General features: G+C 58.0%; 43 protein-coding genes, 5 tRNA genes and 1 pseudogene (1 of these 49 cut by a window edge). 28 read left to right on the top strand and 21 right to left on the bottom strand.

Annotated features, from left to right (window positions below):
• Positions 1 to 55 precede the first annotated feature (55 nt).
• The 7 genes from CWM61_RS18815 (at position 56) to pnuC (ending at position 2,902) form a co-directional block, all read left to right on the top strand.
• Positions 56 to 131: transfer RNA gene (locus CWM61_RS18815), tRNA-Lys, on the top strand.
• A gap of 79 nt (positions 132 to 210) precedes the next feature.
• Positions 211 to 286 (top strand) — tRNA-Val (locus tag CWM61_RS18810).
• A gap of 3 nt (positions 287 to 289) precedes the next feature.
• Positions 290 to 365 (top strand) — tRNA-Lys (locus tag CWM61_RS18805).
• Between the two features lie 146 nt (positions 366 to 511).
• Positions 512 to 587: transfer RNA gene (locus CWM61_RS18800), tRNA-Lys, on the top strand.
• Positions 588 to 733: 146 nt separating this feature from the next.
• A tRNA-Lys gene (locus tag CWM61_RS18795) sits at positions 734 to 809 on the top strand.
• A 294-nt stretch (positions 810 to 1,103) separates the two neighbouring features.
• Positions 1,104 to 2,147, top strand: coding sequence for a quinolinate synthase NadA (nadA, locus tag CWM61_RS18790; protein WP_012968682.1), 1,044 nt, complete (start codon positions 1,104 to 1,106; stop codon positions 2,145 to 2,147).
• Between the two features lie 35 nt (positions 2,148 to 2,182).
• A complete protein-coding gene (pnuC, locus tag CWM61_RS18785) occupies positions 2,183 to 2,902 on the top strand; it encodes a nicotinamide riboside transporter PnuC (RefSeq protein ID WP_100631702.1) in 720 nt (239 codons plus the stop codon).
• On the opposite strand, the gene zitB is transcribed toward pnuC, so the two are convergent.
• Both zitB and CWM61_RS18775 read right to left on the bottom strand, forming a co-directional pair.
• Entirely contained in the window at positions 2,899 to 3,843 is a 945-nt protein-coding gene (gene zitB, locus CWM61_RS18780; protein WP_061155303.1) for a CDF family zinc transporter ZitB, read from the bottom strand. The genes pnuC and zitB overlap by 4 nt on opposite strands.
• 117 nt (positions 3,844 to 3,960) lie before the next feature.
• Entirely contained in the window at positions 3,961 to 4,338 is a 378-nt protein-coding gene (locus CWM61_RS18775) for a YbgS-like family protein (protein WP_012542423.1), read from the bottom strand.
• Positions 4,339 to 4,654: 316 nt separating this feature from the next.
• Between CWM61_RS18775 and aroG the strand changes: the two genes are divergently transcribed.
• The gene (aroG, locus tag CWM61_RS18770; protein WP_100631701.1) at positions 4,655 to 5,707 is read left to right on the top strand and encodes a 3-deoxy-7-phosphoheptulonate synthase AroG; all 1,053 of its coding nucleotides are present in this window, start codon (positions 4,655 to 4,657) and stop codon (positions 5,705 to 5,707) included.
• A gap of 73 nt (positions 5,708 to 5,780) precedes the next feature.
• Here aroG and gpmA read toward each other — a convergent pair whose 3' ends face one another.
• The 7 genes from gpmA to modE form a co-directional block, all read right to left on the bottom strand.
• Positions 5,781 to 6,533, bottom strand: coding sequence for a 2,3-diphosphoglycerate-dependent phosphoglycerate mutase (gene gpmA, locus CWM61_RS18765; protein ID WP_002895089.1), 753 nt, complete (start codon positions 6,531 to 6,533; stop codon positions 5,781 to 5,783).
• Between the two features lie 290 nt (positions 6,534 to 6,823).
• Positions 6,824 to 7,867 carry a galactose-1-epimerase gene (gene galM / locus CWM61_RS18760; RefSeq protein ID WP_100631700.1) on the bottom strand — a complete coding sequence of 348 codons (1,044 nt, stop codon included), beginning with the start codon at positions 7,865 to 7,867 and terminating at the stop codon, positions 6,824 to 6,826.
• Positions 7,861 to 9,009 (bottom strand): galactokinase, encoded by a 1,149-nt coding sequence (gene galK, locus CWM61_RS18755; protein WP_100631699.1) that lies wholly within the window; start codon positions 9,007 to 9,009, stop codon positions 7,861 to 7,863. The genes galM and galK overlap by 7 nt, the downstream gene beginning before the upstream one ends.
• A 2-nt stretch (positions 9,010 to 9,011) precedes the next feature.
• Positions 9,012 to 10,058, bottom strand: a complete 1,047-nt coding sequence (galT, locus tag CWM61_RS18750) for a galactose-1-phosphate uridylyltransferase (RefSeq protein WP_100631698.1) — start codon at positions 10,056 to 10,058, stop codon at positions 9,012 to 9,014.
• Positions 10,059 to 10,067: 9 nt separating this feature from the next.
• On the bottom strand, positions 10,068 to 11,084 hold the full coding sequence (gene galE / locus CWM61_RS18745) for a UDP-glucose 4-epimerase GalE (RefSeq protein ID WP_022065235.1): 1,017 nt from the start codon (positions 11,082 to 11,084) through the stop codon (positions 10,068 to 10,070).
• 209 nt (positions 11,085 to 11,293) lie between these two features.
• Positions 11,294 to 12,766, bottom strand: coding sequence for a molybdate ABC transporter ATP-binding protein ModF (gene modF, locus CWM61_RS29695; protein WP_100631697.1), 1,473 nt, complete (start codon positions 12,764 to 12,766; stop codon positions 11,294 to 11,296).
• A 67-nt stretch (positions 12,767 to 12,833) separates the two neighbouring features.
• Positions 12,834 to 13,622: a molybdenum-dependent transcriptional regulator gene (gene modE, locus CWM61_RS18735; protein ID WP_100631696.1), complete on the bottom strand. Its 789-nt coding sequence runs from the start codon at positions 13,620 to 13,622 to the stop codon at positions 12,834 to 12,836.
• 153 nt (positions 13,623 to 13,775) lie between these two features.
• Here modE and CWM61_RS18730 point away from each other — a divergent pair, with 153 nt between their 5' ends.
• The 4 genes from CWM61_RS18730 (at position 13,776) to modC (ending at position 16,591) form a co-directional block, all read left to right on the top strand.
• Positions 13,776 to 13,925: an AcrZ family multidrug efflux pump-associated protein gene (locus CWM61_RS18730; RefSeq protein ID WP_002895156.1), complete on the top strand. Its 150-nt coding sequence runs from the start codon at positions 13,776 to 13,778 to the stop codon at positions 13,923 to 13,925.
• Positions 13,926 to 14,067: 142 nt separating this feature from the next.
• On the top strand, positions 14,068 to 14,841 hold the full coding sequence (modA, locus tag CWM61_RS18725) for a molybdate ABC transporter substrate-binding protein (RefSeq protein ID WP_012542417.1): 774 nt from the start codon (positions 14,068 to 14,070) through the stop codon (positions 14,839 to 14,841).
• Entirely contained in the window at positions 14,841 to 15,530 is a 690-nt protein-coding gene (gene modB / locus CWM61_RS18720) for a molybdate ABC transporter permease subunit (RefSeq protein ID WP_002895159.1), read from the top strand. The genes modA and modB overlap by 1 nt, the downstream gene beginning before the upstream one ends.
• Before the next feature lie 2 nt (positions 15,531 to 15,532).
• On the top strand, positions 15,533 to 16,591 hold the full coding sequence (gene modC, locus CWM61_RS18715) for a molybdenum ABC transporter ATP-binding protein ModC (protein ID WP_061156397.1): 1,059 nt from the start codon (positions 15,533 to 15,535) through the stop codon (positions 16,589 to 16,591).
• On the opposite strand, the gene CWM61_RS18710 is transcribed toward modC, so the two are convergent.
• The gene (locus CWM61_RS18710; protein ID WP_074386503.1) at positions 16,592 to 17,410 is read right to left on the bottom strand and encodes a pyridoxal phosphatase; all 819 of its coding nucleotides are present in this window, start codon (positions 17,408 to 17,410) and stop codon (positions 16,592 to 16,594) included.
• A gap of 228 nt (positions 17,411 to 17,638) precedes the next feature.
• Here CWM61_RS18710 and pgl point away from each other — a divergent pair, with 228 nt between their 5' ends.
• A complete protein-coding gene (pgl, locus tag CWM61_RS18705) occupies positions 17,639 to 18,634 on the top strand; it encodes a 6-phosphogluconolactonase (protein ID WP_074386502.1) in 996 nt (331 codons plus the stop codon).
• Positions 18,635 to 18,745: 111 nt separating this feature from the next.
• Here the strand turns inward: pgl and CWM61_RS18700 are convergent, their stop codons facing one another.
• The 3 genes from CWM61_RS18700 to ycgZ form a co-directional block, all read right to left on the bottom strand.
• Positions 18,746 to 19,012, bottom strand: coding sequence for a biofilm development regulator YmgB/AriR family protein (locus tag CWM61_RS18700; RefSeq protein WP_004886050.1), 267 nt, complete (start codon positions 19,010 to 19,012; stop codon positions 18,746 to 18,748).
• 51 nt (positions 19,013 to 19,063) lie between these two features.
• Positions 19,064 to 19,369: a hypothetical protein gene (locus CWM61_RS29690; RefSeq protein WP_008805712.1), complete on the bottom strand. Its 306-nt coding sequence runs from the start codon at positions 19,367 to 19,369 to the stop codon at positions 19,064 to 19,066.
• Between the two features lie 125 nt (positions 19,370 to 19,494).
• Positions 19,495 to 19,740 (bottom strand): regulatory protein YcgZ, encoded by a 246-nt coding sequence (gene ycgZ, locus CWM61_RS18690; protein WP_012542413.1) that lies wholly within the window; start codon positions 19,738 to 19,740, stop codon positions 19,495 to 19,497.
• A 328-nt stretch (positions 19,741 to 20,068) separates the two neighbouring features.
• Here ycgZ and CWM61_RS18685 point away from each other — a divergent pair, with 328 nt between their 5' ends.
• Both CWM61_RS18685 and CWM61_RS18680 read left to right on the top strand, forming a co-directional pair.
• Complete coding sequence (locus CWM61_RS18685) at positions 20,069 to 21,280, top strand: diguanylate phosphodiesterase (protein ID WP_100631695.1); 1,212 nt, start codon at positions 20,069 to 20,071, stop codon at positions 21,278 to 21,280.
• A 154-nt stretch (positions 21,281 to 21,434) separates the two neighbouring features.
• Entirely contained in the window at positions 21,435 to 22,169 is a 735-nt protein-coding gene (locus CWM61_RS18680; RefSeq protein WP_061155291.1) for a MerR family transcriptional regulator, read from the top strand.
• A gap of 37 nt (positions 22,170 to 22,206) precedes the next feature.
• Here the strand turns inward: CWM61_RS18680 and CWM61_RS18675 are convergent, their stop codons facing one another.
• Together CWM61_RS18675 and CWM61_RS18670 are read right to left on the bottom strand one after the other, a co-directional pair.
• Entirely contained in the window at positions 22,207 to 22,761 is a 555-nt protein-coding gene (locus tag CWM61_RS18675) for a helix-turn-helix transcriptional regulator (protein ID WP_074386501.1), read from the bottom strand.
• 82 nt (positions 22,762 to 22,843) lie between these two features.
• Positions 22,844 to 23,056 carry a biofilm development regulator YmgB/AriR family protein gene (locus CWM61_RS18670; RefSeq protein ID WP_061155289.1) on the bottom strand — a complete coding sequence of 71 codons (213 nt, stop codon included), beginning with the start codon at positions 23,054 to 23,056 and terminating at the stop codon, positions 22,844 to 22,846.
• 377 nt (positions 23,057 to 23,433) lie between these two features.
• Between CWM61_RS18670 and CWM61_RS29365 the strand changes: the two are divergent.
• Positions 23,434 to 23,585, top strand: a pseudogene (locus tag CWM61_RS29365) (hypothetical protein).
• A gap of 206 nt (positions 23,586 to 23,791) precedes the next feature.
• Positions 23,792 to 24,298, top strand: a complete 507-nt coding sequence (locus tag CWM61_RS18665) for a hypothetical protein (protein WP_061155288.1) — start codon at positions 23,792 to 23,794, stop codon at positions 24,296 to 24,298.
• A 16-nt stretch (positions 24,299 to 24,314) separates the two neighbouring features.
• On the opposite strand, the gene CWM61_RS18660 is transcribed toward CWM61_RS18665, so the two are convergent.
• Genes CWM61_RS18660 through CWM61_RS18650 form a run of 3 tightly spaced genes read right to left on the bottom strand, consistent with a single transcriptional unit; the run spans position 24,315 to position 29,428 of the window.
• Positions 24,315 to 25,238 carry an acyltransferase gene (locus CWM61_RS18660; RefSeq protein ID WP_162678323.1) on the bottom strand — a complete coding sequence of 308 codons (924 nt, stop codon included), beginning with the start codon at positions 25,236 to 25,238 and terminating at the stop codon, positions 24,315 to 24,317.
• Positions 25,239 to 25,276: 38 nt separating this feature from the next.
• Positions 25,277 to 28,342 carry an efflux RND transporter permease subunit gene (locus CWM61_RS18655; RefSeq protein ID WP_061155286.1) on the bottom strand — a complete coding sequence of 1,022 codons (3,066 nt, stop codon included), beginning with the start codon at positions 28,340 to 28,342 and terminating at the stop codon, positions 25,277 to 25,279.
• A complete protein-coding gene (locus tag CWM61_RS18650; RefSeq protein WP_074386499.1) occupies positions 28,343 to 29,428 on the bottom strand; it encodes an efflux RND transporter periplasmic adaptor subunit in 1,086 nt (361 codons plus the stop codon).
• A 533-nt stretch (positions 29,429 to 29,961) separates the two neighbouring features.
• Here CWM61_RS18650 and CWM61_RS18645 point away from each other — a divergent pair.
• Both CWM61_RS18645 and CWM61_RS18640 read left to right on the top strand, forming a co-directional pair.
• Complete coding sequence (locus CWM61_RS18645; RefSeq protein WP_061155284.1) at positions 29,962 to 30,393, top strand: universal stress protein; 432 nt, start codon at positions 29,962 to 29,964, stop codon at positions 30,391 to 30,393.
• Between the two features lie 51 nt (positions 30,394 to 30,444).
• Entirely contained in the window at positions 30,445 to 33,132 is a 2,688-nt protein-coding gene (locus CWM61_RS18640) for a cation-transporting P-type ATPase (protein ID WP_100631694.1), read from the top strand.
• A gap of 90 nt (positions 33,133 to 33,222) precedes the next feature.
• On the opposite strand, the gene CWM61_RS18635 is transcribed toward CWM61_RS18640, so the two are convergent.
• Positions 33,223 to 34,506: a putative acyl-CoA thioester hydrolase gene (locus CWM61_RS18635; protein WP_008805725.1), complete on the bottom strand. Its 1,284-nt coding sequence runs from the start codon at positions 34,504 to 34,506 to the stop codon at positions 33,223 to 33,225.
• A gap of 154 nt (positions 34,507 to 34,660) precedes the next feature.
• Between CWM61_RS18635 and hutI the strand changes: the two genes are divergently transcribed.
• The 6 genes from hutI to CWM61_RS18605 all read left to right on the top strand — a co-directional run bounded on the left by hutI (position 34,661) and on the right by CWM61_RS18605 (position 42,555).
• Positions 34,661 to 35,980: an imidazolonepropionase gene (gene hutI, locus CWM61_RS18630; protein WP_165784229.1), complete on the top strand. Its 1,320-nt coding sequence runs from the start codon at positions 34,661 to 34,663 to the stop codon at positions 35,978 to 35,980.
• The gene (gene hutG / locus CWM61_RS18625; protein ID WP_100631693.1) at positions 35,977 to 36,933 is read left to right on the top strand and encodes a formimidoylglutamase; all 957 of its coding nucleotides are present in this window, start codon (positions 35,977 to 35,979) and stop codon (positions 36,931 to 36,933) included. The genes hutI and hutG overlap by 4 nt, the downstream gene beginning before the upstream one ends.
• 61 nt (positions 36,934 to 36,994) lie before the next feature.
• Positions 36,995 to 37,720: a histidine utilization repressor gene (locus CWM61_RS18620; RefSeq protein WP_008805728.1), complete on the top strand. Its 726-nt coding sequence runs from the start codon at positions 36,995 to 36,997 to the stop codon at positions 37,718 to 37,720.
• Positions 37,721 to 37,862: 142 nt separating this feature from the next.
• Positions 37,863 to 39,551, top strand: a complete 1,689-nt coding sequence (hutU, locus tag CWM61_RS29935; protein WP_061155279.1) for a urocanate hydratase — start codon at positions 37,863 to 37,865, stop codon at positions 39,549 to 39,551.
• Complete coding sequence (hutH, locus tag CWM61_RS18610) at positions 39,548 to 41,074, top strand: histidine ammonia-lyase (RefSeq protein ID WP_100631692.1); 1,527 nt, start codon at positions 39,548 to 39,550, stop codon at positions 41,072 to 41,074. The genes hutU and hutH overlap by 4 nt, the downstream gene beginning before the upstream one ends.
• Positions 41,075 to 41,172: 98 nt before the next feature.
• The gene (locus tag CWM61_RS18605; RefSeq protein ID WP_074386495.1) at positions 41,173 to 42,555 is read left to right on the top strand and encodes an amino acid permease; all 1,383 of its coding nucleotides are present in this window, start codon (positions 41,173 to 41,175) and stop codon (positions 42,553 to 42,555) included.
• Between the two features lie 257 nt (positions 42,556 to 42,812).
• Here the strand turns inward: CWM61_RS18605 and CWM61_RS18600 are convergent, their stop codons facing one another.
• Both CWM61_RS18600 and bioA read right to left on the bottom strand, forming a co-directional pair.
• On the bottom strand, positions 42,813 to 43,289 hold the full coding sequence (locus tag CWM61_RS18600) for a kinase inhibitor (RefSeq protein WP_074386494.1): 477 nt from the start codon (positions 43,287 to 43,289) through the stop codon (positions 42,813 to 42,815).
• 70 nt (positions 43,290 to 43,359) lie between these two features.
• Positions 43,360 to 44,649 (bottom strand): adenosylmethionine--8-amino-7-oxononanoate transaminase, encoded by a 1,290-nt coding sequence (gene bioA / locus CWM61_RS18595; RefSeq protein ID WP_074386617.1) that lies wholly within the window; start codon positions 44,647 to 44,649, stop codon positions 43,360 to 43,362.
• 212 nt (positions 44,650 to 44,861) lie between these two features.
• Between bioA and bioB the strand changes: the two genes are divergently transcribed.
• The 3 genes in view from bioB to bioC are tightly spaced (each overlapping or abutting the next) and all read left to right on the top strand, a layout consistent with a single transcriptional unit that may run on beyond the window.
• Complete coding sequence (gene bioB / locus CWM61_RS18590; protein WP_100631691.1) at positions 44,862 to 45,902, top strand: biotin synthase BioB; 1,041 nt, start codon at positions 44,862 to 44,864, stop codon at positions 45,900 to 45,902.
• Complete coding sequence (bioF, locus tag CWM61_RS18585) at positions 45,899 to 47,056, top strand: 8-amino-7-oxononanoate synthase (RefSeq protein WP_074386493.1); 1,158 nt, start codon at positions 45,899 to 45,901, stop codon at positions 47,054 to 47,056. The genes bioB and bioF overlap by 4 nt, the downstream gene beginning before the upstream one ends.
• On the top strand, positions 47,040 to 47,627 hold the 5' portion of the coding sequence (gene bioC, locus CWM61_RS18580) for a malonyl-ACP O-methyltransferase BioC (protein ID WP_074386492.1). Its footprint extends 168 nt past the window's final position; 588 of the gene's 756 nt are visible here — the first part of the coding sequence; it begins with the start codon at positions 47,040 to 47,042; its stop codon lies beyond the right edge, outside the window. The genes bioF and bioC overlap by 17 nt, the downstream gene beginning before the upstream one ends.

Below are 47,627 nucleotides of genomic sequence, written 5' to 3'. Positions count from 1 at the left end.
GCACCTCCCTTACAAGGAGGGGGTCGGCGGTTCGATCCCGTCATCACCCACCACCGGGTCGTTAGCTCAGTTGGTAGAGCAGTTGACTTTTAATCAATTGGTCGCAGGTTCGAATCCTGCACGACCCACCATCTTTAACATCGAACATCGGTGTTAAACGTGAATGATGGGGTCGGTGGACGCAGTATCGGTAGTATCCAGCGCAGTTTCGGGTGATTAGCTCAGCTGGGAGAGCACCTCCCTTACAAGGAGGGGGTCGGCGGTTCGATCCCGTCATCACCCACCACTCGGGTCGTTAGCTCAGTTGGTAGAGCAGTTGACTTTTAATCAATTGGTCGCAGGTTCGAATCCTGCACGACCCACCAATTTCAGCATTTAACTCAGATGTTGAACGTGAAGGATAACGTTGCGTCAGCAACGGCCCGTAGGGCGAGGCGAAGCCGAGTCATCCTGCACGACCCACCAATTTCAATATTGGTGTCGAGTGAAATTATTCAGGTAATACCAGAGCGGGTCGTTAGCTCAGTTGGTAGAGCAGTTGACTTTTAATCAATTGGTCGCAGGTTCGAATCCTGCACGACCCACCAGTTTCAGCATTTAACTTAGATGTTGAACGTGAAGGATAACGTTGCGACAGCAACGGCCCGTAGGGCGAGGCGAAGCCGAGTCATCCTGCACGACCCACCAATTTCAATATTGGTGTCGAGTGAAATTATTCAGGTAATACCAGAGCGGGTCGTTAGCTCAGTTGGTAGAGCAGTTGACTTTTAATCAATTGGTCGCAGGTTCGAATCCTGCACGACCCACCAATGTAAAAAGGCGCCCTAAAGGCGCCTTTTTGCTATCCGCAATACGTCAAAATTCGACTTCAGCATAACTCCACGGTCACGTTGCGCTTACCGTGGCTACCCAGGGTACGAACCGGTCGCTCGGGCAGATGCGCACCATCGTCCCCGGAATACGGACGGATGTACAAAATTCATCACGACTTTTTGCGCGTAATCCGCTATCTTGTTTAGCATATAAAACACCATGACCGTATTAAGGCGCAGACAGGCCATACTGACGGTCTTAGAGTTAAGCCAGTAAAACGAGATTGCATGATGAGCGTAATGTTTGATCCTGAAACGGCGATTTATCCTTTCCCAGCGAAACCACAGCCGCTGACCGTCGACGAAAAGCAGTTTTATCGCGAAAAAATCAAGCGCCTGCTGCGCGAGCGCGACGCCGTGATGGTGGCGCATTACTACACCGATCCTGAAATTCAACAGCTGGCGGAAGAAACCGGCGGCTGTATCGCCGACTCGCTGGAGATGGCGCGTTTTGGCGCCCGTCATTCGGCCTCCACGCTGCTGGTCGCCGGGGTGCGATTTATGGGGGAAACCGCCAAAATCCTCAGCCCGGAAAAGACCATTCTGATGCCGACCCTGAACGCGGAGTGTTCGCTGGATCTGGGCTGTCCGATTGAGGAATTCAACGCCTTCTGCGATGCCCATCCCGATCGCACCGTGGTGGTTTATGCCAATACGTCCGCCGCGGTGAAGGCCCGCGCCGACTGGGTGGTTACCTCCAGTATCGCCGTGGAACTGATTGATCATCTGGACAGCCTGGGTCAAAAGATCCTCTGGGCGCCGGACCGCCATCTTGGCCGCTATGTCCAGCGTCAGACCGGCGCAGACGTGCTGTGCTGGCAGGGGGCATGCATCGTGCACGATGAGTTTAAAACCCAGGCACTGACGCGTATGAAGGCCCTCTATCCTGAAGCTGCTGTACTGGTCCATCCTGAGTCGCCGCAGGCGATTGTCGAGATGGCGGATGCCGTGGGCTCCACCAGCCAGCTGATTGCGGCGGCGAAAAGCTTGCCCCAGCGCCAGCTGATCGTGGCCACCGATCGCGGTATCTTCTATAAAATGCAGCAAGCGGTACCGGAGAAAACGCTGCTGGAAGCGCCCACTGCCGGCGAAGGGGCGACCTGCCGCAGCTGCGCGCACTGCCCGTGGATGGCGATGAACGGCCTGAAAGCCATTGCCGAGGGACTCGAACAGGGCGGTGCTGAACACGAAATCCACGTCGACGAAGCGCTGCGCACCGGGGCATTGATTCCGCTTAACCGGATGCTGGATTTTGCGGCTACACTACGGGGATAACGTATTGTCGCGTCGCAAGACGCTGAGGGGATGAAATGGATTTTTTTAGCACGCAGAATATTTTAGTACATATACCCATCGGCGCCGGGGGGTACGATCTCTCCTGGATAGAGGCGGTGGGGACCATCGCCGGGCTGCTGTGCATCTGGCTGGCGAGCCTGGAGAAGATCAGTAACTATGCTTTCGGGCTGGTCAACGTCACGCTGTTCGCCATCATCTTCTTTCAGATCCAGCTGTATGCCAGCCTGCTGCTGCAGCTGTTCTTCTTTGCCGCTAACGTTTACGGCTGGTATGCCTGGTCGCGACAAAGCAGCAACCATGAGGCTGAGCTGCAGATCCGCTGGCTGCCGCGCAGCAAAGCGCTGGGCTGGCTGGCGGCCTGCTTGGTGGCGATCGGCTTGCTGACCCTGTTTATCAACCCGTTCTTTGCTTTCCTGACGCGGATTGCGGTCAGCCTGATGCAAGCGCTGGGTCTGCAGGTCTCCATGCCGGTGCTGCAGCCGGATGCCTTCCCGTTCTGGGACTCCTGCATGACGGTGCTGTCGGTGGTGGCGATGATCTTAATGACCCGCAAGTATGTCGAGAACTGGCTGCTGTGGGTGATTGTCAACGTGATAAGCGTGGTGATTTTTGCCCGCCAGGGCGTCTATGCCATGTCGCTGGAATACCTTTTGCTGACGTTCATTGCGCTGAACGGCAGCCGGATGTGGATAAACAGCGCGCGCGAGCGAGGTTCTCACGCGTTTTCTGGCTAATGGTGGTGGTGATGATCGTGCCCGGCGTGCATCGTGTTGAGATGGCACTCCGGGCCGCTGCAGGGCTGGTACTCCATCTGCACCGTGGCATGCTCAATTTCATATTTATGTTCCAGGAAATGCAGGATGCGGTTGAGTAACGCATCATGATCGTGCGGCGGGACCACCTGAACATGCAACGTCATCACCGGTTTTTCCCCCACCAGCCAGACGTGGACGTGGTGAACATCGCGTACCTCCGGGATAGAGCGGCGAATATCCCGCTGCAGGGCCGCGACGTCCAGCGAACGCGGCGCGCCTTCCAGCAGTTCATTCAGACTCTCCTTTAGCAGCCGCCAGGCGCTACGTAATACCAGGCAGGAAACCAGCACGGAAAGAATCGGGTCGACAGGCGTCCAGCCGGTGGTGAGGATCACCACGGCTGCCACGATCGCGCCGACCGAGCCCAGCAGGTCGCCAAGCACGTGTAGCGCCGCAGCGCGCACGTTGAGATTCTGCTCTTCACTCCCCCGATGCAGGATCCAGAAGGCCAGTACGTTAGCCAGCAGGCCGGCGACCGCAATCACCATCATCGTCACGCCAGCCACCGGCTGCGGATGCTGGAAGCGCTGAATGGCCTCCCAGACAATCAAAATGGTAATCACCACCAGGGCAATGGCATTGAGAAACGCCGCCAGGGTGGTCAAACGCAACCAGCCAAAGGTATGGCGGGTATTCGGTGGGCGGCTGGCGAAGCGAACCGCCAGCAGCGCAAACAGCAGGGCGGCGGAATCGGTGAGCATATGGCCGGCATCCGCCAGCAGGGCCAGCGAACCGGAGATCGCGCCGCCGACGGCTTCAATCAACATAAAACCGGCGGTGACGATAAATGCCCACAGCAGCCGGCGAGCGTTACTGCTGTCCGGAGCCTGAGCAGGAGAGTGCGAATGCGGGTGGGCCATCGTGTCGTCCCTTGATAGTTATCATTATTATTCTATGACATCATAAACAGAGGTCGATAACAAACAGAGAAAAGGCGAGCTGTGCTCGCCTTTTCTCTGTTTGTGCCCACCGCATACTTACTGGGTGGTGCCGTCGGTTTTGCTGTTGTCGTGGTTCATGCTGCCGCCATTGTCCAGTTTCTTACCGGTGTCTGGACAGCGGCCATCTTTACACATCGAGTTTTTATGCACTTCATCGCTCGACATATTGTCCTGGCTCATCGTCGAGCCGTCAGGATGGAGCATGGTGCCGCCAGAGCCGGAATTGATCTGGTTATTGTCCACATTGTTTGGCGCCACGTTCTCACGGGCATCTGGCGCCACCTGACCGGCATCCGCGGAAGAGTTAGCCTGGCCATTGTTGGACTGTGCGCCAGTGTCTGCCGCCAGGGCCGCGCCGCTGGCAAGACCTAAGGTGGCGGTGAGCAAAAGGGTCGTCAGTTTTTTCATATTCATCGGATACTCCTGTTAAGCCGGGAAGGGGGGAAATGCGCTTCCCGCGGTGAGTGTGCCAGGGATCTGACTCGCTATGGTTAAAGACTCCGCAGACGATCGCAGTGTCACTATATAATCCTGAAACGTAAGGCTTAATTAGCTTTAACAGTTAATTATTGTAGTACATGAGCCTGGTTTCGCTACTTTATGGCGTATTTTTGCCTATTTCCAGGATTATTCCATCACTACTGTAAAATCACGTTTACACTTTTTCGGCGAAGAGATAGATTGGAGGGATTGCATTTCATTGAATAAGTATGGCAACGCTGGAAAGAAGATGAATTATCAGAACGACGATTTACGTATTAAAGAGATCAACGAATTATTACCTCCCGTTGCGCTCCTGGAAAAATTCCCTGCTACCGAAAATGCTGCAAACACCGTTGCACATGCTCGCAAAGCGATCCATCAGATCCTCAAGGGCGACGATGACCGTCTGCTGGTGGTGATTGGGCCCTGTTCGATTCACGATCCGGCAGCGGCGAAAGAGTACGCTTCCCGTCTGCTGCCCCTGCGCGAGGCGCTGAAGGGCGAGCTCGAGATCGTCATGCGGGTCTATTTTGAAAAGCCGCGCACCACCGTCGGCTGGAAAGGGCTTATCAACGATCCCCATATGGATAACAGCTTCCGCATCAACGACGGGTTGCGCATCGCGCGCAAACTGCTGCTGGACATTAACGACAGCGGCCTGCCGGCGGCGGGGGAATTCCTCGACATGATCACCCCGCAGTATGTCGCCGATCTGATGAGCTGGGGCGCCATTGGGGCGCGTACCACCGAATCCCAGGTTCACCGTGAGCTCGCCTCCGGACTCTCCTGCCCGGTAGGCTTTAAGAATGGTACCGATGGCACCATCAAGGTGGCTATCGACGCGATTAACGCCGCTGGCGCACCGCATTGTTTCCTGTCGGTCACCAAGTGGGGCCACTCCGCTATCGTCAATACCAGCGGTAACGGCGACTGCCATATTATTCTGCGCGGCGGCAAAGAGCCGAACTACAGTGCGAAGCACGTGGCGGATGTGAAGATCGGCCTGGCGAAAGCGGGCCTGCCGGCCCAGGTGATGATCGACTTCAGCCATGCCAACTCCAGCAAGCAGTTCAAAAAGCAGATGGAAGTGGGCGCCGACGTATGCCAGCAGGTTGCCGGCGGTGAGCGGGCGATCATGGGCGTGATGATTGAAAGCCATCTGGTGGAAGGTAACCAGAGCCTCGAGAGCGGTGAACCGCTGACCTATGGCAAGAGCGTCACCGACGCCTGCATCGGCTGGGAGGATACTGAAACGATCCTGCGTCAGCTAGCGGACGCGGTGAAAACCCGCCGCGGCTAAGCGAATCTGCGCTGGCGCAGGCAATAAAAAAAGCGTGGAGATTTCCACGCTTTTTTGTTCTCACCGGGAGGAATTACTTCGCTTTACCCTGGTTGGCGACGGCAGCCGCTTTCGCCGCAATCTCTTCCGCATTGCCCAGATAGTAATGTTTGATCGGCTTGAAGTTTTCATCGAACTCATACACCAGCGGTACGCCGGTCGGGATGTTCAGTTCGAGGATCTCGTCTTCGCCCATGTTGTCGAGGTATTTCACCAGCGCGCGCAGGGAGTTACCGTGAGCGGCGATGATCACGCGCTCACCGCTTTTCAGGCGCGGCAGAATGGTTTCGTTCCAGTAAGGCACGACGCGGTCGATGGTCAGCGCCAGGCTTTCAGTGGTCGGCAGTTCTGCGTCGGTCAGTTTTGCATAGCGCGGATCGTGGCCCGGGTAGCGCTCGTCGTCTTTGGTCAGCTCCGGCGGAGTGACAGCGAAGCCGCGACGCCACTGTTTAACCTGCTCGTCACCGTATTTCTCAGCGGTTTCCGCTTTGTTCAGGCCCTGCAGCGCGCCGTAATGACGCTCGTTCAGCTTCCAGGATTTCTCAACCGGCAGCCAGGCCTGATCCAGTTCGTCCAGCACGTTCCACAGGGTGTGGATGGCACGTTTCAGCACGGAGGTATAAGCAAAATCAAAGCTGAAGCCTTCAGCCTTCAGCAGTTTACCTGCCGCTTTCGCTTCGCTAACGCCTTTCTCGGACAGATCAACGTCGTACCAACCGGTGAAGCGGTTTTCGTTGTTCCACTGGCTTTCGCCATGACGAACCAGTACCAGCTTAGTTACAGCCATTCTCTTACTCCTCTCTACACGCCATCCCTCGCGCCGCGAACGGTGCGCTGAATATGTTGGTGTATGTGTTATTGATTGATAACTATTCTCATTATATTGCCGTGATTTGGCTCACGGCAATGCTTATCCCTAACCATAGCGAAAATAGTGGCTCAGTGTAAGGTGCTTGTAAAACACAGGTTATTTTTTTGTCCTTTGGTGACGGAAAATAGAGCAGGTTGCTGAAAAAAGAGGCGGCAGAGAGGAGGGCGGGGACGAAAAGCAGCGCCCCCGGCGGGGGGCGCAAGCGGTTATCGGGCGATAAACTGATATTCCGTCAGGCTGACGTACTCCTGGCCTGGACGTAACACACAGTCCGGCTGCGGCCATTCCGGATGATTCGGCGAATCCGGCAGGAATTCGCTCTCCAGCGCCAGCCCCTGCCAGTCGGCGTAGGGCTCCGTCGTCTGCGACGGGGTGCCGCCGAGATAGTTGCCGGAGTAAAACTGCAGCGCCGGAGCGGAGGTATAGACCGTCATCTGCAGCTTGCCGTCCTGCGACCAGACCTGCGCCGCAGGCTGGCTGGCGTCGCCTTTGGCATCCAGCAGGAAGGCATGATCGTATCCCTTCACCTTTTGCTGATCGGCGTCGGCGAGGAAGTCGGCGGCGATGGTTTTCGGCTGGCGGAAATCAAAGCTGGTGTTAGCAACATCGTTGAGTTCACCGCCCGGGATACCGTCGCTTTCCACCGGCAGATACCTCTGGGCGAGGATCTGCAGCTGGTGCTGGCGCACGTCGCGCTGGTCACCGTCGAGGTTGAAATAGACGTGATTGGTCATGTTCACCGGGCAGGGTTGGTCCACGGTGGCGCGATAGGTAATCGCGATGCGGTTATCGTCGGTCAGACGATAGTGCGCGGTGGCCTGCAGAGTGCCGGGGAAGCCTTGATCGCCATCGGGCGAGGTCAGGGCGAACAGCACTTCCTGCTCGTCGGCGCGGACAATGCGCCAGCGGCGCTTATCAAACCCTTCCGGGCCGCCATGGAGCTGGTGGCCCGCGTCGTTTGACGGCGTGACGTTGACGAGCTGGCCGTCAAGCGGGAAGCGGCTATTGCCGATACGGTTGGCGTAGCGGCCTACCGAGGCGCCAAGAAACGCGGCCTGGCGGGCATAGTCCTCCAGCTTCGCACAGCCCAGCAGCGGATGACGCAGGCTGCCATCAGCCAGCGGCACCTCGGCGCTGAGCAGCGTCGCGCCCCAATCCGCCACGGTAACGGTCATCCCCGCCTTATTGCGCAGGGTCACCTGCTGCCAGGGCTGGCCGTCCGGCGCCAGCGCGGTGGTTTGCGTTACCATTGGCCTGCCCCCTGTGACGGTTTGCAGACATAGAATGTCTCTTTAATACCGGTTTTCGCTTCATACGTTTTAGCAACGGCCTGCTGAACGGTATCGACCAGATCTTCCGGGACCAGCGCTACCACGCAGCCGCCAAAGCCGCCGCCGGTCATGCGTACGCCGCCTTTATCACCGATCGCGGCCTTAACGATCTCCACCAGAGTGTCGATCTGCGGGACGGTGATCTCGAAATCATCGCGCATCGAGGCGTGGGATTCGGCCATCAGCTCACCCATCCGCTTCAGGTCGCCTTTTTCAAGGGCGCTGGCGGCTTCCACGGTGCGGGCATTCTCCGTCAGCACATGGCGTACGCGCTTCGCGACGACCGGATCCAGCTCATGGGCGACGGCGTTAAATTGCTCAAGAGTGACATCACGCAGGGCGGGCTGCTGGAAGAAGCGCGCCCCGGTCTCGCACTGTTCGCGACGGGTGTTGTACTCGCTGCCGACGAGGGTGCGCTTAAAGTTGCTGTTGATGATCACCACCGCCACGCCTTTCGGCATCGAGACGGCTTTGGTGCCCAGCGAACGGCAGTCGATCAGCAGCGCATGGTCTTTTTTGCCCAGCGCCGAAATCAGCTGATCCATGATCCCGCAGTTGCAGCCGACGAACTGGTTTTCCGCCTCCTGGCCGTTCAGCGCGATTTGCGCGCCGTCTAGCGGCAGATGATAGAGCTGCTGGAACACGGTGCCAACGGCCACTTCCAGCGAGGCTGAGGAGCTTAACCCCGCACCCTGCGGTACATTGCCGCTGATCACCAGATCCGCGCCGCCAAAGTGGCTGTTCCGCTGCTGCAGATGCTTCACCACGCCGCGGACATAGTTCGACCACTGCTGGGTATCGTGGCTGATAATCGGCGCGTCGAGAGAGAATTCATCGGTCTGATTGTCGTAATCGGCGGCAATCACCCGCACGGTACGATCGTCGCGCGGCGCGCAGCTGATCACCGTCTGGTAGTCGATGGCGCAGGGCAGCACAAAACCGTCGTTGTAATCGGTATGCTCGCCGATCAGGTTGACGCGGCCTGGCGCCTGAATGACATGGCTGGCCGGATAGCCGAAGGCGTCAGCAAACAGGGATTGGGTTTTCTCTTTCAGACTCATCATTACACTCCGGATTCACGAAAATGGACGTCGCTGACGGCGCGCAGTCGTTCGGCAGCTTGCTCGGCGGTCAGATCGCGCTGCGTTTCGGCCAGCATTTCATAGCCAACCATAAACTTGCGGACCGTCGCGGAGCGCAGCAGCGGCGGATAAAAGTGGGCGTGAAGCTGCCAGTGGTGATGGTCTTCGTCGTTAAACGGCGCGCCGTGCCAGCCCATGGAGTAGGGGAATGAGCACTGGAACAGGTTGTCGTAACGGCTGGTCAGCTTTTTCAACGCCAGCGCCAGATCGCTGCGCTGGGCGTCGGTGAGATCGGTAATACGCTGCACGTGCGCTTTCGGCAACAGCAGCGTTTCGAACGGCCAGGCGGCCCAGTAGGGCACGACCGCCAGCCAGTGCTCGGTGTCCACCACCGTGCGGCTGCCGTCGGCCAGTTCGCGCTGAACATAGTCCAGCAGCATCGGCTGACCCTGTCCGGCGTAATACTCTTTCTGCAGACGGTCTTCCCGTTCCGCTTCATTCGGCAGGAAGCTGTTGGCCCACACCTGACCATGCGGGTGAGGGTTGGAGCAGCCCATCGCTGCCCCTTTGTTTTCAAAGACCTGGACCCACGGGTAGCGTTTCCCGAGGTCCGCGGTCTGTTCCTGCCACGTTTTAACCACGCCTTCCAGCGCTTCAGGGCTCAGTTCCGGCAGCGTTTTGCTGTGGTCTGGCGAGAAGCAGATCACCCGACTGGTGCCGCGCGCGCTCTGACAGCGCATCAGCGGATCGTCACTCTCCGGTGCGTCCGGGGTGTCGGTCATCAGGGCCGCAAAGTCGTTGGTAAACACATAGGTACCGGTGTAATTCGGGTTGGTGTCGCCGGTGACCCGGGTATTACCCGGGCACAGGAAACAGTCCGGATCGTGGGCTGGCAAGGTCTGTTTTGCCGGCGTTTCCTGCGCCCCCTGCCAGGGGCGCTTGGCGCGATGCGGAGAAACCAGAATCCACTGCCCGGTTAACGGGTTATAACGACGATGTGGATGGTCAACGGGGTTAAATACGCTCATGAAGGTTCCTTAGTCTGGATAACCCTGCGGATGACGGGACTGCCAGTGCCAGGTGTCCTGCGCCATTTCGTCCAGGTTGCGCGTCACGCGCCAGTTCAGCTCGCGGTCGGCCTTGGCAGCATCCGCCCAGTAGGCCGGGAGGTCGCCATCGCGGCGCGGCGCGAAATGGTAGTTAATGGGTTTGCCGCAGGCCTTGCTGAAAGCATTGACCACGTCGAGCACGCTGCTGCCGACGCCGGCGCCAAGGTTGTAGATATGCACCCCGGCTTTGTCAGCCAGTTTTTCCATGGCCGCGACGTGGCCATCGGCGAGGTCCATCACGTGGATATAATCGCGTACGCCGGTGCCATCTTCGGTCGGGTAGTCGTTACCAAACACGGCCAGCGAGTCGCGACGGCCGACGGCGACCTGGGCGATGTAGGGCATCAGGTTGTTAGGGATCCCCTGCGGGTCTTCCCCCATGTCGCCCGACGGGTGGGCGCCGACCGGGTTGAAGTAGCGCAGCAGGGCAATGCTCCACTCCGGCTGGGCTTTCTGCAGGTCGGTCAGGATCTGCTCCACCATCAGTTTGCTTTTGCCATAAGGGCTTTGCGGGGTGCCGGTCGGGAAGCTTTCGACATACGGGATTTTCGGCTGATCGCCGTAGACAGTGGCGGAGGAGCTAAAGATGAAGTTCTTCACGCCCGCGGCGCGCATGGCAGAAACTAATTTCAGTGTGCCGGTGACGTTATTGTCGTAATATTCCAGCGGCTTGGCGACGGACTCCCCGACGGCTTTCAGCCCGGCGAAGTGGATCACCGCCTCAATGGCGTGATCGTGGAGGATCTCCGTCATCAGCGCTTCGTTACGAATATCGCCTTCAATAAAGGTGGCTTCTTTGCCGCCGAGACGCTCAATCACCGGCAGTACGCTGCGCTTGCTGTTGCAGAGATTGTCGAGGATCACCACCTCATGCCCCTGCAGCAGCAGTTGAACGCAGGTATGACTTCCAATGTAACCGCTACCACCTGTAACCAGAACTTTCATGATTCGCTCCATTCGGCTTATCGTGTATGAGGAAGATAGCATATCAAAGAAGTGAAAAGTGTGACACAGGGCAAGTTAGTGGAATCGTTTACACTTGATGGTGAAACGACATAAATTAAAATTTTTTATTTTTAATACAGTAGATTAGGTGGTTTTGCCGCTATTTTTCTGAAAAATACCAGGGATCTTTCGACCCCCGGCAGGGGGCATCAGGCCACAGGACCGAGCTGATAAGTGTAACCGTCTCCACTGGGAGCGAACGCCAGGCGATGGGTAATACAGTCCGGGGCATCTTCCGCATGGTGCGAGACAAACAGCAGCTGTGTGGCCCCTTCGCCAATCAACACGTCGACAAAGCGGCGCACCAGCTGGCGATTCAGGGGATCCAGCCCCTGCAGTGGTTCATCGAGGATCAGCAGGGTCGGATGCTTCACCAGCGCGCGAACGATAAGCGCCAGCCGCTGCTGGCCCCACGACAGGCTATGAAACGGCGCGTCGGCGGTGCGTTTATCAATGCCGAGAATATCCAGCCACTGTTGCACCAGCTTGTGCTGCTTGTCCGAGACCGCCTGATAAATGCCGATAGAGTCAAAATAGCCCGACAGGATGACGTTGCGGACGTTGGTGCTGACCCGGTAGTCCAGATGCAGGCTGCTGCTGACGTAGCCGATATGCTTTTTAATATCCCAGATGGTCTCACCGCTGCCGCGACGGCGGCCAAAGAGCGTCAGATCGTTGCTGTAACCCTGCGGATGATCGCCGGTGATAAGGCTCAGCAGCGTGGATTTACCGGCGCCGTTGGGGCCGACGATCTGCCAGTGTTCACCCGGGTTCACGGTCCATGAGAGGTGATTGATGACCGGGCGATCGTTGTAGGAGACCACCCCGTCATTGAGCACGATACGCGGCGCCGAGTCTGCCAGCGCATGACGGGCTGGTGGGACATCCGGCTCCGGCAGGGTGATGCCGTCCAGTTTTTCACTGTGCGCCAGCTGGGCGACCAGCGCCTGCTGCAGCAGGGAAGACTTCTCGCCGGTCTCGCTGAGGGTGCAGTCAGCCAGCACGCCGGCGAATTGCACAAACTCCGGGATCTCATCGAAGCGGTTGAGGACCAGCACCAGGGTGATGCCGGCGCGGTGCAGGTCGGCCAGCAGGGCAGCCAGCTGCTGGCGGGAGTTGACGTCAAGGCCGTCGAAAGGTTCGTCGAGGATCAGCAGTTGCGGATCGGTCATCAGGGCCTGACACAGCAGGGTCTTACGCGTTTCCCCGGTCGACAGGTACTTAAACCGGCGGTCCAGCAGGGCGTTGATGCCAAACTGTTCGGCCAGGCGCGCGCAGCGGGCAGGATCTTTCACCTCATCCTGGATAATCTCCGCGGTGGTGCGGCCGGTGTCTTCTTCGCCGGGGCTCAGCAGGTCGGTGTTATTGCGCTGCCACTCGTCGCTGACCAGCTTCTGTAACTGCTCGAAGGAGAGGCGGGTTACGCGGGAGAAGTGGCTTTCGTGCTGGCCGCTGAGCAGGGTCAGGTCGCCAGCCAGGGCCCGCGCGAGGGCGGATTTGCCGCTGCCGTTGCTACCGACGAACGCCCAGCTTTGACCCGCTCTCAGGTTCAGCTGGTCTATTTTTAAGGTTTTTGTATCGCTCAGGCGAAACGTGCCTTGCGAAATTTGCAATGATGACATGATGTATCCCATTTTTTGCAGCGATGTGCATCAGGGATACGACTTCGGGCGCGTAATGTCAATGGGGTCAGCATAACGTCGCGAGAATGATGCGATCGGCATTGAAGTAAGCGATCGCCTCCGTCCCTGCCGCCAGGCCAGACGTCTGCGCCTGTGGCAGAGTGGCGCACAGGGTCTGACCGTCGGTCAGCGTCATCAGTACTTCGCACTGCCCGGAACCGCATTCGATATGGCTGATACGTCCCGACAGCTGGTTATCGGCCTGGCGGGCCACGTCGGGGTCGAGGGTGATGCCGACCCAGGGGGCCTTCAGCAGGACCAGCACCTCCTGGCCCTCATCGAGCCCCAGCTTCTCAGCGCTTTGTGCGGTGATGGCGACGGTCAGGCGTGTCTGCCCGTCGGCCAGCAGTACCTCGACGTGCTGCTGCACCTGCTGGCGATCGCGACCGGTAATGGTGCCGAACCACTGGTTGCGGGCGCTGGTCTGCAGGGAAAAGCGTGAGATAGCCGCCAGCAGGCTATCCAGCGGCAGGGCATCGTCATCGCTGAGTACATCAAACGCTTTCTGCTGGATCTGCGCCAGCAGATCGTACAGCTGGATCAGCCGCTGCCCATAGCGGGTCAGCACCGCGCCGCCGCCGCCTTTACCGCCGGTGGCACGATCCACCAGCGGTTGTTCGCTGAGCTGGTTCATCTCGTTAATGGCATCCCACGCGCTTTTGTAGCTGATACCCGCGTGCTTCGCCCCCTGGCTTATCGAACCGGTCTGGTCAATTTGTTTGAGCAGGGCGATCCGCCGGGGATCGGCAAACAGGCGCTGCTGTAGCTTAAGGGTGAGAAGAATTTCGGCCTGCATAATCGTTTCCTGACAAAAAAGGGTATTGTGACCGATAGTCACCCGCTTGCAAAACCTCTGTGCGCGGTTTTGTCATTAGCCACCGCACAAATGGGGCGTGTTTTTTCGGCTGAAACCGTTACAATCAGCAAATCATACTATCTGGAGTGAACCATGTTAGAGCTTTTGAAAAGTCTGGTTTTTGCGGTCATCATGGTACCGGTGGTGATGGCGGTCATCCTGGGATTGATTTACGGTCTTGGCGAAGTGTTCAACCTCTTCTCCGGCGTAGGCCACAAAGATCGCAGCCAGCAAAATCATTGATTTCCCGGCGCCCGGTTTAACCGGGCGCTGTGCTATTTCCCTCCTGTATCATTTCCCTTCGTTTTATTGTCCTGTGTCACTATAAAAATGCTCTGCATATCGTTATATTTTCGAATACATAACGCATTGACAGGAGATTCAGATGGCAGGTTCTTGGTTACGCGGAGTTATCGGGGTATCACTCACGCTGTGCGTCGCGGGTCAGGCGCTGGCGGCAGAGGGGAAAGTGACCGTTTTCGCCGCCGCATCGTTAACCAACGCGATGCAGGATATTGCCCAGGCGTATAAGAAAGAGAAAAACGTCGATGTCGTGTCGTCGTTTGCCTCGTCGTCGACGCTGGCGCGGCAAATTGAAGCGGGCGCACCAGCCGATCTGTTTATCTCCGCCGATCAGAAATGGATGGATTACGCGGCAGACAAAAAGGCCATCGACCCGGCAACCCGCGCCACCCTGCTTGGCAACAGCCTGGTGGTGGTCGCGCCGAAAGCCAGCGCGCAGGGGGCGATAACCATTGATGAGAAAACCGACTGGACCAGCCTGCTGAAAGGAGGCCGTCTGGCGGTGGGCGATCCGCAGCACGTTCCGGCAGGCATCTACGCCAAAGAGGCGCTGCAGAAACTCGGCGCCTGGGAGACCCTGTCGCCGAAACTGGCCCCGGCTGAAGACGTTCGCGGCGCGCTGGCCCTGGTGGAGCGCAACGAAGCGCCGCTGGGGATTGTCTATGGCTCCGATGCCGTGGCCAGCAAGGGAGTGAAAGTGGTCGGCACCTTCCCGGAAGCCTCGCATCAGAAAGTCGAGTACCCGCTGGCGATTGTCGATGGTCACCGCAATGCGGCCGTAAGCGCTTTCTATGACTACCTGAAAGGGCCGGAAGCGTCCGCGATTTTTAAACGTTACGGATTTACCACCCGCTGATGTTTCTGAGCGAACCCGAATGGCAGGCGGTGCTGCTGAGCCTGAAAGTCTCCTCCCTGGCGGTGGCCTTGAGCCTGCCTTTTGGGATCTTTTTTTCCTGGCTGCTGGTTCGGCGCACCTTTCCCGGTAAGGCGCTGCTCGACAGTATTCTCCATCTGCCGCTGGTGCTGCCGCCGGTGGTGGTGGGGTATCTGCTGCTGGTGGCCATGGGGCGGCGCGGGTTTATTGGCAGCTGGCTGTATGACTGGTTCGGTATCAGCTTTGCCTTCAGCTGGCGCGGAGCGGTGCTGGCGGCGGCGGTGATGTCTTTTCCGCTGATGGTGCGCGCCATTCGCCTGGCGCTGGAAGGGGTGGACGTCAAACTGGAGCAAGCGGCGAGAACCCTCGGGGCCAGCCGCTGGCGGGTGTTTTTGACCATTACGCTGCCGCTGACCCTGCCGGGGATTATCGTCGGCACGGTGCTGGCCTTCGCCCGCTCGTTAGGGGAGTTTGGCGCGACCATCACGTTCGTCTCCAATATTCCCGGCGAAACGCGCACCCTGCCTTCGGCGATGTACACCTTGATCCAGACCCCGGGCGGGGAGGGGGCGGCGGCCCGCCTCTGCCTCATCGCCATCGGACTGGCGCTGGTTTCGCTGCTGATTTCGGAATGGCTGGCCCGTGTGAGCCGCCAGCGCATGGGAGGATAATGATGCTGGAGCTGGACTTTACCCAGACCCTCGGCAGTCACTGCCTGCAGATCCGTGAAACCCTGCCCGCCAGCGGGATCACCGCCATCTTTGGCGTCTCCGGCGCTGGCAAAACCTCGTTGATTAATGCCATCAGCGGCCTGACCCGTCCGCAGACGGGGCGGATCGTGCTCAACGGCAGGGTGCTGAACGACACCGCGCAGCGTATCTGCCTGGCGCCGGAGCAGCGCCGTATCGGCTATGTGTTTCAGGACGCGCGCCTGTTTCCCCACTATAAAGTGCGCGGTAACCTGCGCTACGGGATGGCGAAATCCATGGTCAGCCAGTTCGATAAGCTGGTGGAATTGCTGGGGATCGCGCCCTTGCTGGATCGCCTGCCGGGCCGGTTATCCGGCGGCGAAAAGCAGCGAGTGGCTATCGGCCGCGCCCTGCTGACCGCACCGGAGCTACTGCTGCTGGATGAGCCGCTGGCCTCGCTGGATATTCCGCGCAAACGCGAACTGTTGCCCTACCTGCAGCGGCTGGCGCAGGAGATCCATATTCCGATGCTTTACGTCAGCCACTCGCTGGATGAGATCCAGCATCTGGCCGATCGCGTGCTGGTACTGGAGGCCGGTAAGGTGAAGGCTTTTGGTCCACTGGAGGAGGTCTGGAGCAGCAGCGTGATGCACCCCTGGCTGCCGGCGGAACAGCAGAGTACGATCCTCAGCGCCACGGTCGCCGCGCAGCATCCGCAGTACGCGATGACGGCCCTGACGCTGGGCGACCAGCTGCTGTGGGTCAACCGGCTCGAACGTCCCGCAGGCGACACCGCGCGGATCCGCATTCAGGCGTCGGACGTTTCGCTGGTGCTGGCGCAGCCGTCCGGGACCAGCATCCGCAATATCTTACGCGCCGAGGTGGTTCAGTGTCTCGAAGTCAACGGGCAGATTGAGGTCCAGCTTAGGGTGAGCGGCCATCCTCTGTGGGCTCGAATCAGCCCCTGGGCGCGGGATGACCTGGCGATAGCACCAGGTCAGCAGGTGTTTGCTCAAATCAAAAGCGTGTCGATCGCCGCCTGATTACAGCAGCTGGCGGTAGATAAACTCGGCGATGCTGCTGGACTCATTGTCACCGATGACCACCCTGGCACGGGCTTTCACCTCGTCCACCGCATTGCCCATCGCCACCCCGGTGCCCGCCGCTTCCAGCATGCTAAGGTCGTTGTAATTATCGCCGAAGGCCACCACATCCTGCATCGACAGCCCCTGGTCGGCTACCCACTGCGCCAGGCGTTTGCCTTTGCTGTTGCCGGCGCGCGCAATATCCACCTGATCGTGCCACGACCATTCGCACTCCAGGCCCAGCGTCTCGCCAACCTGGCGGGCAAAGCGCTGCAGACGGGGAATGTCTTCATCGGTGAGGGCGAATTTCCATACCGCGTTGACCTCGCGGACCGCCTGCGCCAGCGAGTCGACCTGGCGGAAGACCGGGCGCTGATCCTCCGGTAGCGCCTGCGCCCAGTTGCGGGTGCGGATCACATGCCCGGTGGGCTGTTCATAAAGCATCGCATCATCCACATACGCCAGGCCATGGATCTGCTGTTCGGCGAGCATGGCCGTCAGACTGACCGCTTGCTCTACCGGCATAGGATCGGCTGCCAAAACCTCTTTTGCGTGATAATCATACAAATAAGTGCCATTACAACAAATTGCAGGTGTATCGAGAGCCAGTGCCTGATAAAAAGGATGAATAGCGACGTGATGACGTCCGGTAACGACGATAACCTGGTAGCCCGCCTCTCTGGCGCGGGCCAGCGCCTCCAGCGAAGCGGGCAGGATGGTTTTTTTGCTGGTGAGCAGGGTGCCGTCTAAATCCAGGGCAATCACGCGTGTTGTCATGTGTTATTTCCGGTTGATGTTGAAAAGTGACCTGGCCATGATGGTACACCGCCGTGGCGTCAGGACCAATTTTTCCACATCTGCCGTGAATGCCTGTATGCCCTTTGTGCCGCCGTCCGTCGGAAATTCAGCGGACTTTGCGAGTATCATGGGCGGATGTCTTATAATTTTCAGGGTGCTGTTATCCTGAAAATGAAAATTCCACGTGCAGTGAGGGAAGGAGTAGTCATGAAACAAACCGTTTATACCGCCAGCCCGGAAAGCCAACAAATCCACGTCTGGAGTCTTGAAGCGGACGGCAAACTGACGCTGGTGCAGGTGGTTGATGCCCCGGGGCAGGTACAGCCGATGGTGGTCAGTCCCAACAAGGAGTATCTGTACGTTGGCGTTCGTCCGGAGTTTCGCGTGTTAGCGTATCGCATCACGCCGGATAACGGAGCGTTGACCTTCGCCGGGGAAGCGGCGCTGCCGGGCAGCCCGACCCACATTTCTACCGATCATCATGGCCGCTTTGTCTTCAGCGCCTCCTACAATCAGGGCTGCGTTAGCGTGACCCCGCTGCAGGACGGCCTGCCGGGCGAAACCGTCACCGTGGTGGAAGGGCTGGAAGGTTGCCACTCGGCCAATATCTCCCCGGACAACCGCACCCTGTGGGTGCCGGCGCTGAAGCAGGATCGTATTTGCCTGTTTACCCTCAGCGAGGATGGTTTCCTCTCCGCCCAGGAGCCGGCGGAAGTGACCACCGTCGAGGGCGCCGGTCCGCGCCACATGGTGTTCCATCCGAACCAGCAGTATGGTTATTGCGTCAATGAACTGAACAGCTCCGTTGACGTCTGGGAGCTGAAAGACCCGAATGGCAACATCGAATGTGTACAAACCCTGGATATGATGCCGCAGGATTTCACCGGCGTGCGCTGGGCGGCGGATATTCACATCACCCCTGACGGTCGTCATCTGTACGCCTGCGATCGTACCGCCAGCATCATTACGGTGTTCAGCGTCTCGGAAGATGGCAGCGTGCTGGCAGTGGAAGGCTATCAGCCAACGGAAACCCAGCCACGCGGCTTTAACCTCGATCACAGCGGTAAGTATCTGATTGCCGCAGGGCAGAAGTCGCACCATATCGCAGTGTATGAAATTGAAGGTGAGCAGGGGCTGCTGCAGGAGAAAGGCCGTTATGCGGTCGGTCAGGGCCCGATGTGGGTGGTGGTCAACGCCCACTGAAGCGTCAGGCGGTAAAAGAAAAACCTCGCGTCAGCGAGGTTTTTTGATCAGAGCGGACAGGCTCTTTAGGGAAGGGGGCGCCAGCACTGGCAGGCCTGAAACGCAGAGCGGTTAAATATCGTCCATGGTGTAGCCGACGACAATTTCCAGCGTTTTACGGATCACGTCGGCAGTGACCACGTCATCGGTGCTTTCCAGCGCCTGAATCAGCCATAATATAATGGCTTTATTGTTCAGGTGCCCTTCGGACTGAAGAATACTGTTGATGGCGAGCGACATGACGGCGGACTCATCAACCAGTTTATCACCGGCGTTACGGAAATAATCTGAGAGCGCGGTGTCCTGCAGTCCTGCGTAAATATCGGGTTGCTGATGCATAGTCTGTCTCATCACATTCTCACTCTGTTTTATTCACCATGGTTGGGACAATCAGTGGATTTTTTTAGCTTCCGGCGCCATGCTGCTTTGCGCCAGCGTTCCTCTGCTTTCCCAACGGCCATTGATTTTCTTAACCTGCAAAGGCGCGTGCTTCCGCTGGAGGGCGAGCTTCGCGCAAATTTCTTCAATAACGGCAGCGATGATTTTCCTTCGCTGGCGATCTGACTCTGTGGCCTGCATCAACCGAAGCCGAACCAGCAGGGTCGGGGTGGTAATCGGGCGATTTGTTTTCAGAAGCGCGAGCACCGCCTCGCCGATGATCTCATCGGTTATTTCCTCAGTATCACTGCTATTCATAACCGTCTCTCTGCATGCCACACTCTTCCTGAATCTGATAACGGGCATTCAGGTCAGCAGCAGGTTTATGGAAGCGATCGCCCCTCATCTGCTACTGCGGTTGCAACAGGCGACGATCGATGACGTTATTCCTGACCGGCAAACAACAAACCAATTAAGGTTTGATAGTGGCTCTCTTCCTCAGGCGCACGGGCGCTGTCAAGGCGGCTCAACAGTTTGGTGCACAGTGCCTTGCGGTTGAGATGGCGCCCTTCGTTGAGAATATCCATCACGATCTGGCCCAGCGTTTCCTGCTGGGAAGGTAACGATGCTTTGTTGAAATACTGGGCAATTGCGTTCGCTGTATCTGGAATGTAACCATTCTGCTGCATATGTGCTCCTTTCATTTCATTCATCTGTTAACTGCAAATAAACTTATACAATAATTATTAAGTTGTACACATAAAGTTGCGCAATATTGCTGCTATTGTCTCTATTTTATTGATTTTTAATAAATTAATTTTATTGCGTGATTGTTTTTTAACCTGTTTGGGTGGGGTTTTATGTTGTACATTGTACAAGGTGAGAGGGTGGGGGACGCCGGGGTGGGGCGTAATGCGTTTGAGTGTATATTTTTTGTTAAGATAAACCGTAGTTTTGCAAGACGATTAGCCTGATAACTGCTACTGTGAATGCTTATCCCTCCCATCTGGAATCACTATGCTTACCACCATCATTTATCGCAGCCATATTTGCGACAATGTCTCATTCAAATCGATCGAGGCCATGGTTGCCAGGGCAAACGAGAGAAATGGGCAGGCGGATGTCACCGGTATATTACTGTTTAACGGGACGCATTTTTTTCAACTTATTGAAGGACCGGAAGAAAAGGTAAGGGATATTTATCAAAAAATTTTCCTCGATCCCCGTCATTATAATCTGGTGGAGTTGTTTTGCGATTATGCACCGTCCCGTCGATTTGGTAAGGTCGGTATGGAACTGTTTGATTTACGGGAACATGATCGCGAGGAAGTCCTACAGACAGTGATGGACCGGGGCACGACAAAATATCAGCTCACCTATGATGACCGGGCGCTGCAATTTTTCCGTACTTTTGTCGAATCCACGGAAAAAGCGAACTATTTTGAGATCCCTTCCGCGGACAGTTGGGTATTTATTGCTGATAACGAGACCTTTTTCCCTGACACTCCTATTATCGATAATACGGAAAGCTGGTCTTTTGCCTTTCAGCCGATCGTCGATCCTTTCGCCTGTGAAATTATCTCGTGGGAAGCACTGCTGCGCACACCGGATGGTCAATCTCCTGGCGACTATTTTGCCGGGCTGGCAGGGGACGATATTTATCTTGCCGACCTGCACAGTAAACGCGTCGCGCTGTCTCTGGCGGGGAAATTAGGTTTACGTAATAAGGCGTTAAGCATTAATTTGCTGCCGATGACGCTGGTGAAAGCGCCTGACGCGGTGGCTTTTCTGCTCGATGAAATTAAGCGCAATGATCTTATTCCGGAACAGATTATTGTGGAGTTTACCGAACGGGAAGTGATCTCACGGATGGACGATTTTACCGATGCGGTGCGTAAGCTGAAGGGCGCGGGGATTAATCTCGCCATCGATCACTTCGGCGCAGGCTTTGCCGGGCTATCGCTGCTGGCGCAATACCAACCTGACCGGATTAAAATCGACCATGAACTGATCCGCAATATTCATCAGGACGGCCCGCGACAGTCAATTGTACAGGCTATTATCAAATGCTGTTTTTCGCTGGAAATTGCGGTATCTGCTGTCGGTATCGAGCGTGCTGAAGAGTGGATGTGGCTGGAATCAGCCGGTATCTCACAGTTTCAGGGAAATTTATTCGCGGGTGCCCGCCTGGGGGGCCTGCCCGCTATCGCCTGGCCGGAGAAAAAATGATTCACCGCGAAATCAGCTAACTTTTTTTCATCTTTTTCCCCGCGCGCTGTGAGCCACAACCTGATATCTTTATCTGTACAAGAAAATAGAGTTGTACAGGATGCCTGAATTCGTTAGTTTAGGTATTAAAGTATCAGGTTGATGTGAGGCTGCTATGGCGTTTTACAGTATCGGTGAAGTCGCCGAACGTTGCGGAATCAATCCGGTTACATTGCGCGCATGGCAGCGGCGTTACGGTCTACTGAAACCGCAGCGCAGCGAAGGCGGGCATCGACAGTTTGATGAAGAAGATATCCTGCGCATAGAAGAGATCAAGCGCTGGATAGAGCGCGGTGTATCCGTCGGGAAAGTCAAAGCGCTGCTGGAGGACAACCTGCCGGCGGCGCGCGACGAATCCGCGCATCTTCAGGAAGAGATGATGTCCATTCTGCGTTATATGCAGCCCGCCAGAATCCGCGCCAAATTAATGGCGTTGAGCCATCAGCACCCCGTCGACACCCTCATCGATAGCCTGTTAGTGCCGGTACGACAGCGGCTGAAGCTCGATCAGAATACCTCGCTGGTGATTAGCAGCATGCTGGACGGCTTGTTAATCGACTGCGTGGCGCTGTTTCTCGCCGAAGCGCGTAAAAAAAATGGCAAAGAGACGCTGCTGGTGGGCTGGAGTAATGAAGACCGGACTCGCCTGTGGCTGGAGGCATGGCGTCTTTCCCAGCGCGGTTGGCATGTCAACGTTCTCGCGGAGCCGCTGGAGTCGCCACGGCCCGAGCTGTTCCCCGGGCAGCATACCTTCGTCTGGACCGGACGCGCCGTCACCCCTCTGCAGCAAGAGCTGCTCAGCCACTGGCAGGAGCAGGGCTTCAGCATTCATTTTCACAGTACGCAATAGCCCCGTCTGCGGGGACAGGCCGGGGCTGTGCGCCTGGCTAGAGGTGAATCTGACTCCAGGATTTAAAGGTTTCGCTACGACTGATATTAAAAAAATCGGTCCTACCGCTACAGCCGAGCTTTTTAATCAGATTCAGCCGGATCTGATAAATGGTTTTGATGTGCAGATTCAGCGAACGACCAATGCTGGCAACCGCTTCGCCATTGCTGATAAGCTGAATAACTTTCTTTTCTCGCTCGGTAAACTGCACCGAGGCGCCCGGCGCCGGGTGGGTTTTGTAATAGCGGGTAGGCTGATGCAGGAATATTTTTAATTCTTCAGGCGTCGAATTTGCCGGTAACCGCAACATAGGCAGTTCACTGAGGAAATTAAGATCGTTGCCCTCAGTTAACAGAATAAATAACGTATCCCGACGATTATAGTTATGCTCAAGCACCGCGAAATAATTATCGCTGGTAAAGAAAACATGTTTTTTACGAAAATAAGATGCCGGTAAAGTATTCAGGATCAGCGACATCCCGTAGAGAAGAAAACGATTATCAAACCACAGATCGTAATGCTCAGAATGATAGCAAGTATTATGGTGTGACATTTTTTGAGCCCCAGTTAGCAGATGAAAACCCAGGCGTGCCGGCACAGCAGGGCTGTCCCTGCTGTCGGCGCGGTGGGATCACTTAATGATGATGTTTGCTGTACAGCATATCCAACGCCTGCAGATAGAGGTCGGAAAGTATTTCATTACTTTCCGTTTGCAGGCGGTGCTGGATTTCCGTAATCATCCGCTCATTATTGATCGTGCTGTGCTGCTTCATGAGCGTGTTTTCAATATTCTTCATCAGGGCTGAATTAAAGACAAACTCTGCTGGAATGGTATTTTTAATATGCATAGCTCGAACTCTCCCACGTATAAAGCAAACTGACCATAAAAGTCGCAGCGTACCGGTGGTACGCGCAAAGTCACTAACAGGAAATGCAAAACCAGGAACCACCACCAGACTCGCCACGCAACCGTTTAGCGTCCCCGCGGTGTTGCGCAACAAGCAGTTAACACTCAAAAACTATAGTCGGTGATTTCAGGATGTACAACTTTTTTCATAACAATATGTACAACGAGACGGTCAGATGATTTTTCATTTGTTTATTTATTGATTTAAAAGATTATTTTTCTGTTTTGATAAGTTGTACACAAAAGTGACTTTGTGCAGAATAGGGGGCGGGCAATCAAAACGGGGATAATGACGCAGACACGATCGAAATACGGGCGCTGTCGGTTTACGTCACTTGCGCAGAAACAGCGCCGACGCAGGAAGGGGTACACAGCAACTCTGTCGTCGACAGGTGGCTAACTTCCGCGTCGGACCCTGAGCATAGCGGAAAACAGGTGAGGTTTTGTCTGTTTTTTGCACAGTAAGGTAAAGAGAGAAATATCAACCACTCCGCTATTGTCATGGCCGGTTTGTTGGCGGATTAGGCGTGTGCTACGCTTTTCTATAACCACTTTTTCATTTCGGCACGGTTATCTTTCCCCCATTTTCCTGTCGGGTGTCGCACCAGCATAACGACCGGTAAATACGGCATAAGCATTCTGTCCATGGACAGGCATAGAGGATTGAGGAGGGATGATGCGCGGTAAAAGCGTGATGCTGCTGGCCGGGTTAGCCACCTTCGCGCAGGCGAAGGAAATTAATCTCTATTCGGTGAATACTGGTTCCTATGTTTACCATCTGACCAATAACCACGGACAATATACTGAGAATTTTGAAAACCACTTTTTCTCGGTGGAGCGGAAATTCTCAGAAGACTCGAAATACAGTCTGCTGATTGGCACCATGAACAACAGTTTCGACGATCGCTGCCTGGCGCTGGGGGTGAGAAGAGACTGGTACCACAACGGCAGTGGATGGACCTTTAAAGGGGTCTACGGTTACACCGGTGAATTCTTCTTCGATGCCTTTGAGCATTGTGGGGACCACGGCTCCTACAAAGATTTTAAGGACGCCACCGGGATCGGCTTTTCCCCCTATATCTACCATGCCATTCAGTACAACTTTACCGACTATTTCGCCCTTGAGAGCGGCATTATTATTCCCAGCGTGTTTGTGATCAGCATCCAGTGGAGCTTCCGCTAAATCGCCGCGTCGTTTGTCACAGGGTTATCACTTTCTTGAGCAGCGTACTGGAGAGCACGGCGAGGGAAATGAGCACCGACAGGACAAACGTCAGCGCAATCACGCCCAGCTTGGTGGCTAACGAGTGAATAGGGATCAGCATCACCAGCAGGTGAAAAACGGAGTAATGCAGAATATAGACCCCGGTCATCGCTTTACTGACCGTCGCCAGCAGCGTCTCCTTCAGTTCGCGGTTCTTTTTAAACTGCACGGCGTTAGCGGCAATCACCAGCAGGACGATCAGAATATAAATTTGCGACCCCGTCAGAATGAACGCATTACGGTCGGCTTTAAACAGCGCGAAGAAAAAATGGCGTTCATAAAACCAGGTGAATAAATAGACAAAGGGCAGGGCGATAATTGAGGCTTTAATTACCCGCGGGTCGCGTATCCACTCCGTGACCCGCGGATCGTTAAACAACTGCCCGGTTAAATAAAAGAGTAGCCATGTCCACAGACGATACTGCGGCGGCAGGCTGAAGAGATGTTTGTCCGGGTAGAGCACCGAGAGCAGGTCATAACCATAGGAGCAGCACAGCAGCGTCAGGACCACGCTGAAAAACAGGCCGCGCCGCTGGCTGAGCCAGGCGATCAAGGGATGGAAGGTGTAGATCACGATCAGGGCGAAAATAAACCAGGGCTGGATCAGGTAGCCGCGCTGATAAGGCTCCCAGACATAATAGACCGTTACCCAGAACAGAAAGACGATGACCACGCTTTTAATTTTACCAATCTGCCAGTTGGCATCGTGGCGCGTCTGCGCATCAAGATAACCGGCCACCACAAAAAACAACGGCGTCGCGATGGTCGAGATAAAGGTCAGCAGCCCGAGGATCCAGTGATAGTCATAATCATAGTGATCCCAGGTGTTATAGATAGTGAAAAAGGTCACCGCTGTCATACAGCCTAATGTCTTGATAATGCTCAGACCGGTACTGTTCATCGTTGAGGCGTCATATCCTTATGGTGGAAGCAAGCGTAAATGACCGGCAGAACCAGCAGCGTCAGTACGGTGGCAAAGGCCAGTCCGAACATAATCACCACCGCCATACTCTGGAAGAAGACATCGCGCAGCAGCGGGGCAAGGCCAAGCACGGTGGTAAAGGCGGTCAGCAGGATCGGTCGCAGACGAGAGGTTGCCGCATCAATGATAGCTTGTCGTTGATCTTTCTCCTGTTTTTGTTGCTCTATCTCTTCCACCAGTACAATGCCGTTGCGGATCAGCATACCGCTGAGGCTAAGCAGGCCGATTAAGGCCATAAAGCCGAAGGGGATGCCGGTCAGCAAAAAACCGGGCGTGACGCCGATCAGCGCCAGCGGCACGGTCAGCCAGATGGCAACGGCGTTTTTCAGCGAACTGAACATCAGCACCGTAATGATAAACATCACCAGATAGCCAAGCGGCAGGGTCGTAAACAGCCCTTGCTGTGCTTCACTGGAGTTCTCCGCATCGCCACCCCATTCGATGCGGTAGCCATGCGGCAGGGTCAGCGCGTCAATGCGCGGTTTCACCCTGGCAAGGATATCGCCCGACGTTTGGCCGCTTTGCGGGCTGGGGTCGGTCTGAACGGTAAGCACCCGGGTGCGATCGCGGCGGAGAATCAGTGGATCTTCCCACTCCAGCGAGAAGCCATTGATGACGTTACTCAACGGAATATACTGCTGCCGGCTCTGGCTCCAGACCAGCACGTTATTCAGGTGGTTGGCATCCTGTCGCTCCGCTTCCGGCGGACGGACGATAACCGGCAACAGGTCGGCGCCCTCGCGATATAACCCGGCGCGACTGCCGGAGAAATTCATCTCCAGCGCGCTATCAATATCCTGTTTATCCACCCCCAGCTCACGTCCCAACGCCAGAGAGTATTGCGGGCGGATCACCTTGCTGCGATTCTGCCAGTCGTTACGTACGCTGTCGGTCGCCGGATCCTCGGCGAGAATGTCGCCCACCTGGCTGGCCAGCGCGCGTAGGGTATCCGGATCAGGACCCTTAATGCGCACTTCAATCGCGCTATCGCCGGAGGGGCCGAACATAATGCGTTTGGTGCTGGCGTTCACCTGCGGGTAGTTTCTGGCAATCCAGGCCTCTACGTGGCGGGTGACGGGGGCGATACTGCGCTGGTCATCCATCCGCACCATAATCTGTGCGTAGTTGCTGTACTGCCGCTGGCCGCTGTAGGTAAGAATAAATCGCATACTGCCCTGGCCGATGGTGGAGACGGTGGTAGCCACTCCCGGCTGGCTGGCGATCGACCGCTCAATATCGCGGGTCATCTGCTCGGTGGCGTTAATATCGGTACCGTAGGGCAGCCACAGGTCGACAAAGAAAATGGGCGTATTCGATGACGGAAAGAAATTCTGCCGGACGAAGGTGAAGCCCCAGATCGCCCCGGCTAACAGCGCGCCCATCAGCACCAGGGTCAGGGTCTTTTGCTGCAGCAGTATTTGTAGTGTTTGCTGATAGCCGCGGTAAAAGCGGCCGCGGTAGGGATCGGCTTTTTCCTCCGGCGCGGCGGCCGGCGGGGCGTTTTTAAACAACCACCACTTGATGAGCACCGGGGTGATGGTCAGGGCGGAAAACCAGCTCAGCATCAGGGAGATCAGCAGCACCTGGAACAGGGATTTGCAATACTCCCCCGTGGAGTCCTGTGAAAGGCCAATTGGCGCGAAGGCGAGGATGGCAATAACGGTGGCGCCGAGCAGCGGCAGGGCGGAGCGGCGGATCACATAATTAATCGCGCCCAGCAGCGGAGATCCTTGCTGGCGGGCGATCAGCACCCCTTCGACAATGACAATGGCATTGTCCACCAACATACTTAGGGCGATGATCAGCGCCCCGAGCGAGATCCGTTGTAACTCGATCCCCCAGATATACATAATAAGCAGGGTGCCGAGAACGTTGAGCGCCAGCGACAAAGCAATAATGATCCCGCTGCGCACCCCCATGAACACCAGCAGCACGCCGACGACGATCGCCAGGGCCATCAGGAAGTTGGTAATAAAGCCATTGACCGAGTGGGCGACCTCTGCCGCCTGATCGTAAAAAATGGCGATATCGATACCCGCTGGTTTATCGGCGGCCATCTGCTGAAGTCGGGCTTCGAGGGCATGCCCCACGTCAATGACGTTGACGCCGGGGATAAAGGAGACCCCCATGGTCACCGCCTGGCGGCCGTTGGCATGATAGATACTGGAGGGAGAGTCGGTCAGCCCGCGCGACAACGTGGCAATATCCCGCAGTCGGGTGGTGGCGCTGGCGCCATGAGGGCTGACCAGCAGATCCCCCAGCTCATCGATATTCTGAAACTCCCCGGTGGGGTGAAGGCGGATCGATTCGCTGCCAGCGCGGATCTCCCCGGCGCTGGACACCACGTTGAGCCGGGTCAGGATAGCGGCAAGCTGGTTAAGGGTAATACCGCGCGCCGCCATTTTCGCCAGCGAGATATCAACATTGATCTGCTGTGGAATCGCGCCGCCAATGGCGACTTTGCCGACGCCCGGCACCAGCACCAGCTCGCGGCGCAGCTGCTCGGCATAGCGCACCAGCTCAGGATTGGTAAAACTGTCGCCCGAAATGGCGAAGAAAAAGCCAAACACATCGCCAAAGTCGTCATTGACGAAGGAGGGGACTACTCCCGGGGGAAAAAGCCGGCTGGCGTCACCGACGCGGCGACGCAGCTCATCCCAGATTTGCGGCAGTTCGCTGGAATGGTATTGCGAAGCAATATTCACCGTAATTTGCGATAAGCCATTCGAGGAGATGGAGCTGACGTTATCCAGCGAGGGAAGCTGCTGAATCGCGTTTTCCAGCGGCAGGGTCACCTCCTCCTCCACCTGCTGGGCAGACGCGCCAGGGTAGTGGGTGACGATCACCGCCGTTTTAATGGTGAAGGCAGGATCTTCCAGACGGCCGATATTGAGCAGGGCGAACAGGCCACCCACCCCCAACAGCAAAATGGCTAACCAGACGCGGGTCGGGTTGTTAATAAACTGACGGGAAATGTCCATTTATAATCCTCGTTCACGCGTCCAGATCCGCACCGGCTGCCGGTCGTGGAGTTCGCTTACCCCCGCTGCAACCACCTGTTCGCCCGCACGGAGCCCTTCGGTGATCATCACTCCCTGCGAGGTCACTTCCCCGACCGTGACTCTGCGCTCCTCAAGGTAGAGATGCGCGTTGTCGCCTTTTACCACCCAGACGACCGGTTCATTCTTCGGCCGGTTATCGGGGTTAAACACCGCTTCCACTGGCACCACGAGGGTTTCCCGTCCGGCGCTGGCCGGTAAATTACCGAGATTGACCGTCACGGTGCCGCTGACCCCGCCGACGGTAGGGAAATCATCCGGCCGCGGCATGGTTAAAATGATCTGCCAGGTGAGGGTGCTGTTGTCGCTGCTGCCGGTATGCTCTTTGTATTCCGCGGTAAACTCGCGGCCCGGCAGGGTATTGATCCTGACGACGGGGCGGTAGGCGGTATTGCGGATATCGAGCGAGGTGAACAGATTTTCCGGAATGCTGAAGACCACATCGAGCAGGTCGGTACGCGTCAGGGTAATCACCGGCTGGCCAGCGGCGACCACCTGATGATTACGAATATGCACGCCAGCGGCAATCCCGCCGAAGGGGGCGGTGAGACTCATTTGCGCCAGCTCTTCACGAGCGATTTTTAAGGCTGCGTTGGCGGCATCGCGATTGGCGCGCTGCACGTCCATCTCCGCCTGGGAAATCGCCTGACGTCCCGCCAGGGTCTGGAAACGATCAAACTGACGCTGGGCGAGGGTCGCCGCCGTTTGTCGCTCATTGACTCGCTGCTGGGCTTCGCGGGCATTCAGACGCGCCAGCGTTTGTCCCTGGGTTAGGGTTGCGCCCTGGCGAATATCCAGTGACTCCACCTGACCACCCCGTTTAAACGACAGCTCGGTGGAGTCGCCAGACTCGATGCGGGCTGGAAACGTCCGCTGCTGGGTGTTACCCACGGCGGTAACTTGCGCCACCTTGACCATCCGGGGGGCGGCTTCGACGGACGGTGCTTTCTGATCGCAAGCGGTTGTTAATAAAATAACAACCGGGATGAGAGAAAAATAACGGTTCACAGTATTCCCCTCAGACTCATGATTTATTTTACGTTTTTATTACGCGGCGCACGCTTATTCTGCGAGGGCGGCGACAACCAGATAAGTGAATAGTCCTACCAGCGTACAGGCGACAATGGCCAGCGCGACAAACAATCCCAGACGTAACAGGCTATAACCAAACATGATTTTCTCCCTTAACTCCCACCCGAACCGCGAATGTCATTTCGTCCGGCACGACGTGTGACCGTCGGACATTCGGTGCGGCACTCCTGCTTGTAATCAGCATAGTCGGAGAAAACATGAAGTGTTAAAAAAGAGAATACCGCGTTGCTGTTGGCGTCAAGGGGGTAAGGGCAGGAGATCTGCAGGCATTCGCGGGTTTTTATAATATTTTTCAGTCTATTAATGGCTCATTTTCTAATGTTAATTTTCCTGTGCTACGTTTAATAACATCTATTCCGTTTTCCGCTTCTGTTGTTGAGATTTGCTTCCTCCCCAAGAATGGGGCTATTCATCACTACGCATTGTATTGGTAATAAAAGGATTATCTCATGTATAAAAATATCGTTGTTCCCGTTGACGTGTTTGATGCAGGCCTGGCCGACAAAGCCCTCTCTCATGCGAAATTCCTCGCCCAGCACTCTGCCGGGCAAATACATCTTGTCCATGTTATTCCGGCATTTTCACCGGTATTAACGCGAGGATTTATCTCTGATGCACGAAAGATGGAGGAACATCTGATTTCTACCGCTAAGGAAAAACTCAGCGATCTGGTAAAGAAAAATGGCCTTGCGGAAGACGCCAGCCATCTGTATGTGCGCAGTGGCAATATTCGCGATCAAGTGATCGCCCTGGCTGATGAGTTGAAAGCGGACGTGGTGATTGTCGGTTCGCGTAATCCGGGGATCCAGACTCATCTTCTGGGCTCTGAAGCGGCAAACATCGTGCGCTACGCCCATGTACCGGTTTTCGTTGTGCGCTGATGACGGCGGGATGTCGTCCTGACTTCCGCTTCAGAAATCGAGGGAGAGAGTATGAATACAGATAAACCGGGGGCGCCCTTCTATCAGCGCTCCGTCGAGGAGACGCTCGCCAGCGTGCAAAGTACGCCGGAGGGTATTAGCGGGACAGAAGCGGCCACACGCCTGCAGCAGTATGGCGAAAACGCCCTGCCGCAGAAGCCGGGTAAGCCAGCCTGGCTGCGTTTCATCGTGCATTTTAACGATGTGCTGATCTACGTGCTGCTGGCGGCAGCGCTGCTGAAGGCGGTGATGGGCCACTGGATCGACATGGCGGTGATCCTCGCTGTGGCGGTCGTCAATGCGCTGATCGGCTTCATTCAGGAGAGTAATGCGGAAAAATCGCTGCAGAGTATCCGCAATATGCTGTCCAGCGAAGCGGTGGTGATCCGTCTGGGTAACCATGAAACCATCCCCACCACCTCGCTGGTACCCGGCGATATTGTGGTGATCCGCGCGGGCGACCGTATCCCCGCCGATTTACGCGTGATTGAGGCGCACAACCTGCGGGTGGAAGAGGCGATCCTCACCGGGGAGTCGACGGTGGTGGAAAAAACCACTGAGCCGCTGAGCGGTGATTTACCGCTCGGCGATCGCAGCAACCTGTTGTTTTCCGGGACCACCGTCAGTTCAGGGGCGGGCAAAGGGATTGTTGTGGCCACCGGCGGCGATACCGAGCTGGGTCACATCAACCAGATGATGGCGGGCATTGAGAAACACCGCACGCCGCTGCTGGTGCAAATGGACAAGCTGGGCAAAGCCATCTTTATCCTCATTCTGGTGATGATGGCGGCGCTGTTCGTCTTTAGCCTGCTGTTCCGCGATATGCCGGTCTCCGAACTGATGCTGTCGCTGATTAGCCTCGCGGTGGCGTCAGTCCCGGAAGGCTTGCCGGCGATTATCTCGATTATTCTGTCGCTCGGTGTGCAGGCGATGGCGCGCCAGAAAGCGATTATCCGCAAGCTGCCGACGGTGGAAACCCTCGGCGCGATGACGGTTATCTGTTCGGATAAAACCGGGACCCTCACCATGAACGAAATGACGGTGAAGGCGGTGATCACCGCGGACAGCGTCTATCGGGTGGAAGGGGATAGCTACGAGCCGGTCGGTAAGATCCACGCCATTGATGACCCGACGCCGGTCGCGGTTGCACCTGGCACGCTGTTCGAGCGCTATCTGCGTACCATCGATCTGTGTAACGACAGCCAGCTTATTAAAGATGAGAGCGGGCTGTGGAAAATCACCGGTGGCCCGACCGAGGGGGCGCTGAAGGTACTGGCGGCCAAGGTCACTCTGCCGCCGCTGACCAGCGAGCTGCGCAGTAAAATTCCATTTGATTCGCAATATAAATACATGTCGACCCTCTACCGGCTGGGTGAAGAGGAGGTGGTACTGGTCACTGGCGCGCCGGATGTTCTGTTCCGCCTGTGTCAATATCAGCAGAGCGACAGCGGATTACAGCCGCTGGATCTGCCGTACTGGGAAGCCAAAATTGAAGAGTACGCGCGGGAAGGGCTACGGATGGTGGCCGCGGCCTGGAAGCCGGCTTCTGCAGGCCAGACGGAGCTGACCCATCAGGATCTGCAGCAGGGGGTAATTTTGTTAGGGGTTGCCGGGATGATGGATCCGCCGCGTCCGGAGGCCATCACGGCGATTGCCGACTGCCTGCAGGCCGGGATCCGCGTGAAGATGATCACCGGCGACCACCCGCAAACGGCAATGAGTATCGGCAAGATGCTGGGGATTGGCAATGCGGGGAATGCCATTACCGGGCGTGAGCTGGAGGTGATGGACGACGCGCAGTTGAGCGTGGCCGCGCAGCAGTTTGATATCTTCGCCCGAACCAGCCCGGAAGATAAGTTCCGTCTGGTGCAGGCCCTGCAGAGCAAGAAAGAGATTGTCGGGATGACCGGCGACGGGGTGAACGATGCCCCGGCGCTGAAGCAGGCTGACGTCGGCGTGGCGATGGGGATCAAGGGGACCGAGGTGACCAAGGAAGCCGCCGATATGGTGCTGACCGATGATAACTTCGCCACTATCGCCAGCGCGGTCCGCGAGGGGCGTCGGGTGTATGACAACCTGAAGAAAACCATTCTCTTCGTCATGCCGACCAACCTTGCGCAGGGGTTACTGATCGTGATCGCGCTGCTGGCGGGCAACGTACTGCCGCTGACGCCGGTGCTGATCCTGTGGATGAACATGGCCACCTCCGCCACGTTGTCGTTTGGTCTGGCGTTTGAAGCCGGTGAGAAAAATATTATGCGGCGGCCGCCGCGTGATCCGAAAATTCACGTCATGGACGGCTTTGCCATCTGGCGCGTGGCGTTTGTGGGATCGATGATTGCGGTCAGCGCATTTATTCTCGAAGCCTGGCTGCAGCCGCGCGGCTATTCGCCGGAGTTTATCCGTACCGTGCTGTTGCAGACCCTGGTCACCGCCCAGTGGTTCTATATGCTGAACTGCCGCGTGTCGGATGGTTTCTCGTTGACGAAAAGTCTGCTGGCCAACAAAGGGATCTGGATTGTCAGCGGCGTGCTGCTGGTGCTGCAGCTGCTGATTATCTATGCGCCGTTTATGCAGATGCTGTTCGGTACCACCGGGCTGCCGTTCCGCTACTGGGTGATCACCTTCATCATCGGCTTCGCGATGTTCCTGATCGTTGAACTGGAAAAACCGCTGACCCGCAAATGGCGAACCGCCTGATGGCGTGACGTGCAGTACGCAAAAGAGAACATGCAAAAGAGAAGAGGGGGCATCGCCCCCTCTTTTATGATGGTTTTCGGTTATTGCGCGTTACTGTTTCGGCTCGGCGACCACAGTGCTTCCCACGCCGCGGTTGTTATATTCCCACATGCGATTAACGCTATTGTCGTTGAGGTTGCGCTGCAGATTACCTTTGGCATCTACTGCGCCAACGTTACCGCTAAAGGCACGGTTTGAACCGACCGCTGCCGCCCACGGCTGGGCGATGTTAAAGCCTTCATTGATCACGCTGTCGCGGATCACGACCTGGCCGTTGCTGTTACCGTCAACGTCCAGCGCGCGGCCCAGCTGCGCGACGTTATCGCCGGACGCGGTGAAGCGGCTGTTGGTCGCCAGGAAGCCGTAGGTCACGCTCTTCAGGGTAGCCGGCGCGAAAACATAGGCTTCTTTCTGAGTACGCGAGTTCACCACGCGGAAATCGGTGTTATCAAATACCACCGCGCCGCGACCGGACACGATATCCACATCGCCTTCAATGTAGCTGTTGGTCACCAGGGTGCGGGTCTGGCGGTTATCCTGCAGACGGTTCTGCACGCCGCTGTTGGTCACAAAGAAGGTATTCTGACGGCCAAGAATATTGACCTTGTTGATCTGCACCTGATCGCCATCGGTGCGCAGGGCGACGGCCTGGTGAGTCCCGGCGTCGACGCTGTCGCCAAGGTTGTTGGCGATGGTCAGGTTCTGCAGCTGCAGGCCGTTATTCTGCGACCAGAAGACCGCGGAGCACATCACGCCGACGGTGGCCGCGGATTTATTCTGGCAGCTGTCGAACATATACCATGCCGGTTTGCCCGGCATATATTTACCGCCCGGATTGACCAGACGGCGCCAGGTGTTGCGATCCATTTCAGAATCAATGGCTTCGCTGATTTTCACGTCAATCGGTTTATCACCGGTACCATACAGGGTCAGGGCGCCAGGCGCCGCCGGTACGTAAACCGTTCCCGGGTACTCGCCAGGCATGATGGCAATAAACAGACGGCGATTTGAGTGACGGGCAATCGCCGCATCGACCGCCGCCTGGACGGTGGTATGGGTCACGCCCTGGGTTCCCGCCGGGCCAACGATAAAGTCAGGCTGCGCCGGCAGGCTGATGGCGGACGGCGTCCAGGCCGCGGCATTGGGGGTCAGCGACTGGAAATAGGCCGCCGGGGTGAAGTTTTTCGCTTCATCGGCGTTCAGAATGGGACGCGCGGTGGTGCCCGGTGCAGTCTGCGTAGAGGGCTGTTGATCGGCAGGCGTCGAGCTACAGGCGGACAGCGTCACGCCGAAGGCCAGCGCCAGCGCCAGACGGGAAACGGAATATGTGTTCATGTTGCTCCGGGCAAAATTAAGCGTAGTGAAATACCCCGGCTGAGACGCCAGGGTATAAGTCCTTTAAAACCTGCTGTTTTATACTAACTTGAACGAAACGGGAAGACGTGGACGGAAAAACTTACCGTCTTTACGCAACGCGCAGCCCTGCCGGATGGTCTTTAGTCACAAAAAAATAACATTTCCCTGCGCTATTGTTGACTTTACCGGCGTTATGAAAATAAATGTCTATACAACCCATGACAAGTTGAGCGCTATGACTGAAGCCACCCCCGAACTCGTTGTCTGGCGAAACGCGCGTCTCGCCACCCTGAACCCTGATTACTCTCAACCCTACGGTTTGCTGGAGCGCCATGCGCTGCTGGTGCGCAATGGCCGCATTGAGGCAATTGTCGCCGACGCTGACGCCCCCGGCGGGCGCAGTATCGATCTCGAAGGCCGGCTGGTTACGCCGGGTTTAATCGACTGCCATACCCACCTGATCTTTGGCGGCAGCCGGGCGCAGGAATGGGAGCAGCGGCTGAACGGCGTCTCCTATCAAACCATCAGCGCCAACGGCGGTGGGATTAATTCCACCGTGCGCGCCACGCGCGACAGCAGCGAAGCTGAACTACTGGCACTGGCGCAGCCGCGTCTGGCGCGTCTGCTGCGTGAAGGGGTGACGACCCTGGAGATCAAATCCGGCTACGGTCTCGATCTGCAAAACGAACGCAAAATGCTGCGGGTCGCCCACCAGCTGGCCGACGACAATGGCGTGGAACTGTCGGCGACGCTGCTCTCCGCCCACGCCACGCCGCCGGAATATCAAGGCGACGCCGATGGCTATATCTCACTGGTCTGCGAGACCCTATTGCCGACGCTGTGGCAGGAGGGGCTGTTTGAAAGCGTTGACGTCTTCTGTGAAAACGTTGGCTTCAGCCCGCAGCAAACCGAGCGCGTCTTTCAGGCGGCGCAGGCGCTGGGCATTCCGGTAAAAGGCCACGTTGAGCAGCTCTCGTCGCTGGGCGGCGCGCAGCTGGTGAGCCGCTATCACGGACTGTCCGCCGACCATATCGAATATCTGACGGAAGAGGGCGTGGCGGCGATGCGTGAAAGCGGCACCGTGGCGGCTCTGCTGCCCGGTGCGTTCTACTTCCTCAATGAAACCCGCAAACCGCCGGTGGAACTGCTGCGCAAGTACCAGGTGCCGATGGCGGTGGCGACCGATTTCAACCCCGGCACCAGCCCCTTCGCCAGCCTGCATCTGGCGATGAACATGGCCTGCGTCAAGTTTGGTTTAACCCCGGAAGAGGCGTGGGCCGGGGTAACGCGCCATGCCGCGCGGGCGCTGGGGCGGCAGGACAGCCACGGTCAGCTGGCGGCGGGCTTTGTGGCTAACTTTGCCATCTGGGATGCCGAGCATCCGGTCGAGATGGTGTATGAGCCGGGGCGCGCGCCGCTCTGGCAGCGCGTGGTGCGAGGAGAACTGCAATGATGCTATGGCAAGCCACGCCCGCCAGTCTCTGGCAGGGGCGTGATGATAGCGCGGAGGCGCCTAATGCGCTGCGCCTGTTCCAGACTATCGCCCGCGCGGAACGCTTCGCGCCGCAGGCGATGCCCGGCGATATCGCGCTGCTCGGCTTCGCCTGTGACGAAGGGGTCCGGCGTAACAAAGGGCGTACCGGTGCCGCGCTTGGCCCGGACACGCTGCGCCGGGCGCTGGCCAATATGGCCAGCCATCAGGGCCACGACCGGTGCGTGGATATGGGCACCATCGGCGTCGACGGCGAGCAGTTAGAAGCCGCGCATCAGGCGCTGCGCGAGGCGGTAGCCGCCTGCCAGCGTGCCGTTAAACGTACGCTGGTCCTGGGCGGCGGCCACGAGACGGCCTTCGGCCACGGCGCTGGGGTACTGGATGCCTTCCCGGGCGAAAAAGTGGGCATTATTAATCTCGATGCGCATCTGGATTTACGCTTTGCCGAATGCGCCAGCTCCGGGACGCCGTTCCGCCAGCTGGCGCTGGAGTGTGACGCGCAGCAGCGCGGTTTTCACTATACCTGCATCGGCGTCAGCCGGGCGGCCAACACTCAGGCGCTATGGGATGAAGCGGCGCGCCGCCAGGTGGCTATCGTTGAGGATCTGGCGGTGCTGTCGGCCTTCGACACTCACGTGTTGCCGGAGCTGGAGCGTAATATCGCGCAGTACGATCGTCTGTATCTGACCATCGATCTCGACGTGCTGCCGGCGCGCGAAATGCCGGCGGTGTCGGCCCCGGCGGCGCTGGGCGTGCCGCTGGCAATCCTGCTGCGCATCGTTGAGCCGTTGTGCCGCAGCGGTAAGCTGCAGGCGGTAGATTTGGTCGAGTTTAATCCGCAATTTGACATCGACGGACAGGGCGCCCGCGCGGCGGCCCGTCTGGCATGGCAAATCGCCCATTGGTGGCGCTAGCGATCCGCGCTATTATTTTCGTTTCGCCGCTCCGCTTATTACGCATAAGGAAAGCCAGGCCATGTTTGCACAACAACCTCGTTCCGCGCCCGCGCCTTTCTATGAAAAGGTGAAGCAGGCGATCAGCGAAAAAATCTACCGCGGCGAGTGGCGTCCGCACGACCGAATTCCCTCGGAGGCTGAACTGGTTGCCCAGTTCGGCTTCAGCCGGATGACCATCAACCGCGCACTGCGCGAGCTGACGGATGAAGGCCTGCTGGTCAGGCTGCAGGGGGTCGGTACCTTCGTCGCCGAGCCGAAAGGGCAGTCGGCGCTGTTTGAAGTGCGCAGCATTGCCGATGAGATTGTCTCTCGTCGCCATCAGCACCGCTGTGAAGTGCTGCTGCTGGAGGAGACCGAAGCCGATCTCATTCAGGCGGAGGCGCTCACCGTCGCCGAAGGCACGCGCATCTTTCATTCACGGATGGTGCATTTCGAAAACGAGGTTCCGGTACAAATTGAAGATCGCTGCGTCAATGCTGCGGTGGTGCCGGATTATCTGTTACAGGATTACACCACCACCACGCCGCATGATTATCTGTCACTGATCGCGCCATTAACCGAAGGCGAACATATTGTCGAGGCGGTGCAGGCGACGTCAGAGGAGTGCGCGCTGCTGCGCATTCTGCCGCACGATCCCTGCCTGCTCATTCGCCGTCGCACCTGGTCGAAGACGCATATTGTCTCTCACGCTCGCCTGCTGTTCCCCGGCGCGCGCTACCGTCTGCAGGGCCATTTCAGCTCCTGATCCTTCCTCGCGTCAGCAAAACGTGATTGCTGACGCAATATAACAAAATTGTATCATTTCTGTTAAATCCTGGCTTGCGCAGAGTTGTATAGACAAGTATATGTATCTACGTACACAACGTTAATTGTCAGGAGAAACCCCGATGTCGCAAAGCAAATATCGCCAGCTGGACGTCCGTGCACCGAGAGGCACGACGCTGACCGCCAAGAGCTGGTTGACCGAAGCGCCGCTGCGTATGTTAATGAATAACCTCGATCCCGATGTCGCTGAAAACCCGCATGAGCTGGTGGTCTATGGCGGTATTGGTCGCGCTGCGCGCAACTGGGAATGCTATGACGCTATCGTGAAGGCGCTGAAAAACCTGGAAAGCGACGAGACCCTGCTGGTGCAGTCCGGTAAACCGGTCGGCGTATTTAAAACGCATGAAAACTCGCCGCGCGTGCTGATCGCTAACTCCAACCTGGTCCCGCACTGGGCCACCTGGGAACACTTCAACGAACTGGATGCCAAAGGGCTGGCGATGTACGGCCAGATGACTGCCGGCAGCTGGATCTACATCGGTAGCCAGGGCATTGTGCAGGGCACCTACGAAACCTTCGTCGAAGCCGGTCGCCAGCACTATCAGGGCAGCCTGAAAGGCCGTTGGGTATTAACCGCCGGTCTGGGCGGCATGGGTGGCGCGCAGCCGCTGGCCGCGACGCTGGCAGGCGCCTGCTCGCTGAACATCGAATGTCAGCAGAGCCGCATCGATTTCCGTCTGCGTACCCGCTACGTGGATGAACAAGCTACTTCTCTGGATGACGCCCTGGCGCGCATCAAGAAATACACCGCCGAAGGCCGCGCCATCTCTATCGCCCTGTGCGGCAACGCTGCGGATATCGTGCCAGAGCTGGTGAAACGCGGCGTGCGCCCGGATATGGTCACCGACCAGACCAGTGCCCACGACCCGCTGCATGGCTATCTGCCAAAAGGCTGGAGCTGGGAGGAGTATCAGCAGAAAGCTGAATCCGATCCGCAGGGCACCATGCTGGCGGCGAAACGCTCAATGGCCGACCACGTGCAGGCGATGCTGGCCTTCCACGAGATGGGCGTGCCGACCTTCGACTACGGCAACAACATTCGCCAGATGGCGCAGGAAGTGGGTGTCAGCAATGCCTTTGATTTCCCGGGCTTCGTGCCGGCGTATATCCGCCCGCTGTTCTGCCGCGGTATCGGCCCGTTCCGTTGGGTAGCGCTGTCCGGCGATCCGCAGGATATCTACAAAACCGACGCGAAAGTGAAAGAGATCATTCAAGATGATCAGCACCTGCACCACTGGCTGGATATGGCGCGCGAGCGCATCAGCTTCCAGGGACTGCCGGCGCGTATCTGCTGGGTAGGTCTGGAGTGGCGTCAGAAGCTCGGACTGGCGTTTAACGAAATGGTGCGCCGCGGCGAAGTTTCCGCGCCGATCGTGATTGGCCGCGATCACCTTGACTCCGGCTCCGTCGCCAGCCCGAACCGCGAAACCGAAGCCATGCGCGACGGCTCAGATGCGGTATCCGACTGGCCGCTGCTGAACGCGCTGCTTAACACCGCCAGCGGCGCGACCTGGGTGTCGCTGCATCACGGCGGCGGCGTAGGCATGGGCTTCTCGCAGCACTCCGGGATGGTTATCGTCTGTGACGGTACCGATGAAGCGGCGGCGCGTATTGCTCGCGTTCTGCGCAACGACCCGGCGACCGGTGTGATGCGTCATGCCGATGCGGGTTACGATATTGCTATTGAATGCGCAGCAGAACAGGGTCTGAATCTTCCGATGGTGGCAGCAACGCAGGGGAACGCTAAATGAAATCGTTAACGCTCATTCCGGGGCAACTGAGCCTGTCGCAGCTCCGCGACGTTTACAGCCACCCGCTGAACATTACCCTCGACAGCAGCGCGTTTGCCGCCATTGATGAGAGCGTGGCCTGCGTCAACGCCATCCTCGCCGAAGGGCGGACCGCCTACGGTATTAACACCGGTTTTGGCCTGCTGGCCCAGACCCGTATCTCGACGGACGATCTGGAGAACCTGCAGCGTTCACTGGTGCTGTCCCATGCGGCGGGCGTTGGCGAGCCGCTGGACGACGACCTGGCGCGCCTGATTATGGTGCTGAAGATTAACAGCCTGTCTCGCGGCTTCTCCGGGATCCGCCTGAGCGTGATCCAGGCGCTGATTGGCCTGGTGAATGCCGGCGTGACGCCGTGGATCCCGGCGAAAGGTTCTGTCGGCGCCTCCGGCGACCTCGCGCCGCTGGCGCATATGTCGCTGACGCTGCTTGGCGAAGGCAAAGCGCGGGTTCGCGGTGGCGAATGGCTGCCAGCGACCGACGCGCTGCGTCAGGCGGGGCTGGAGCCGATTACCCTGGCGGCGAAAGAAGGCCTGGCGCTGCTGAACGGCACCCAGGCGTCGACGGCTTTTGCGCTGCGCGGTCTGTTCGAAGCCGAAGATTTGTTCGCCTCCGCAGTGGTGTGCGGGGCATTAACCACCGAAGCGGCGCTGGGTTCCCGTCGTCCGTTCGATTCGCGTATTCATGAGGTGCGCGGCCAGCGTGGTCAGATTGATGCGGCGGCACTGTATCGCCACCTGTTGACCGATGACAGTGCGATCTCGCGGTCGCATCATAATTGCACCAAGGTACAGGATCCGTACTCACTGCGCTGTCAGCCGCAGGTGATGGGCGCCTGCCTGACGCAGATCCGCCAGGCGGCTGAGGTATTGTTAGCCGAAGCGAACGCGGTTTCCGATAACCCGCTGGTCTTCGCGGCTGAGAATGATGTGATCTCCGGTGGCAACTTCCACGCCGAACCGGTAGCGATGGCGGCGGATAATATCGCGCTGGCGATCGCCGAAATCGGCTCGCTTTCCGAGCGTCGCATCGCGCTGATGATGGACAGCCATATGTCGCAGCTGCCGCCGTTCCTCGTAAAAAATGGTGGCGTAAACTCCGGCTTTATGATTGCTCAGGTCACGGCGGCAGCCCTGGCCAGTGAAAACAAAGCGCTCTCGCATCCGCATAGCGTTGACAGCCTTCCGACGTCCGCAAACCAGGAAGACCACGTTTCGATGGCGCCGGCTGCCGGCCGTCGGCTGTGGGCGATGGCGGAAAACACCCGCGGCGTACTGGCCGTCGAGTGGCTGGCCGCGGCGCAGGGCCTGGATATGCGCGAAGGGCTGACCACCAGTCCGCTGCTGGAAGAGGCGCGCCATCTGCTGCGCGAACGCGTATCTCACTATACGCAGGATCGTTTCTTCGCCCCTGATATTGAAAATGCCATTGCACTTTTGGCTGCACGTCACCTGACGCGTCTGCTGCCTGCCGTACTGCATTAATCACCGTTGTTCTCTGTACCCGCGTCGGGGGAAGTCATTCCCCCGGCCGACCTACATCGCATATTTGTCGTCATATAAAAAAATCAGGACACCTGTATATGCAACAACAACACAAACCGCATCTGCTGCGCGGGCTGAATGCCCGACACATTCGTTTTATCGCGCTTGGTTCCGCTATCGGCACCGGGCTGTTCTATGGCTCGGCCTCCGCGATTAAAGCGGCGGGTCCGGCGGTACTGCTGGCCTACCTGATTGGCGGCGCGGCGGTCTTTATGGTCATGCGCGCGCTGGGTGAAATGGCGGTGCGCAATCCGGTTTCCGGCTCCTTTGGCAGCTATGCGCGCCAGTATCTCGGGCCGCTGGCCGGATTTATTACCGGCTGGACCTACACCTTTGAAATGGTGATCGTGGCGCTGGCCGACGTCACCGCGTTCGGTATCTATATGGGGTTGTGGTATCCCGATGTGCCGCGCTGGATCTGGATCCTTAGCATTATCTTCTTTATTGGTGCGATGAACCTCTGCAGCGTGCGAGTGTTCGGCGAGATGGAGTTCTGGCTGTCACTGATTAAAGTGGTGGCGATTATCGCCATGATGGCGGCGGGGGCAGGCATCATCTTCTTTGGCTTTGGCCATAGTTTCCCGGCCACCGGGCTGGAAAATCTGTGGAGCCACGGCGGTTTTGCGCCTAATGGCTGGCAGGGGATCATCGCCTCGCTTGGCATCGTGATGTTTGCGTTCGGCGGCGTGGAAATTATCGGCGTCACCGCGGCGGAAGCGCAGAATCCGAAGAAGGTCATCCCGCAGGCTATCAACACTATTCCGCTGCGTATTATTCTGTTTTACGTCTGCACCCTGGCGGTGCTGATGGCGATCTTCCCGTGGAATAGTTTTGGCGAGCAGGGCAGCCCGTTTGTGCTGATCTTTGATGGCCTCGGGATCCCGGCGGCGGCCACCGTACTGAATATCATCGTGATTAGCGCCAGTATCTCGGCGATTAACAGCGATATTTTTGGCGCCGGACGTATGATGTACGGCATGTCGAAAGAGGGGCTGGCGCCGAAGTGCTTCCAGCGGATTGCCAGCAACGGCGTGCCCTGGATGACCGTGGTGGTGATGGGCGTGGCGCTGCTGGTGGCGGTGGTGCTTAACTATCTGATGCCGGAGCAAGTCTTTGTGCTGATTGCCTCGCTGGCGGCGTTTGCCACCGTCTGGGTGTGGCTGATGATCCTGCTGTCTCATTTTTCGATGCGTCGCGGTTTGTCAGCCGAAGAGCGCAGTAAGATCGAATTTCCTATTCCTTTCTGGCCGGTGGGCCCGCTGTTGACGCTGCTGTTTATGGGGCTGGTGATCGCCGTGCTGGGAATGGTGGAAGAGACGCGCGTAGCGCTGTTAGCCGGGCTGGTCTGGTTGGGGCTGCTGACGGTGGTGTGGTATGCGCGGGTGCGTAAAACCGCGCTGCAGGTGGCCACTGAACAGTAAGGTTAATCTCCCCGGTGGCGCTATGCTTACCGGGGCTACAAATGGCACGGAACGTAGTATTGTAGGACCGTAGGCCGGGCAAGGCGTCAGCCGCCGCCCGGCATAAAAGCGGCTCCGTGCCCGCGGCAATCGCCCGGCGGCGCTGCGCTTGCGTAGGTCTAAGGATATTGTAGGTCGGGTAAGCGAAGCGCCACCCGACAATATACCGGTACCGCGGGTTGCCCGGATAAGGCGCAAGCCGCTATCCGGGGGGATAATTAACTGAACAGGGCGGTGATCGAGGCGCTGGCGAGCGAATGGAAATGGACATTAAAGCCGACCATCGCGCCGCTGGCCTCGGCATCGACATCAATCTTATCGATATCCAGCGCGTGCACGGTAAAAATGTAGCGGTGGGTTTCGCCCTTCGGCGGCGCCGCGCCGCCGTAGCCTGCCTTACCAAAATCGGTGCGGGTCTGAACGGCCTCTTCCGGTAGCTCCGTCTGACCGGAGCCGGCACCCTGCGGTAGCACCCGCGTATCGGCAGGCAGGTTGGCTACCACCCAGTGCCACCAGCCGGAACCGGTCGGCGCATCCGGGTCGTAGCAGGTGACGACAAAGCTTTTGGTTCCCGCGGGCACATCATCCCACATCAGGTGCGGCGAAATATTGTCGCCATCATAGCCCATGCCGTTGAAGACGTGACGATTAGGCAGCTTACCGCCGTCCTGGAGATCGTGACTGATCAATTTCATGCTTCATCCTCATTGATAATGTGCAGATTAACAAAGAAGTGTAGCCTTCCCGGCGGCGCAAATCCGCTGTTTATTCGCTAAAAAATGTTTCGTCCTGCACGGCCAGGTTGACCGCACGGGTCAGGCGGGTCAGTTGCTCGGGCGTGATGATATACGGCGGCATCAGGTAAATCAGGCGGCCAAACGGGCGGATCCACACCCCTTGTTCAACGAAAAAGCGCTGCAGGGCGGCCATGTTGACCGGATGACGGGTTTCAATCACGCCAATTGCGCCCAGTACGCGCACGTCGGCGACCCATTCTGACTCTCGTGCCGGAGCCAGCTCGGCCTTCAGCTGGGCTTCAATCGTCGCCACCTGCTGTTGCCATTCACCGCTCTCCAGCAGGCGCAGGCTTTCGCTCGCTACCGCGCAGGCCAGCGGATTGCCCATAAAGGTGGGGCCGTGCATAAAGCAGCCAGCTTCGCCATTGCTGATGGTTTCCGCGACCTCGCGGGTGGTCAGCGCGGCGGAAAGGGTCATGGTGCCGCCGGTCAGCGCTTTACCCAGACACAGAATATCGGCGGCGATACCGGCGTGTTCGCAGGCGAACAGTTTGCCGGTGCGGCCAAAGCCGGTGGCAATCTCATCGGCGATCAGCAAAATCCCTTCCCGGTCGCACATTTTACGCACCCGCTTCAGCCACTCCGGATGGTACATCCGCATGCCGCCCGCGCCCTGGACGATGGGTTCGAGGATCACCGCGGCGATGTCGTGACGATGCGCGGCCATCAGGCGGGCAAACGGCACCATATCCAGCTCATCCCACTCGCCGTCAAAGCGGCTTTGCGGCGCAGGGGCGAACAGGTTATCCGGCAGGTAGCCCTGCCACAGGCTGTGCATTGAATTTTGCGGATCGCAGACCGACATCGCGCCAAAGGTATCGCCGTGATAGCCATTGCGGAAGGTCAGAAAACGACGGCGCGGTTGGCCTTTGGCCTGCCAGTACTGCAGCGCCATTTTCATCGCCACCTCTACCGCCACCGAACCGGAATCGGCGAGGAAAACGCACTCCAGCGACTCCGGGGTCATCGCCACCAGCTGGCGGCACAGCGCCACTGCCGACGGATGGGTGATCCCGCCAAACATCACGTGCGACATTTTGTCGACCTGCGCTTTCATCGCCGCATTGAGGCGCGGGTGATTGTAGCCGTGGATCACCGCCCACCAGGAGGACATACCGTCAACCAGCTGTTCGCCGCCGGCGAGGGACAGCTCGCAACCGTGGGCGGAAACCACCGGATAGACCGGCAGGGGGGAAGTCATAGAGGTGTAGGGGTGCCAGATGTGGCGCCGATCGAAGGCGAGATCGTCCAGTGTCATAATCGACTTGTAAACCATTTTGAAAACATTTAGGTTTACAAGTCTACACTGAACTTACTTACAATGAAACGTACACAAAATATTTCGCGCAGCATCGAGGCGGCAAGCGAGAACATCCCCAGGAGCATAGTTCACTATGTGACTGGGGTGCGCGAGTGCAGCCAACAAAGAGGCTATGTGAAATAGGAAGTGTACGACCTTTGGAGAGACCAATGGCTCACCGTACACGCTGGACAATGTCGCAAGTAACGGAATTATTTAATAAACCACTCATCGATCTGTTATTTGAAGCGCAGCAAATCCACCGCCAGCATTTTGACCCGCGCCAGGTGCAGGTCAGTACCCTGCTGTCGATCAAGACCGGCGCCTGCCCGGAGGATTGTAAATATTGTCCGCAGAGCGCGCGCTATAAAACCGGCCTCGAAACTGAGCGCCTGATGGAAGTGGAGCAGGTGCTGGAGTCGGCACGCCAGGCGAAAAACGCCGGCTCGACCCGCTTCTGCATGGGCGCGGCGTGGAAGAACCCCAATGACCGCGATATGCCCTATCTGGAGCAGATGGTGAAAGGCGTGAAGGCGCTGGGACTGGAGTCGTGCATGACGCTCGGTACGCTCACCGACAGCCAGGCGCAACGTCTGGCCGGCGCAGGTCTTGATTACTACAACCACAACCTCGACACCTCGCCGGAATTTTACGGCAACATCATCACCACCCGTACCTATCAGGAGCGTCTGGATACGCTGGATAAAGTGCGCGATGCCGGGATTAAAGTGTGCTCCGGCGGCATCGTCGGGCTGGGAGAGACCGTAAACGATCGCGCCGGGCTGCTGCTGCAGTTGGCCAATCTGCCAACGCCGCCGGAAAGCGTGCCGATCAACATGCTGGTGAAGGTCAAGGGCACGCCGCTGGCGGATAACGACGATGTCGACGCCTTCGATTTCATCCGCACTATCGCTATTGCGCGCATCATGATGCCTACCTCCTACGTGCGTCTCTCCGCCGGCCGCGAGCAGATGAACGAGCAGACCCAGGCGATGTGCTTTATGGCCGGGGCGAACTCGATTTTCTACGGCTGCAAGCTGCTCACCACGCCGAACCCGGAAGAGGACAAAGACCTGCAGCTGTTCCGCAAGCTGGGGATCAACCCGCAGCAGACGGCGGTACTGGAAGGCGACAATGAGCAGCAGCAGCGCCTGGAACAGGCCTTACTCACCCCGGACACTGAGGAATACTACAACGCGGCGGCGCTATGACCTGGCAGCAACGAATCGAGCGGGCGCTGGACGAGCGGCGGCAGGCGGATGCGTTTCGCCGTCGCCTGCCGGTAAACCACGGCGCCGGACGCTGGCTGGAGCGCGAAGGGGAGCGCTGGCTCAACTTCTCCAGCAATGATTACCTGGGCCTGAGCCAGCATGCCGGCATTATCGCCGCCTGGCAGCAGGGGGCGGAACGTTATGGCGTCGGCTCCGGCGGCTCGGGCCACGTGAGCGGCTATAGCGAAGCCCATCGCGCGCTGGAAGAGGAGCTCGCCGACTGGCTGGGCTATCCGCGCGCGCTACTGTTTATCTCCGGCTTTGCCGCCAATCAGGCGCTGGTTGCCGCGCTGGCGGAAAAAGAGGATCGGATTGTCGCCGACCGCCTGAGCCACGCCTCCCTGCTGGAGGCGGCGAGCCTGAGTCCGGCGCAGTTGCGCCGTTTCGCCCACAACGATCCGCAACAGCTCGCGCAACTGCTGGCGAAACCGCTGGACGGCCTGCAGTTAGTGGTGACTGAAGGCATTTTCAGTATGGACGGCGACAGCGCGCCGCTGGCGGCCATTCACGCCGCAGCGCAGACCGCCGGGGCGTTATTGCTGGTGGATGATGCCCACGGGGTTGGGGTCGTCGGCGATGAAGGTCGCGGGAGCTGCGCGGCGCAGAACGTACGCCCCGATCTGCTGGTGGTCACCTTTGGCAAGGCGTTTGGGGTGAGCGGCGCGGCGGTACTGTGCAGCGAATCGATGGCCGATTATCTGCTGCAGTTTGCCCGTCATCTGATCTACAGCACCGCAATGCCGCCCGCCCAGGCGGTGGCGCTGAGCACTGCCCTGCGGATCATTCGCAGCGATGAGGGGCAGCAGAGGCGTGAAAGCCTGGCCGCCCGCATCCGTCAGTTCCGCGCAGGGATGGGCGATGTATCGCTGGGGCTGACCGATTCCGTCAGCGCGATCCAGCCGCTGATCGTCGGGGATAACGCCCGGGCGCTGAGCCTGGCCTGCCGTCTGCGCGAGGCCGGCTGCTGGGCAACGGCGATCCGTCCACCGACGGTGCCGGTCGGCAGCGCTCGTTTGCGCCTGACCCTGACCGCCGCCCATCAGGCTGAGGACATTAACCGTTTACTGGAGGCGCTGCATGGCCACGGTGAATAAGCAGGCGGTGGCCGCGGCGTTTGGCCGGGCGGCCAGCGGCTATACGCAACATGATGAACTGCAACGGCGCAGCGCCGATCTGCTGCTGCGCCAGCTGGCGCGCCGCGATTTTGCTCAGGTGCTGGATGCCGGCTGTGGCCCCGGCAGCATGAGCCGCTACTGGCGTGAGGCGGGCAGCGTGGTGACCGCGCTGGATCTCTCCGCCGGGATGCTGGCGGAGGCGCAGCGCCACAACGCCGCACAGCATTATCTGCAGGGCGATATCGAAGCGCTGCCGCTGCCGGATGGCTGCGTCGATCTGGCATGGAGCAACCTGGCGGTGCAGTGGTGCGACGATCTGCGCGCGGCGATCGGCGAGCTGTGCCGGGTGGTGCGGTCCGGCGGGCGGGTGGCGTTTACCACGCTGCTGGCCGACTCGCTGCCGGAGCTTAACCAGGCGTGGCGGGCGATCGACGACCGTCCACATGCCAACCGTTTTCTCAGCGAACCGGCGGTAAGGGCCGCACTGAGCGGGCTGCGCGCCGAAGGTGTCGTTCATCAGATTCGCCTGCCGTTCGCCGATGCGCTGAGC

This window comes from Klebsiella sp. K-Nf6 (genome assembly GCF_002806655.1).
In the GTDB taxonomy this organism is placed as follows: Bacteria; Pseudomonadota; Gammaproteobacteria; order Enterobacterales; family Enterobacteriaceae; genus Klebsiella; species Klebsiella variicola.
The sequence above is the reverse complement of the archived record's forward strand: the minus strand, read 5'-3'. Positions and strand labels throughout refer to the sequence as shown.

Bases quoted from the DNA above. Each gene is read 5' to 3' on its own strand.
- galM (WP_100631700.1), bottom strand. From the start codon at position 7,867: ATGGTAACGCAAACCACCGCGCTGGCGCCGGACGGCCAGCCCTGGCAG.
- modB (WP_002895159.1), top strand. From the start codon at position 14,841: ATGTTTCTGAGCGAACCCGAATGGCAGGCGGTGCTGCTGAGCCTGAAA.
- CWM61_RS18620 (WP_008805728.1), top strand. From the start codon at position 36,995: ATGTTTGCACAACAACCTCGTTCCGCGCCCGCGCCTTTCTATGAAAAG.
- CWM61_RS18655 (WP_061155286.1), bottom strand. From the start codon at position 28,342: ATGGACATTTCCCGTCAGTTTATTAACAACCCGACCCGCGTCTGGTTA.
- CWM61_RS18730 (WP_002895156.1), top strand. From the start codon at position 13,776: ATGTTAGAGCTTTTGAAAAGTCTGGTTTTTGCGGTCATCATGGTACCG.
- CWM61_RS18680 (WP_061155291.1), top strand. From the start codon at position 21,435: ATGGCGTTTTACAGTATCGGTGAAGTCGCCGAACGTTGCGGAATCAAT.
- hutH (WP_100631692.1), top strand. From the start codon at position 39,548: ATGAAATCGTTAACGCTCATTCCGGGGCAACTGAGCCTGTCGCAGCTC.
- modC (WP_061156397.1), top strand. From the start codon at position 15,533: ATGCTGGAGCTGGACTTTACCCAGACCCTCGGCAGTCACTGCCTGCAG.
- modA (WP_012542417.1), top strand. From the start codon at position 14,068: ATGGCAGGTTCTTGGTTACGCGGAGTTATCGGGGTATCACTCACGCTG.
- nadA (WP_012968682.1), top strand. From the start codon at position 1,104: ATGAGCGTAATGTTTGATCCTGAAACGGCGATTTATCCTTTCCCAGCG.
- zitB (WP_061155303.1), bottom strand. From the start codon at position 3,843: ATGGCCCACCCGCATTCGCACTCTCCTGCTCAGGCTCCGGACAGCAGT.
- bioA (WP_074386617.1), bottom strand. From the start codon at position 44,649: ATGACACTGGACGATCTCGCCTTCGATCGGCGCCACATCTGGCACCCC.
- CWM61_RS18635 (WP_008805725.1), bottom strand. From the start codon at position 34,506: ATGAACACATATTCCGTTTCCCGTCTGGCGCTGGCGCTGGCCTTCGGC.
- CWM61_RS18645 (WP_061155284.1), top strand. From the start codon at position 29,962: ATGTATAAAAATATCGTTGTTCCCGTTGACGTGTTTGATGCAGGCCTG.
- CWM61_RS18700 (WP_004886050.1), bottom strand. From the start codon at position 19,012: ATGCATCAGCAACCCGATATTTACGCAGGACTGCAGGACACCGCGCTC.
- aroG (WP_100631701.1), top strand. From the start codon at position 4,655: ATGAATTATCAGAACGACGATTTACGTATTAAAGAGATCAACGAATTA.
- gpmA (WP_002895089.1), bottom strand. From the start codon at position 6,533: ATGGCTGTAACTAAGCTGGTACTGGTTCGTCATGGCGAAAGCCAGTGG.
- ycgZ (WP_012542413.1), bottom strand. From the start codon at position 19,740: ATGCAGCAGAATGGTTACATTCCAGATACAGCGAACGCAATTGCCCAG.
- CWM61_RS18660 (WP_162678323.1), bottom strand. From the start codon at position 25,238: ATGACAGCGGTGACCTTTTTCACTATCTATAACACCTGGGATCACTAT.
- CWM61_RS18605 (WP_074386495.1), top strand. From the start codon at position 41,173: ATGCAACAACAACACAAACCGCATCTGCTGCGCGGGCTGAATGCCCGA.
- pnuC (WP_100631702.1), top strand. From the start codon at position 2,183: ATGGATTTTTTTAGCACGCAGAATATTTTAGTACATATACCCATCGGC.
- galE (WP_022065235.1), bottom strand. From the start codon at position 11,084: ATGAAAGTTCTGGTTACAGGTGGTAGCGGTTACATTGGAAGTCATACC.
- galT (WP_100631698.1), bottom strand. From the start codon at position 10,058: ATGAGCGTATTTAACCCCGTTGACCATCCACATCGTCGTTATAACCCG.
- hutI (WP_165784229.1), top strand. From the start codon at position 34,661: ATGGTCTTTAGTCACAAAAAAATAACATTTCCCTGCGCTATTGTTGAC.
- CWM61_RS18675 (WP_074386501.1), bottom strand. From the start codon at position 22,761: ATGTCACACCATAATACTTGCTATCATTCTGAGCATTACGATCTGTGG.
- CWM61_RS18640 (WP_100631694.1), top strand. From the start codon at position 30,445: ATGAATACAGATAAACCGGGGGCGCCCTTCTATCAGCGCTCCGTCGAG.
- CWM61_RS29690 (WP_008805712.1), bottom strand. From the start codon at position 19,369: ATGAATAGCAGTGATACTGAGGAAATAACCGATGAGATCATCGGCGAG.
- CWM61_RS18775 (WP_012542423.1), bottom strand. From the start codon at position 4,338: ATGAATATGAAAAAACTGACGACCCTTTTGCTCACCGCCACCTTAGGT.
- CWM61_RS18685 (WP_100631695.1), top strand. From the start codon at position 20,069: ATGCTTACCACCATCATTTATCGCAGCCATATTTGCGACAATGTCTCA.
- hutU (WP_061155279.1), top strand. From the start codon at position 37,863: ATGTCGCAAAGCAAATATCGCCAGCTGGACGTCCGTGCACCGAGAGGC.
- modF (WP_100631697.1), bottom strand. From the start codon at position 12,766: ATGTCATCATTGCAAATTTCGCAAGGCACGTTTCGCCTGAGCGATACA.
- hutG (WP_100631693.1), top strand. From the start codon at position 35,977: ATGATGCTATGGCAAGCCACGCCCGCCAGTCTCTGGCAGGGGCGTGAT.
- bioF (WP_074386493.1), top strand. From the start codon at position 45,899: ATGACCTGGCAGCAACGAATCGAGCGGGCGCTGGACGAGCGGCGGCAG.
- CWM61_RS18710 (WP_074386503.1), bottom strand. From the start codon at position 17,410: ATGACAACACGCGTGATTGCCCTGGATTTAGACGGCACCCTGCTCACC.
- CWM61_RS18670 (WP_061155289.1), bottom strand. From the start codon at position 23,056: ATGCATATTAAAAATACCATTCCAGCAGAGTTTGTCTTTAATTCAGCC.
- bioB (WP_100631691.1), top strand. From the start codon at position 44,862: ATGGCTCACCGTACACGCTGGACAATGTCGCAAGTAACGGAATTATTT.
- galK (WP_100631699.1), bottom strand. From the start codon at position 9,009: ATGAGTCTGAAAGAGAAAACCCAATCCCTGTTTGCTGACGCCTTCGGC.
- CWM61_RS18665 (WP_061155288.1), top strand. From the start codon at position 23,792: ATGCGCGGTAAAAGCGTGATGCTGCTGGCCGGGTTAGCCACCTTCGCG.
- CWM61_RS18600 (WP_074386494.1), bottom strand. From the start codon at position 43,289: ATGAAATTGATCAGTCACGATCTCCAGGACGGCGGTAAGCTGCCTAAT.
- modE (WP_100631696.1), bottom strand. From the start codon at position 13,622: ATGCAGGCCGAAATTCTTCTCACCCTTAAGCTACAGCAGCGCCTGTTT.
- pgl (WP_074386502.1), top strand. From the start codon at position 17,639: ATGAAACAAACCGTTTATACCGCCAGCCCGGAAAGCCAACAAATCCAC.